This window comes from Bacillus sp. 7705b, assembly GCF_002289525.1.
Classification (GTDB): Bacteria; Bacillota; Bacilli; order Bacillales; family Bacillaceae; genus Bacillus; species Bacillus halotolerans.
On sequence record NZ_NSDH01000019.1, the window covers coordinates 1 to 56,115 of the forward strand.

The window sequence follows — 56,115 nt, forward strand, 5'->3', positions numbered from 1 at the left end:
TTCGTAATTGAATTGACACACTGAGATTACAGAAAAAAACAAGCTATGTCAACTTAAAAAAGTTATTTATGCGTTTACACCTCATCAGATGAAATAAAATAAGGGCCATAAGCCCTTATTCTGTTGTTTGCGTCTCATCATCTTCAGAAAGCAAATGATAGGTTTCATGAAGAAATAAGGCGTATTCCCCTTCCTTCGTCGGATGTGGAACATACTCAGCCTGATTGATGTATTGTTCTTCTTTCTTTTCCAAGCGCTTCGCCTCCTTTTCTTATTAGATTGTCCAAAAAGCGGCTCCGTTATCATGAAAAAACCCCGCGGGTGCGGGGTTAGTCGTCTAATTCCTGTTTCATAATACGTCCGTCCTTTGCAGAGATGTCAAATTCTGCTTCAGTCCCTTGTTTCGTTTGAACCTCAATTTCGTAGATATAAGCACCGTCGTCTTCATCCAGCTTGCTTTCTGTAACGGTTCCAGCTGTTTTCTTTAGAGCAATCTGTTCTGCTTCTTCTTTTGTCAAAACAACTTGCTCTTTTTTCTCTTTTAACGGGTCATTGAGCGCTTGTTTGGTCTTGATATCCACATAAACATCATAATCTTCACCGTCTTTTTCGATTTCAACTTCATAAGCTTCTTTGCCGTTATAGATGTCTCTGTCGATGTCATCCACTGTTCCGTCAACAACTGTTTTGGCAATGGACTCCGCTTCTTGTTCAGTAAGTCCGCCAGTTTCAGAAACAGACTGTGTTTGTTCATTATTTTCTTTCGCAAACGCGTTGTAGCTGAACCCTCCGGCCGCTAAACACCCTGCTAATAAGCCAATCATCCATCTTTTCTTCAGCATATGTGATTCCTCCCTTGTTCGTTATGAGTTCAGTTTACACACTCAACATGAAAGGAAAACGAGAGAAAGATGAGAATTTGATGAGAAAACCATTAGTCTTCATAGATAATATTAGAAACTTTGCCGGTATAGGCGTTTATTTTCACCGTAGCTTCCTTGTCATTCGGGAGATCAACATCTACTTCAAACAGGAGAGTGCCTTCGCTTTCTTCCAAATCGGCGTCATCCGCTTTTCCTCCAGCCTCACGCTCTGCAATGGCTTTTGCCTCTTTTTCCGAAATTGTTGTCTTTTGTTTGTCTTTGCTGCTGATTTTATCAGCGGACACCACCGCTTTTGTCTTCATATCTACCTTCACTTCGTATGTTTCCCCATTATTTTTTTGAATGGTATACGACGCAACTCCGTGTTTTCGCGTGTGTTGTTTGACGGTGCCCGGCACCCGCACCAGAGCGAGGTGCTCAGCTTCTTTTTCTGTCATCTCAGATGTGTTCGTCTTTTTCACTCTGTTCATTGACAATATGTCGCCCGATTTAGCATCAGCTTTTAGAAAATAAATTCCTTTTGGATTTTCCAGAGTCATATCATACGTTTTTTTATCATTGGATTGCGTCACTTTTGTGATGTCGCCTTCATAGGAGGTTTCTACTTTTTTTATGACTGCCTCCTTTGACAGCACGTCCTCATGGGTTTGCTGAATGATAAGAACCGCGCAGATGACAATGGCTAAAACGGCTGCCGCAGCAGCAGCTCCTGTTTTCATTCGTTTTATCATAGCGCTCCCCCATTCTGTTCTTTAAATTGCATCGTGACATTTGTTCCCTGTCCCGGTTTGCTTTTTACAGACAGGTCAATACCATGCTCATCGGCAATATGTTTGGCAATGGATAGACCTAAACCCGTTCCGCCTGTTTTGCGGTTACGCGCCTCATCCGCCCGGTAAAAACGTTCAAACAGGCGCGGGATATGATCTTCAGGTATGCCGATTCCTTCATCCCTTACGGACAAAAACGGACGTCTGTTATTGGTTCCTGCGGAAATCACAATGGCCTTGTCACTATACTTTATGGCATTATCAAGCAAAATCGTCAGCAGCTGCTTTATGCGTTCTTCATCTGCCGTTACAAGCAAATTCTCCTTGTCCGTCTCGAGAAGGATGTCGCGTTTATAAACCGGCTGGAGTGTTTGTATGACGGCGCGCGACACTTCGATCAGGTCAACCGTTTTCAGATCAAGCTCCAGTTCTTTATGGGTCTTGGCCAGCGTAAGCAGCTGATTGGTCAGTTTTTTCATATGGACCGCTTCTGAATGAATAGCTTCAATGGATTCCTCAAGCACTTCAGGCTTTTTTGCCCCCCAGCGTTTCATCAGATTGCTGTAGCTTTCAATAATGGTGAGCGGGGTTTTCAGCTCGTGTGAAGCGTCTTGGACGAATTGCTGCTGTTTATCGTAGTGCTCTTTCAGCATGCTCGCCATCTCATTAAAGGTCAGCCCCATTTGATACAGTTCGTCATGCGACTGTCCTTCCAGAGAAATTGTTTTGAATGCTTTTTCTCTTTGTATGTCTTTCATTGTTGTCACCAATTGTCTGATTGGATTGGTGATATGGCGGGCGAGTAAGCTGCCGGCAAAGAAGGAAGCGATACAGACAGCCGCGCTGGCCGCAATTAAGATGATTCTTAGCAGAAGAAGACTCTCTTCTGTATGCTCCAGCCTTTCCACGAGCTGAAGCGATACGACTTGTCCGTCTGTCCAAATGACCGGGACAGCTGCTGCTGCAAACAGTTTGCCTTCATGCTTTGTCACGTCTGTCGTTTCTCCGCTGTGAAAAGAAAGAGGGAAGTCTTTATATGCTTTTTCCTTTGTGATGGTCATGACGGCTTTCCGATCCGCACTCACTACCCGCACCATTCCATTTGCCGGAAGATAGGCCTGCAGCATATCCTGCAAAGCCACTCCTTGTGTTTCGGCGGTATGAAGAGCTTCGGCGATATTGTCCGTTTCATCGGCAAGACGGGCCGCATCCTTTGAGGTGAGTGCCGATGAAAAAATGAGATAGACCGCAGTATGAACCAATACTAATAAAATCAACAGCCAAATGGATGTATAAAGATGAATCTTTGTCTTCAGCTTCATCATTTACCCCTTAATGGTATAGCCGACCCCGCGTACGGTATGAATCAGCTGTTTTTCGTAAGGATAGTCCAATTTTTTTCTGATATATCTTATGTACACGTCGACGACATTTGTATCACCGATGTAATCAAACCCCCATACAGAGCTGAGAATTTGCTCTCTCGTCAGCACTTGCTGCGGATGCTTCAGCATATAGACGAGCAAATCAAATTCCCGGGGCGTTAATTCAACCTCTTTGTCTCCCCGTCTGACTTCACGTGTTTTCTCGTTCACCTGCAAATCGTCATATGTCAAAAATGTGCCGATATCCTCTGTTTTGCTTCCGGTTTGGCGGAGTGCCGCTCTGATTCTGGCAAGCAATTCTTCAATTTCAAACGGCTTGGTGATATAGTCATTCGCACCGATGTCAAGCCCCGTTACCTTATCTGGAACGCTGTCGCGGGCTGTTAATAAAATAACCGGTGTCTCTTGATCCGTTTTCCTCAGCCGACGCAGCACTTCAAGCCCGCTCAACCCTGGCAGCATGACATCGAGCAGCAATAGGGAATACGAACCTTCCGTGGCCGCGTTAAGTCCTTCAGAGCCATTATGTTTGATGGTGACGCTGTATCCTTCATATTCCAATTCAAGCTGAAGGACCCTCGCGATTTTTTCTTCATCTTCCACAATTAATATGTGCCCTTTTTCCAATTCCGATCATCCTCTCATGTTCCTATATGAAAAAAATGATTTCATTGTTTACAAAATGATTCTTATCATCTATTATGATGTCAAAATAAAAAATTGTATACGGAAAGCACTAGGGGTGCTGTTATGGCTGAGATAAAGCGCGCAAAAACGGGCTTTGATCCCTTATGACCCGATCTGGATAATACCAGCGTGGGGAAGTGCAGGTTGACCGAAAGGTGTATTTTTTCGTGCGCTTACTCGATCTATGACTGCATATTCCCTAAGAATATGCAGTTTTTTATTTTACCAAAAAACAGGAGGTCAGAGAAATGGACAACTTATGCGGTACAAGCAGAATCGCCGGATTTCGGTTCTCTTTATACCCGATGACAGATGATTTTATCAGTGTGATCAAGTCTGCGCTGAAAAAAACGGATACGTCAAAGGTTTGGACAAAGACCGATCATATCAGCACAGTTTTGCGCGGATCGATCGAGCATGTATTCGACGCCGCCAAAGCCATCTACCTGTATGCAGCAAATAGCGAAAAGCACATTGTCATGAACGGGACGTTTTCCATCGGCTGCCCCGGCGATACACAAGGAGATACATATCTGATAGCAGATGAAAAGCGTGTCAACGAAGAATCTGTTCACGACCTGAAAGCAGAGGCTCCTTGCCAATTTGCGCTTTATCCGATGAATGAGCCGAATTATATGGACATTATCATGAAAGCTGTTGAAATCGCTAAGGCTGACGGCACCTTTGTACAGGGTGTTCATTACGCAAGTGAGGTAGACGGAGATGCACACGACGTGTTCCGGACACTGGAAGCCGCTTTCCGCATGGCAAATCAGCAAACAGCCCATGTCACCATGACCGTGAACTTCTCGGCAAACAGTCCATCAAGAAAACAGAAAGCAGGGATAAAATGAAAAGCTGGAAAGTAAAAGAAATTGTCATCATGTCTGTTATCAGTATTGTTTTTGGCATTGTGTATTTAGTATTCACCCATTTCGGAAACGTACTTGCAGGGATGTTCGGGCCCATCGCTTATGAACCGATTTACGGCATTTGGTTTATCGTGTCGGTGATTGCCGCGTACATCATTCGTAAACCGGGCGCGGCCCTTGTTTCAGAAATCATCGCAGCTCTCGTTGAATGTTTGCTGGGAAATCCTTCAGGCCCGATGGTTATGGTTATCGGCATTGTTCAAGGTCTCGGAGCAGAAGCTGTATTTCTTGCGACACGCTGGAAAGCTTATTCCCTTCCTGTGCTGCTTCTGGCGGGTATGGGGTCTTCGGTGTCCAGCTTTATTTATGATTTCTTTGTTTCCGGTTATGCGGCGTACTCACCAGGCTATCTGCTCATTATGCTTGTGATCCGTCTCGTTTCAGGTGCGGTCCTGGCCGGCCTTCTCGGAAAAGCTGTCAGCGATTCTCTCGCATATACGGGTGTCTTAAACGGAATGGCACTCGGAAAGGAACTGAAAAAGAAACGGAAACGGGTATCAAATCATGCAAGCCTATAACAAGTTGCTTTCGGTTGACCGGCTTAGCTTTTCATATGAAGAAAACGAGAAACCGATTTTTCAGGATATAACGTTTGAGCTCCAAAAAGGAGAATGCGCTTTATTGTTAGGGCCGAGCGGGTGCGGAAAAAGCTCGCTTGCCCTCTGTTTAAACGGGCTTTACCCTGAAGCTTGCGACGGGATGCTGTCTGGGCATGTATTCTTATTTCAAAAGCCGATCACTGACGCTGAAACCTCTGAAACAATCGCTCAGCATGTCGGAGTCGTCTTTCAGGACCCTGATCAGCAGTTTTGTATGCTGACAGTAGAGGATGAAATCGCCTTTGGATTGGAAAATCTGCAAATCCCCCAAGAAGAAATGGTGAAGAAAATTGATGACGTTCTGGAAAAATTACACATCACTCATGTAAAGGAAAAAACGATTTCCACTCTGTCAGGGGGACTGAAGCAAAAAGTCGCGCTCGCCTGTATTTTGGCAATGGAGCCTGAGCTCATTATTCTGGATGAACCGACTTCCCTTTTAGACCCTTATTCAGCACGGGAATTCGTTCAAATGATCAAAGAGCTTCAGCAGGAAAAAGGCTTCGGCCTTCTCGTGATCGAACATCAGCTTGATGAGTGGGCGCCTTGGGTTGAAAGAACAATCGTACTGGATGGAGCAGGCAAGAAAGCCTTAGACGGGCCGACTAAGGATATGTTTCAGCATCACTCAAACATGTTAAGAACAATGGGAATCGCTGCGCCAAAAATTTGTGGCTTACAAGAAAACGTGAGCATACCGTTTACATTGTCAAAAGAAACGCTGTTCAAGGAACCCTTCCCTGCTGGGCCTGCTGAAGAAGCGGCGGTTCTTTCTGCTGAACACGCAGTGCAGGTCCAGAGCTTATCGTTTTCAAGAGGACAGCAGACCATTTTCAAAGACATCAGTTTTTCATTGCGTGCAGGCTCTTTGACGGCACTTGTCGGGCCAAACGGCACAGGAAAATCTACGCTGTTGTCTGTTCTCGCCCGTTTGCTCAAACCGAAAAGCGGCAAGATTCTTCTGCATGATAAGCCTCTGGAGTCTTACAAAGAAAAAGAGTTTCGCAAACAAATGGGATTGGTTTTCCAAAATCCAGAGCACCAGTTTGTGACTGACACAGTATATGATGAGCTGCTGTTCGGCCATGCGGCAAATGCCGAAACCGAGAAAAAAGCGCAGAACCTGCTGCAGCGTTTCGGCCTTGCACATTTGGCGGACCACCATCCGTTTGCGATCAGCCAAGGGCAAAAACGGCGGCTGAGTGTCGCCACAATGCTGATGCACGATGTAACGGTTTTGCTTTTAGACGAACCGACCTTTGGCCAAGACGCCAAAACAGCCGCTGAATGCATGGAAATGATTCAGCATATCCAGACAGAAGGCACCGCTGTCCTCATGATCACACACGATATGGAGCTTGTATCTTCATATGCTGACAGCGTGCTTGTGCTTCACGGCACACATTTGGCCTTTGACGGAACACCGGAACAATTATTTTCCAGGGAAGCCGAGCTCGTCCAAAAAGCAAAGCTCACCCTCCCCCTTCGATATGAATGGATGACATACCAGCAGGAGGTGCGTGATGAAGCAGCCGTTACATCTCATTAACCCGGCAGTAAAAGCAGCGGCGGTTTTTTGCTGTGTCGTCATGCTGTCGTTTATTTACAATCCTTACACACCGGCGTGCTTTTATATCATGATTGTTGCGGGAGTCTTGTTTGCGGCCAGAATACCGCTGAAAAAATGGCTTTTGTTCACGATTCCGTTTTTGATTTTAGCATTCGGCTGCGTATGGACAGCCGCTGTTTTCGGCAAGATTCCGACGACCGCAGATAATTTTCTGTTTCAAGCCGGCCCTTTTTCGATCAACAGTGAAAATGTGGCTGTCGGCATCTCGCTCGGGTTTCGGATTTTGTGCTTTTCTGCCTTATCAATGATGTTTGTTTTTACAACCGATCCGATTTTATTTATGCTGAGTCTTGTGCAGCAGTGCAAGCTGTCCCCGAAGCTTGCATACGGCGTCATTGCCGGATTTCGTTTTCTCCCTCTGTTAAAAGAGGAGGTCCAGCTGATCCAGCAGGCACATAAAATCCGAGGCGGAGCGGCGGAAAATGGCTTAAAAGAAAAAATAAGCGCGTTAAAGCGCTATACCATCCCGCTATTAGCAAGCGCGATCAGAAAAGCGGAACGAACAGCTCTTGCGATGGAATCAAAAGGATTCACAGGCAGCCGAAACCGGACGTATTACCGGTCGCTTACCGTCAGCCCGCGTGACTGGCTGTTCTTTTTCCTCATTCTCTTGTTATTCGCAGGATCTTTTCTTGTGTCTTTATGTTTTACCTCATAGAAAAAGCCGCTATGTTGAATAGCGGCTTTTTTATTATTGATGATAGTTCAATGCTTGGGCAAGATTGGTTTTAATATTAATGTTCGTAAAATCAATTCCAAGCTGTACAGCGGTTTGCGCAATTTCTGGTCTGATTCCAGACAATGTGGATCTGACACCGATTAAAGTAAGCGCCTCAATCAATTTAAAGATTTGGTGCGCCACCATTGTATCAACAACGACGACACCTGAAAGATCGATCAACAGATGCTCAACGCGTCTTTTCGCACATGCATTAAGCGTGTTCTCAAGAATAAACTTTGCCCGTTCAGTATCAATATCACCGACAAGCGGCAGCAGAGCTGTCGTTTTGCTCAGAGTAATGACAGGCGAGCTTAATTCCAGTATCATTTCTCTCTGGGCATTTAATTGCTGTTTTGCATTCGATTCAGCGTGATCGACGAATGTATAAATGGTAAAATCAAAAACTTTCACAATCAAATCGGCCCATTTTTGTTTCTCTCCCGGTCCAAATGCCGACTCGTTTTCTTCTGCGAACTTCTCAAAATACTTCGTATATAATCTTCGGTTTCTCATAAACTCACGGATGACGTATTGCACCGGGGTATCGAGATGTTTTTGATCATTCGTCAGCTCAATAACCCATTGTTGAAATTCATCGAGAAATTGTTTTTCCGGTAAAACATACATGTAATTCAGATGCCGGTAGAACTCTCTGTCCTGCTCTTTCAGCTCCTCGGTTACAGTTGCATTATGTAAGGCATAAATCGAATTCGGATCGCTTTCCTCCATTGTGTCAATCCATTCCTCGGCCATTTGTTCTACATGCTCAGAAAAAAACGCAAATATTTTTTCATTCAGTTTCATCACACTGCTCCTTTCCCAACTTCTATTATAACTTGACTGACAGCTGAATCCCAGCCATACACGCTAGAGACATCCATTATTTTGAAAATTACTAATCCATTGGATTGTATCCTATTTTTTCAAAATGCTTCAAACGACACTGTCCGAGCGGCTGCTTTTTTCATATAATGTGAGATAACACCCTTGTATCCACTTGCAAGCATAAAAAAGGAGGGCTTTTTTATGAATGGTGAAATCCGCTTGATCCCGTATGTGACGAATGAGCAGATCATGGATGTGAACGAGCTTCCTGAGGGTATTAAAGTGATTAAGGCGCCAGAAGTGTGGGCAAAAGGGGTTAAAGGCAAAGACGTAAAAATTGCTGTATTGGACACCGGCTGCGATACGAGCCATCCCGATTTGAAAAACCAAATCATCGGCGGCAAGAATTTCACAGATGATGACGGCGGCAAGGAAGATGCCATTTCCGACTACAACGGACACGGCACACACGTTGCCGGAACGATTGCGGCTAACGATTCAAACGGCGGCATCGCCGGAGTTGCGCCTGAGGCAAGCCTTTTAATTGTAAAGGTGCTTGGCGGTGAAAACGGCAGCGGAAAGTACGAATGGATTATTAACGGCATTAACTATGCTGTTGAGCAAAAGGCTGATATCATCTCAATGTCCCTTGGCGGACCGAGCGATGTGCCTGAACTGGAGGAAGCGGTCAAAAACGCCGTCAAAAACGGAGTGCTAGTCGTTTGTGCTGCGGGAAATGAGGGTGACGGCGACGAACGCACAGAGGAGCTTTCCTATCCTGCTGCGTATAATGATGTAATTGCGGTTGGATCTGTTTCAGTAGCGCGTGAATCGTCAGAATTTTCAAACGCAAATAAAGAGATTGATCTTGTTGCACCTGGTGAAAACATTTTATCCACTCTTCCCAACAAGAAATACGGGAAGCTTACCGGCACTTCAATGGCTGCCCCTCATGTCAGCGGAGCGCTTGCTTTAATTAAAAGCTTTGAAGAAGAATCTTTTCAAAGAGAGCTCTCTGAATCTGAGCTTTATGCGCAGCTGATCCGCAGGACACTTCCGCTCGATATCGCAAAAACATTGGCCGGGAATGGATTCCTGTATTTAACCGCTCCTGATGAGCTATCGGAGAAAGCAGAGCAGTCACATTTACTGACCCTATAATATTATTTTTCTCATATAATATATACTGTAATTTGTAAAAAAAATTTCAAAATCTTTGTTGACAATGAATTTGAATTGCTGTTAAGATTACCAACAAATGATTCAACTTTTCAAAAAATTAATAACATTTTCTCTTATCGAGAGTTGGGCGAGGGATTGGCCTTTTGACCCCAACAGCAACCGACCGTAATTCCATTGTGAAATGGGGCGCACTGATTTTCGCGCCGAGATTTATATCTCTTAAGGCACGGTGCTAATTCCATCAGATTGTTTCTGAGAGATGAGAGAGGCTGTATGTTTTGCAAAAAAGCCTCTTTCTCTCATGGGAAAGAGGCTTTTTAGTTGTGAGAAAACCTCTTAACAGCCTGTATCCGCGGGTCAACAAGAGTGTTTTACATATAAAGGAGGAGAAACAATGACAACAATCAAAACATCGAATTTAGGATTTCCAAGAATCGGACTGAACAGAGAATGGAAAAAATCGCTTGAAGCGTATTGGAAAGGAAACAGCGATAAAGATACGTTTTTGAAGCAAATCGATGAATTATTCTTATCCGCAGTGAAAACGCAAATTGACCAGCAGATTGATGTTGTGCCTGTTTCTGATTTCACACAGTATGATCATATTCTTGACACTGCGGTCAGTTTCAACTGGATCCCGCAACGCTTCAGACACCTGACTGACAGTACAGATACATACTTCGCCATCGCCCGCGGAATAAAAGACGCCGTATCAAGTGAAATGACAAAATGGTTTAATACAAACTACCATTACATCGTGCCGGAATATGACGAGAGCCTAGAGTTCCGCCTGACAAGAAACAAACAGCTTGAAGACTACCGCCGAATCAAACAGGAGTACGGCGTTGAAACAAAACCTGTTATCGTCGGCCCTTATACGTTCGTCACGCTTGCAAAAGGCTACGAGCCATCTGAAGCTAAAGCAATTCAAAAACGTCTCGTGCCGTTATATGTACAGCTTTTAAAAGAGCTTGAAGAAGAAGGCGTAAAATGGGTTCAAATTGATGAACCTGCGCTTGTCACCGCTTCAGCTGAGGATGTACGCGGCGTAAAAGAGTTATTCGAGAGCATCACAAATGAGCTTTCTTCCTTGAATGTACTTTTGCAAACGTATTTCGATTCTGTTGATGCTTATGAGGAGCTCATTTCTTATCCTGTACAGGGCATCGGGCTTGATTTCGTTCATGATAAAGGCAGAAACCTGGAACAGCTTAAGACACACGGCTTTCCGAAAGATAAAGTGCTGGCAGCCGGTGTCATAGACGGACGCAACATTTGGAAAGCGGATCTTGAAGAACGCCTGGATGCCGTGCTTCATATCCTCAGCATTGCACAGGTTGATGAACTGTGGATTCAGCCTTCCAGCAGCCTTCTTCATGTTCCGGTAGCGAAACACCCAGACGAGCATTTGGAACAGGATCTGCTGAACGGATTGTCCTACGCGAAAGAAAAACTGGCAGAGCTGACAGTTTTAAAAGAAGGCTTAGTATCAGGCAAAGCCGCCATCAGTGAACAAATTCAGCAAGCGAAAGGGGACATCAAAGCGCTCAAACAATTTGCAACAGGAGCTAATTCTGAACAAAAGAAAGAGCTTGAACAATTAAGCGATAAAGACTTCAAGCGCCCGATTCCGTTTGAAGAACGCTTAACCCTGCAAAATGAATCTCTCGGCCTCCCGCTTTTGCCGACAACAACAATCGGAAGCTTCCCGCAGTCTGCTGAAGTACGCAGCGCACGCCAAAAATGGCGGAAAAACGAGTGGTCTGATGAACAATACCAAAACTTTATCAACGCGGAGACGAAAAGATGGATTGATATTCAGGAGGAATTGGATCTTGATGTTCTTGTTCACGGTGAATTCGAACGGACAGACATGGTTGAATACTTTGGTGAAAAGCTGGCCGGCTTCGCCTTTACGAAGTACGCCTGGGTTCAATCATACGGTTCACGCTGTGTACGCCCGCCGGTCATTTATGGAGATGTAGAGTTTATTGAACCGATGACAGTGAAAGATACTGTATACGCTCAATCGTTAACATCCAAGCATGTAAAAGGAATGCTGACAGGTCCTGTTACGATTTTAAATTGGTCCTTCCCTCGGAACGATATCTCGAGAAAAGAAATCGCATTCCAAATCGGACTCGCCCTCCGCAAAGAAGTAAAAGCGCTTGAAGACGCGGGCATTCAAATCATTCAAGTCGATGAGCCAGCCCTGCGTGAAGGCCTTCCGTTAAAAACCCGTGATTGGGATGAATATTTGACTTGGGCTGCCGAAGCATTCAGATTAACAACCTCTTCCGTGAAAAATGAAACACAAATTCATACACATATGTGCTACAGCAACTTCGAAGACATCGTCGATACGATCAATGATCTTGACGCTGATGTCATTACGATCGAACACAGCAGAAGCCACGGAGGATTTTTGGATTACTTAAAAGAGCATCCGTATTTGAAAGGGCTCGGGCTTGGTGTTTATGACATTCACAGTCCACGTGTCCCGTCAACTGAAGAAATGTACAACATTATCGTTGATGCGCTTGCCGTATGTCCGACTGACCGTTTCTGGGTAAATCCTGACTGCGGTTTAAAAACAAGACAGCAGGAAGAAACAGTCGCAGCCTTAAAAAATATGGTTGAAGCGGCGAAACAGGCAAGAGCTAAGCAGACACAGCTTGTATAATACGAAAACCATCTGCAAATGCAGATGGTTTTTTCTTTTAGAAAACGGGAATCGGTTTTCGATGCTCCCCATCCCCTTCTTTTAGTATTTTGGCTGTTCCATTTTTATCAAATGCCACAAGGCTCAATGATGTATCATGTATGTAAGCAGAATTCCATATGTCATGAATGCCTCTTCCCTTTATGATATTTAACAGCATTAATATAAAGACAGAATGGGTAACCAGAAGAACATTCCCGGAAGAATGGCTGTCTAAAATCAATTGGAGAGCCAGCCTTGCCCGGCTTTCGAGGTCAAAAAACGTTTCACATCCCGGCTGGCGATATGCTTCAGGATGATGAAAATAAGCATGAAAAAGATCAGGTTCATCTCTTTCAATATCCTCTTGTTTTTTCCCTTCCCATGGCCCCAGCGACATTTCTCTGAATATACGATCTTTCACCAGCGGCAGGCGGCGCGGTCCCAATATAGCTTTTGCCGTCTCTTCTGTCCGCTTGCTCGGGCTGATGTAAACCTGATTGAATTTAATATCCTTCAGCCGTTCTCCAAGAGCTCGGGCATTGTACAGCCCAAGTTCTGTTACACCAGAATCCAGCCAGCCCTGCATTCTTTTTTCTACGTTCCAATGTGTCTGTCCATGCCTGGCGATATACAAATGCAGCATATACTCCCCTCCCTTTTTTCATCTTAGCAAATCCCCCAAATATTTTGTTTATTTTTCATTTTTTTGAGAATGTTTTTTGCACTTCTTTTCGGCTATACTTATATCATTCGATCGACTGGGAGGGTTTGGGATGAATCATGAAGCGTTTTTAAAGCGGGCTGTCGAGCTTGCACGTGAAGGAGTGAAAGCTGGAATCGGCGGGCCTTTCGGAGCCGTTATCGTGAAGGATGGAATTATTATAGCCGAGGGACAGAACAACGTCACTACAAGCAATGATCCGACTGCCCACGCGGAAGTGACTGCTATTCGAAACGCCTGTAAAGCGCTTGGGACATACCAGCTGGATGACTGCATGTTGTATACGAGCTGCGAGCCATGCCCAATGTGCTTAGGCGCCATCTACTGGGCCCGGCCGAAAGCCGTTTACTTTGCTGCTGAGCATACAGATGCTGCTGAAGCAGGATTTGATGATTCATTTATTTATGAAGAAATTGATAAACCTGCTGAAGAGAGAACGATCCCCTTTTATCACGTGACTCTTGCGGAGCATTTGTCTCCGTTCCAAGCATGGCGGGATGTTGACCATAAAAAAGAATATTAAAGGATCAGGCATGTGCGGCCTGATCCTTTGTTAATTCACTGAGCAGCTGCTGTGCCTGAGTACACCTCGGGTTTGCTTTCAGCGCTTTTTGCAAATATAAAACGGCTGTCATATGTTGATGCAATTCAGCGTGACAGACGCCCAGCCAGCAAAGGGATCGAAAATCAGCGGCTCCTTTAACCTGTACGTACTGATGGTTTTCACCTTGCGTTTGCAGACAGGATTCAAATGCTGTAATCGCTTCTCTGACTTTTTTAAGCTGATACTTCATTATCCCTTTGTAGTAGTAAAGGGTGCTGTAATCTGGATAATGCCGCAGTGCTTCATCAATATCCCGCTCAGCTTCTTCATACCGTTCAGAATCAATGAAGAGTTTAAACTTGATATAATATAAAACCGCTGGAGGAATTTGCTTTTTGCTGTTGCATTCATTTATGCACTTCATTGCCAGGCGGATGGCTTTGCTCTGTTCACCGCCTCTGTCGTACTCAGCTGCTTTCTGATAAATGAGAAGCGGGTCGGCATATGACGTCAATAATTCTGTATTCAATATGCTTAAATTACGTTTATGCTTACACTTTGCCTCCTGCTCCAGATAGCCGTAATGGTGAATAACACAAGGGAGAGAGAAAGCGCCGCTTGCCTCCTCACCCACGGGCTTTTCGCAAATTCTTCCCTTAAACGTTATCTTCCGCTGATTCCGTATCAGCCTGATCTGCATTTGTTCAAATGCTTCGTTTTCATCCCATTGCTTTCCCGTATAGTTTATAACCTTTACGTAACCAAGGGACTGCCTGCAGTCATTCAGCAGTGAACGCAATAAGCTTCCCGTATCCACGTCTAACTCTTCATCTGCATCCAAAATCAAAATCCACTCACCCTTGGCATGCTGTAAACTGATGTTTCTTGCCTGCGAATAATCCTGTGTCCATTGATGATGATAGACCTGAGCATGAAAACTTCTGCAAATTTCTACGGTTTGATCGTTTGATCCGGTATCAACGACAATGATTTCATCAGCAATATGCTGCACGCTTTCTAAACAGCGGACAATATGACGTTCTTCATTTTTGACAATCATACAAACTGACAGCTTCGGTCTTTTCATTCGCTCACCTTTTCTCTAGTCTGAATCCACCTATACTACATGTATTCACACTTCGAAAAGATCATAACCAATCCGTTCATATCAAAAAAACATCCTGAGAACTCTCAGGATGCTGCAAATTATTTTAATTCCAATTTTACATCAACATTTCCTCTTGTCGCTTTAGAATAAGGACAAAATTCATGAGCAGCCTCGACAAGCTCTTGGGCTTTATCCCGATCCAATCCCTTTGTATTGACGACAAGTGTGACTCCGATTTTAAAGCCGCCGTCACTTTCATCCTTCATGAGGCTGACCTGTCCTTCTATTTCTGAATCAATGTCAATATTTTGTTCTTTGGCCACGTGTTCAAGCGCGCCGCCAAAGCATGCTGCATAGCCTGCAGCAAAGAGCTGTTCCGGGTTTGTTCCGGTTTGTCCTTCTTTTTTTGCATTGGGCATGACAATGTCAAAATCGAGAACCCCGTCATCTGATTGAATATGTCCTGAACGTCCACCGCGAGCAGTGGCTTTTGCTGTAAATAATGCCATTTGTTTTCAGCCTCCTTATTTGTCTTTAGTTGTTATATTTCCCATACACATCTTTTTAAACATGTTTTGTTTGCCGAGAATAGGAAAAGTGGTGATTTTCAGCTACAATAGTATGTAATGTCAGAAAGAGTTGGTGAACACAGATGCAAAATGGATTTGATCATATGAAATTAGAGAATCAGCTTTGTTTTTTGCTTTATGCGAGTTCGCGGGAAATGACAAAGCAGTACAAGCCGCTGCTTGAAAAGCTGAATGTGACATACCCTCAATATTTGGCTTTGCTTTTATTGTGGGAACACGAAACACTTTCCGTCAAAAAAATGGGCGAGCTTCTGTATTTGGATTCCGGAACGCTGACACCGATGCTGAAACGGATGGAGCAGCAGGACTTGATTACCAGAAAAAGATCTGAAGAGGATGAGCGGTTGGTGATGATCAGCCTGACAGAGAACGGAACGTTATTAAAAGAAAAAGCGGCTGATATTCCGGGAACGATTCTGGGACTCTCAGGCCAGTCCGGCGAGGAATTAAAACACTTAAAATCGGCTCTATATACATTGCTTGAAACGCTGCACCAAAAAAAATGAGGATGCCCTATGTGAGGCATCCTCATTTTTTATTCAGCGACTTCCAATGTGACATCGATATTGCCGGATGTTGCTTTTGAATAAGGGCAGACACCGTGCGCTTTTTGCACAAGTGCCTGTAATTCTGTTGCACTGACTCCTTTTCCTTTCACCTGCAGCGTCACACCCAGTTTGTAGCCCTGATCTGCTTCATCCTTTAACAGGCTGACATGCGCTGTAACCTCCGTCTCCACTTTCACTCGTTCTGTTCTTGCTACAAGCTGAAGTGCGCTGTCAAAGCAAGCTGCGTAACCTGCCGCAAACAGCTGCTCCGGATTTGTCGCTTTTTCTAATTTCTTTGCTCTCGGTGTTCCCGGCATTGCGACATCGAGCTCGAGAACGCGGTCTGATGAAATTACCTTTCCTTCTCTTCCTCCTACGGCTGAAACAGACGCTGTAAATAATGGCTGACTCATTTTTGTATCCCCCTAAATATATTTTATACAATTAAATTGTACACAATCTAATTTGCGGTGTCAATTTTTTAGTGCACAAAAAAAAGCTTATCCCGTTACGAGATAAGCTTTTTCATCGAACATTGCCCCGCTATTCGCGAATTTGTCCTGTTCCTTTAATGATATATTTTGTAGAAGTTAATGCAGGAAGCCCCATCGGTCCTCTTGCATGAAGCTTTTGTGTACTGATGCCGATTTCTGCTCCGTAGCCAAATTCAAAGCCATCGGTAAAACGGGTCGACGCGTTATGATAGACCGCGGCGGCGTCTACAGCCGTTTGAAAGTAAGCCGCATGCTGATCGTTTTCAGTTAAAATGGCTTCAGAATGATTAGTGCCGTATTTCTGGATATGCTGCACAGCTTCCTGTACACTTTCAACCGTCTTTACACTGATGACAGGCCCTAAGTATTCCGTTCCCCAATCTTCTTCTGACGCCTGTTTGCTTGAAGAATGAAGCCCGCATACGAATTCATCGCCGCGGATTTCGACTCCCGCTTTTTCCAGCTGCGTCAGCAATTCTTTTCCGTGCTGCTCTGCCCATGCTTTGTGGATCAGCAGTGATTCAATCGCGTTGCACACGGAAGGGCGCTGCGTTTTGGCGTTTATGACAACCTTTTCAGCCATTTGCTGATTTGCCGTTTCATCTATGAAAATATGACAGTTGCCGGCTCCGGTTTCTAATACCGGGACTGTTGATTCTCTTACAACGATATCGATCAGTTTTTTTCCTCCGCGCGGAATCAATACATCCAAACCGTCATTTAACGTAAAGAGTTCTTTTGCTGTCTCTCTGCTCGTATCCTCAATCAGCTGCACAGCGTTGATTGGAAGCTCTGATTGCTCAAGCGCTCTGTGAATAACACTGACGAGTGCTTTGTTGCTGTGAATGGCTGAGGAGCTCCCCCGCAGGACAACCGCATTTCCTGTTTTCAGGCAGAGGGTAGCCGCATCAACTGTGACGTTTGGCCTCGCCTCGTAAATCATTCCGGCAACACCGAGCGGCACACGGATTTTTTCAATAAACAGGCCGTTCGCTTTTTCAATTGTTTCAAGAGATTCGCCGACTGGGTCAGCCAGATCAATCAATAGCTCTACCGCGTCCGCGATGTCGCGTATGCGTTTCTCATCCAGCGTGAGACGGTCAATGACATCGGGTGTTAACCCATTTGCTTTTCCGTTCTCAATGTCTTTTGCATTTTCTGATAAGAGAAAATCCAATTCTTTACGGAGTCCATTTGCAATGAGACTGAGTGCCTCATTTTTTTCAGCCGTTGTTTTCATCATCATTTCAGCTGCTGCTTCTTTCGCCAGCTTCGCTTTTACAGAAACTTCACTCATTTTTCCGCCCCCTAGTCTTTTAAGTTGACCCAGTCATTCCTGTGAATGACCTCAAACGTTTTGTCAAAATCAAGCTCATTGCTTCGTTTGCCTTTTGCCTCCATAATTTCCTCAGATGAATAATGGGTCTGGCCTTTGCCGATCACACCGCCCGGTCCCCGGACTTCCACGACAGCCCCTTTTGGAAAGCTTCCGTTCACGCCCACTACGCCAGCCGGTAAAAGACTGCTTCCGTTATGAACCATCGCCTCTTCGGCACCCGCGTCAATAACAATTTCCCCTGATATCGGCGAGTGGAATTGAATCCATTGTCTCGTATTGTTGACTGAGGATAGCTCCTTGTCGCCGATATAAGTCCCATCTCCCCTGCCGTCTAAAATATCCGCCAGCTTTTGTTCGCCGCTGCCTGTTCCGATGAATACTTTGACCCCAAGAGACAGTGCGGTTTGTGCAGCTAACAGCTTTGATTTCATACCGCCCGTGCCGACCTTTGATCCGGCTGAACCCGCGTATCCCAGCAATTCAGGGGTGATCTCCGGCAAATAATCAAATCGTTTCGCATCAGGATTTTCATTTGGATTGGCATCATACAGCCCGTTAATGTCAGTCAGGATCATGAGCTGGTCTGCATGAATTAATCCGCTGACCAAAGCAGAGAGCATATCATTGTCGCCAAAAGTCAATTCTTCAACAGACGTAGAATCATTTTCATTAATAACCGGGATAACACCGCGCTCCAGTAATTCCATAATCGTTGCATACGCGTTTCGATACCGCTCTCTCTTCGAAAAATCATTTCTCGTCAAAAGGATTTGTCCCGGGGTAAGTGAGTATTGTTTAAATTGATTCATGTATTGCTGCATTAACAGTGTTTGTCCGACCGCGGCTGCCGCCTGCTTTCCCTTGAGGGTAACAGGACGGGACGGATAACCGAGACTGGAAAACCCCGCCGCTACTGCTCCCGAGGTAATCAAAATCATTTCATGCCCCGCTTTTTTCAAAAGAGAAATTGCCTGAACGTGTTCTCTGATTTTCACCTCATCAATGCTTCCTTTGCTATTTGTAAGCGAACTGCTTCCTATCTTCACTACTATTCTTTGTTTTTTCATTTATTCTCCTCCGCGGCTCTTCGCCAGCCAACTTACAATAAAAAAACCCATTTCATCCTCATTCATAAGGACGAAATGGGTTTCCGTGGTACCACCTTGTTTGAACGCACTTCAGCACGTTCCGCTTCCCTGTAACGCCAGGTTATGCGCCTAGGTTTTCCCCCTAAGACTCCGAGGCAGGTTCGGCAGGTTTCATGCGGCAAAATGTTTCAGCCACTCATTTTGCTCTCTGTCACAGAAAGGTCTGCTTACTAATCCTCTTCAACGCTCAATGATTTTTTTATATTATGCAAAGAAAAAAGCCTCTTGTCAAGGTTTTTTCTACATCAAAAAAACCCGCATTCCGCGGGCGTCTGGCAGTCTAGTTAAAGACAATGGTTTTATTTTCGTGAACGATGACGCGGTCTTCCAGGTGCCATTTCACAGCGCGGGCAAGAACGCTGCGTTCAATCGTTCTGCCGATATTTTTCAGCGCGTCGGCATTGTCGCGGTGGTCAACACGCTCAATGTCCTGTTCAATGATCGGCCCTTCATCAAGGTCATTTGTGACATAGTGAGAAGTTGCGCCAATCAATTTGACCCCCCGCTCATAAGCCCGTTTATACGGATTGGCACCGATAAAAGCAGGCAGGAAGGAATGGTGGATATTGATGATTCGATTCGGATGAGCCGACACAAAATCAGGCGTTAAGATCTGCATGTAGCGAGCAAGAACGATCACATCAATATCATATTGCTCCAGCAGTTCAAGCTGCTGTTTCTCAACTTCCGCTCTGATATCTTTGTTCGCTTTTAAATAGTGGAATGGAATGTTCAGCGGTTCAACAAGGTCTCTCGCATCTTCATGGTTGCTGATGACAACCGCGATTTCCGCCATGAGATTGCCTGTTTGCCATTCCCAAATGAGCTCATGCAGACAGTGAAGCTCCTTTGATACAAAAATAGCGACACGCTTCAGCTCGCTGGCCATCGTTAAGCTCCACGTCATGTCGAATGTATCCGCAATAGACGAAAACGCGTCCTGGAGTTTTTCTTTTTTCTCCTGAATGCCTTCACAGTCGAAGTCAATTCTCAGGAAAAAACGCCCGCCTTCAGGATCTGTCGTATATTGATTGGATTCAATAATATTGGCGCCATGTTCTAATAAAAACGCAGAAACCGCAGCAACAATTCCCGGCTGATCGGGACAGCTGACCAAGAGGCGCCCTTTATCTTCATTTCCGTCACGGTATTCATTTAACCGCTGGGTCATATATGATTTCATGAATAATCCCTCTTATCTTTGTAAGTCTAAACTAATTATCCATTATACTGAAGATTTGATAAAAATCAATTTATGACAGAATTTTTAAACCGACGGCTGAGCACAAGATTAATGCGATAAAGAAGATCCGTTTGGCGTCTTTCGGCTCATTGTAAAAGAGAATGCCGATAAGCGCCCCGCCCGCGGTGCCGATTCCTGTCCAAACGGCGTAAGCGGTGCCCATCGGAATGGTTTCCATAGCAAAAGATAATAAGGAAAATGAGGCGGCAAAACCGATAATGATCAGCACTACCCATTTGGGGCTTTTTTCTTTCGCAAATTGATTCATAAGTGCGACGCCTGCCATTTCCAAAAATCCCGCGCCTAATAAACTGATCCAATGAAGCATTATGCCTCGCCTCCTTTTTCATCAGCCTCATCCTGTGTCACAAGCTTCAATCCGATCACACCGATTAAGAGCACGCCGATTAACAAAAGCTTCGGCAATCCGACCGGTTCGTGAAACAGAAACATTTCACTCATCACCGTTCCTGCTGTGCCAAGACCTGTAAAGACGGCGTATACGGTACCGACCGGCAGGCTCGCTGTCGCCTTCATTAACAAATAAAAGCTAACTATGATACCGACGGCAGTGCCGCTCCATGTTAAGACTGAGTCAGCATGCTTTAAGCCCACAACCCAAACAACCTCAAACACGGCGGCTAACACAACCAATCCCCATTTCATATCACATCATTCCTTCCTATTTATGCAATAAAATTCTCCGAAAACAAAAAAACCCCGGACAGTCGACTCATAATGAGCTTGACTCTCCCGGGCTTTTTTCCCTCCGTGTGCATATGCGCTGTTATGATGCGCATATGTGTTTTCTCTCGGACCAGTCCATGTTAATTAACATGCGGAACCCTAGAAAACTTTATCTGGTCTTATGATACTACACCTCGACGCTGTCTTCAATTGTAAGATTTTCTTTCATACACAGCGATCGGTTTATTCCATTTTCTGATCGTCCGGCTGTAAAGCATGCCGATTTTCTCTGCCACCCGTAAAGACGCTTTGTTATCCGGGTCAATCAAAGCCGCAATTTTACCGTACTGCCGCTCCTTGAAACCATAGTCCAGGCAGGCTTTGGCCGCTTCTTGCGCATAGCCGTTTCCCCAGTGCCGGCGGGCAAACATATAGCCGATTTCCATTGCCGTTTCATTTTCGGTTTGCTGAGGCACGATCCCGCATTGGCCTAAAAAATCCCCCGTCTGTATGTCTTCGGCGATCCAGAGACTGACCCGGTACCCTTTTTCATTTCTTTTGTTCCAAGCAATCCACTCGCGGGTTTGCCGTTTATCTTTTAAACCGGAATAATATTTCATCACTTCAGGGTCGCTGAAAAGCTCAAGTAAAGATTCTTGATCCCGGTCCTCCATACAGCGCAAACGAATCCGTTCGGTCACAAGCTTCGTTTCAGCGCGCATTTTTGATCATATCCTGCTTCCATTCTTTTTTAAGGGCTTCAATATGAGCTTGATGATAGCGATTATGATCCGCCATATGCCATATCCCCCATCTTACTGTTGCCTTGTCACCCTCGTAAGAAAGCGTCTGATGCAAATCGTTCTCCGTCAAGGTCTTACATACCGATTTCAGCTCGTTTATGACATGTTGATGTCTTGTCAAAAGTTCTTCTAAACCCAGCTGATTCTTTGGTTCAGGCAATCGTCCGCTTTCATCTGTCATCGGGCCGTAAATGTCTTCAATATGTTCTGGGACCCGATTCTCCTTTATGCGCCACACCCATCTGATATCAACATTTGCGATATGCTGCATCAGCTGTGCCGTGCTGTTTTTTGTTTGACAGCACCCCTTATAATATAGCTCTCTGCGAGTCATGCGGCTAACAATGGATGCCAGACGGAGGCTGTTTTCTTCCACTGCGGAATACAGCAGACTGACTGTCGGCGCCATGTCTTTTCTAATGAATAAGTCCCTCATGTTCCATTCCCTCCTTACCTATGTGTACATTTTGACGTAAGGGGGAACATTTCCTTTGCAGAAGGCACAATCTAATCTATAAAAAAAGCGCCGAAAGAATGTCGGCAGCACATTTAATTGTTATTCCCAGGCTTGTACAAATACGGATCATGGTGCGCATCGTTGGATGTATTCAAATCGAGTGAGATGTCACCGCGGTCATTTAACGTGCCGAGCGTGACCAAAGACAGCTGTTTTGGGCTGTGCCCTTTTTCCTCAAGCTTTTCAAACAGCCAGCTTCGGTTTTTTTGAAGGTACTTCAAATTGTGATCAAGGATCTCGCCATCCAATATAAGGGGTATCGGGATAAAGTTCCGTTCAGCCTCCATATTCAAATCCCGCACCTGCACTGCTCTCGCTTCTTCTGTCGGGATCACGCTTACTTCCCCCGTTTCTTCAATGATGGCAAGATCAATATCAGCCGGATCTGCATAGCCCTTTTCTCTCAGTTTTCCGAGCAGCTCATTGACGGTTAGCCTCTCTTTTTTGAGTCCACGCTCATCGATATCCCCGTTCCGGATTAACACTGTCGGACTGACCACCAGCAGCCATCTCCACTTATTAGAAAGAGCAAGCTTGCTCATCAGAAGATAAAGCAATAAAAAGGCGCCTGCGTAATAAATAGACATTGGCAGCTTGGATGTGAGGATTGGCTCACTGATAATGGTTCCGATTGCGAAGGTCAAAAGCAAATCAAAATTGTTCATTTGTGACACGGCTTTTTTTCCGGCAAGCCGAAACAAAATATATGCAATCGAAAACACGATAACAGGCTTGAATAAAAATGCCCATACCATCCATAACACTGATCATTGCCCTCCATCCGCTAGTCATAATGAATATATTGTTCCCTGTAACTGAAACGCTATGCATATCTTACCTCTTCATCCAGCACCTAAATAGGCGAACGTGCAGAATACAGGCACATAACATAGTAGAAACTCATGTTATTGGAGGGACAGCATGAAACATCAGCATAAGAGTGCCAATTGGCAATATGAAAGCATACAGTCAAAATCCGCAGCCTATCAGCCATACCATACAGCTGACAGGCTGGCCGTTTTAGAGCTTAAAATGGAGCATTTGATCAGAGCCATCGAGGTGAACAATGAATTGCTGAGAACGATTCAAGAGCAGCAAAATCGCGTATGCTCAAGCGGAGGCGGATCAGTCATTGTGCGGATGTAGAAGAAGGCGCTCGTCCGCCTTCTTCTATTTTCCTAAAAAAAGCCCTTCTCATATAAGAGAAGAGCTGCGTGTATGTTAAGAAATGGACTGTGCCAAACTTAATTGAGGACCGAACAGTTCGTAATGGATAGACTCTGGCGCTGACCCGAGCTCCGATACAAGCTTATGCATTTGAGTGATAAATGAAGGTGAACCGCAAATATAATATTCCGCATCTGTATTGGCGATCAGGCTTTTGAGAAACTGCTGGTCAATCTGACCTTCATGAAATTGAATGTCACCCGCGCGGTCTTCTTCTGTCGGCTCGCGATACATAAATGCCGTTTTAACAGAAGAATGCTTTGCTGCCTCTTCTGCTTCATTGCGCAGTGCGTGGTATTCACTATTTTTCGCGGCATGGATAAACAGAATCTGCCGCTCAGGCTGTTTGGAAACAGATGTTTTCAGCATGCTGATCATCGGTGTGATGCCAACTCCGGCACTAAGCAAAACGAGATCTTTGCGGGATGAAGAATCTAAAACAAAATCTCCTGCCGGTGCACTGATTTCTAATGAATCCCCCTCATGCAGCCCTTCGTGTAAATAAGAAGACACAGCACCGTCTTTCTTAACTGAAATTCGATAATAGTCTTTTCCCGGCATATCAGACAAGCTGTATTGACGGATATGCGTATATTCAGAATCAGGAATCCGGACTTTAATGCTGATATACTGCCCTGCTTGAAATTCAGGTAACGGCTTGCCGTCTTCCGGTTTCAAATAGAAGGATGTTATTTCTTTGCTTTCACGCACTTTTTTCGCAACGATGAAAGGCTTATACTCCTTCCATCCGCCAGTTTGGTGTTCCGCTTGTTCATACATTTCTTCTTCAATTCCGATAAAAGCGTCAGCTATAACTCCATACGCTTTCTCCCACGCCTGCATAATGTCAGGGGTCGCTGCATCTCCCAAAACATCTTTAATCGCAATCAGCAAATATTTGCCGACAATCGGATAATGTTCAGGCTTAATACCGATACTGCGGTGTTTATGGCCGATTTGTTTGACGACCGGAATGATATTGCCAAGCTGGTCAATATTGGCTGCAGCTGCAATAACGGCATTCGCCAGGGCGGTACGCTGTGTTTTTTTCTTTTGGTTTGTTTGATTAAAAATGTTTAAAAGCTCAGGATGATCTTGGAACATGAGGTCGTAAAAACGTCCTGTAATGGATTCTCCGTGCTGCTGTAATACTGGTACAGTGCTTTTTATGATTTCGATTGTTTTGTTATCTAACATCGTTTAACAACCCTTCCGAAAAGATGTATTTAAAATATATCTTTAAAATACATGATATTTCCTTTAAAAGATATATTTAAAATGAATCTTTAATAAAGTTGTCACAAAATTATCAATTTAACGTGACAATTGTTGCTTTTTTATAGAATCCCCTAGCAAAAACGGACTAACCTCTGTAATGATCACCATTGACAGCGAAATAATGGGAGCACAAAAAAACCCAAAACAACGTATGTTTTGGGTTTCATGTTTACCAAGGCTTGTCTGTTCCAAGCGCATTTGCCAGCGCCTGACTGTGTTTTTTTCGGTTTTTCCGTTCACTGGCACGCTGAACCGCTGTGTTATGCAGCATGATTTCCTCTTCTGTTTCCGGTACAACTCTCGGCACAGGCACCGGCTTACCGTTTGAGTCTAATGCGACAAAGGTCAAAAAAGATGTCGCGGCGAGCTCCCGTTCACCAGTCATCAGATGCTCTTTGATGACTTTCACAAACACCTCCATGGAAGATGTGCCGACCCAAGTCACATATGATTCCAAGCAGACAGACTCCCTTTGCCCGATCGGTTTCAGAAAATCGACAGAGTCCATCGAAGCCGTTACCGTATCACGTCTGCAATGGCGCGCTGCGGAAATAGAGGCAATATCATCGATATAACTCATCAGTTTTCCGCCAAACAGCGTATTATGATTGTTCGTATCGAGAGGGAATACCCTGCTGGTTTTCACAACCTTTGACTCTTTACAATATTTTGTTTCCTGTGCTTCCATACCTTTCTCCCCTTTGATGTCTGATCGATTAGTAAATGCACTCATATTCTCCTATTAAACAATATTCTCATCCATTTGTCTAAAATTTAAAATGATTTGGCTGTCAGGTTTTCTTTCTTAAATGTTTAATGATTTGACTGACGAGGGAATAATATACGTATTCTTCACACGGTCAGGAGGAGAAACAAATGGATGTATCCGTTCCAAAACATCAGCACAAAACGGTATGCCAAACAGAATATGACACCTTGAAGAAAGTTATTTTATGCAAACCCGAGCATATGACAATTAAGGACGTTATTAATGAAACCCAAAAACATTTTGAAGATGACAATATTCAGGTCAAAACCGCCAAAGAGCAGCACAAACGCTTAGTAGAAGAGCTCAGGTCACACAGCATTGAGGTCATCCTTTTGCCTGTTCAGCACGGACTGCCTGAGCAGGTATTTACCCGGGATATCGGTTTTGTCATCGGGGAAAAAGCCTTTCTTTCCAGCATGACTGAGCCCATTCGCCAAGGGGAAGAAGCTGTGATAAAAGAATTTTTCCACAATCAAGGGATTCCATATACCCGGATGCTGGATACTAGCATTGAAGGCGGGGACGTCGTCATAGATGGCGATACCGTTTATGTCGGAATCAGCCAGCGCACGGACATCTCAGCGGTCGGCCAGCTGCAAGAAGAGCTTCCTGAATATACCATCATCCCAGTTCCGCTCCATGAAAAATTTCTGCATCTGGACTGCGTATTTAATATCATTTCTGAAAGCGAAGCATTAATCTACCCTGAAGCCCTTCCGCAGCAGGAAGTCGATATGCTGGCAGAGCGTTACAATCTCATTGAGGTACCCGAAAACGAACAATTTACACTTGGCACCAACGTCCTGTCTATCGGCAGAAAAACCATCATCAGCCTGCCGGGCAATCGTCATGTGAATCGTGAATTATCCAAAAGAGGCTATCACATCATCGAAATTGACTTGTCAGAAATTATCAAATCAGGCGGTTCCTTCAGATGCTGTACGATGCCGCTCATTCGAGGCGAATGAAGAATATTCCCCTTTTTCATGTTTTGAACAGCGTATTTCTTTAAGATACGTTAATATAGAGATGACATCATTTTTAAGGGGGAAATCGCATGACAAAGTACATAGGATATGTCGGAACATATACAAAAGGCGGAAGTGAAGGCATTTATTCATTCGAGCTGGATACTGAGAAAAAAACACTCAGCGAGCCAAAGCTTGCCGCAAAGCTGGGAAACCCCACATATGTGACGCCGAATAAAGACAACACGATTCTTTATTCAATTGAAAAAGCAGACGGTAAAGGCGGTATTGCTGCCTATAAAATCGATAAAAACAGCGGCGAATTAACATTTCTGAATCATCAGTTAATCGATGGCCCATCGCCATGCCACGTGAGCGTCGATGATCATCAGCAATTCGTATTGACAGCCAACTATCACAGCGGGAAGGTGCACGCTTTTCCGGTTCAACAAGACGGAGGTTTGCAATCTCCCGCTTCAGAAGCCGCCCATACAGGAAAGGGTCCGCATGAAAGACAGGAAAAGCCGCATACACACTATGCGGGCTTTACACCTGAACATAATTATGTCGTAGCGGTTGACTTAGGAACAGATAAGCTGTACACCTATAAGCTGAAAGACGGTGAATTAACTGAATCCGGAAGCCATTCCTTCGCTCCCGGTGCAGGCCCTCGTCATATCGCTTTTCACCCGAAAGAAAAATACGCATATGTCATGACAGAATTAAGCAATGAAGTGATTGCGCTTGAATACAATCCGACAGCCGGCGAATTCAGAGAACTTCAAGTTGTCTCTGCCATCCCTGATGATTTCACAGATAACAGCCAGGGAAGCGCCATTCACGTCACTCAGGATGGGCGTTTTGTTTACGTTGCAAACCGCGGCCATGACAGCATCGCTGTGTTTGAAGTAAATCAATATTCAGGCGAGCTGGCATTTGTGGAAAGAGTATCGACTGAAGGAAACTGGCCTCGTGACTTTGTGCTGGATCCAACGGAGACCTTCCTTGTCGCTTCAAATGAAGAAACGGGCAATCTCGTATTGTTTGAAAGAGACACAGAGACAGGCCGGCTGACGCTGCTTCCTTCAACCGTTTCTGTCCCTTATCCGGTGTGCGTGAAATTTTTACAGCAATGATAAATGAAAGCTGGCTCCCAACAACGGAGCCAGCTTTTTGTTTATCTTACCTTTTCTTTCGTTTCAGCATTTCGATATAAATGGCAGGCAACGAAACGGCCGGCTTCGATTTCTTGAAGCAAAGGGCGTGATTCCCCGCATTCAGGCATCGCCTCCGGGCAGCGCGTCCGAAACACACAGCCGCTCGGCGGATGTACCGGACTCGGCAGCTCCCCTTTTAAAATGATGCGCTCACGCTTGTCCTCTAATTCGGGGTCCGGAATCGGAATCGAGGACAGCAGCGCCTTCGTATACGGGTGCAGCGGTTCACGATACAATGTGCCGCTATCTGTAATTTCCATCATGTGGCCTAAGTACATAACGCCGATCCTGTCGCTGATATGCTTTACCATCGATAAATCATGGGCAATAAACAGAAATGTGAGCCCTTTTTCTTTTTGAAGCCGCTTCAGCAGGTTGACCACTTGCGCCTGAACCGACACATCAAGCGCAGAAATCGGTTCGTCCGCTACGATAAACTCCGGATTCAATGAAAGCGCTCTGGCAATCCCGATTCTCTGCCTTTGACCGCCGCTGAATTCATGCGGGTAACGGCTGCCGAAATCCGGGTGAAGCCCCACTGCCTCAAGCAGCTCGTCCACAACGAGAAGCCGCGCTTTATGGGTATTGTTAAGATTGTGAATTTCCATCGGCTCTAGAATGATTTCTCGAACGGTCATCCGCGGATTGAGCGATGCATAAGGGTCCTGAAAAATCATCTGCAGTTTGCGGTTATAGGCAAACTGCTCTTTCTCACTGAGGGCGTGAAGATTTGTTCCGCGGTATTTGACGCTTCCTTCTGTGGGATGGTAAAGATGCATCAGCACTCTTCCCAAGGTTGATTTCCCGCAGCCGGATTCTCCGACAAGCCCGAACGTCTCCCCCTCATGAATCTGGAAGGTTACCCCGTCGACTGCTTTGACTGTTCGCTTTTTCCCTGCGTCAAAATGCATTTTCAGCTGACTGACCTCTAGCAGTGGTGTCATGTGTCTCCCTCCTCATTCTGAAAAACAGCGGCGTGCCGCACAAAGCTCTTTTTCATATCCTGTATCTTTCAGCGTGATAATTTCGATCGATTTCCCTGTTTTAGGAGAATGGAGCATTTTTCCGTCTCCTATGGACAGACCTACATGATGAATTGCTCCATTTCCTTCCTCATATGCAAAAAACAGCAGATCACCTGCACCGATGTCGTGAAGCGGCACTTCCTTCCCTGTTTTCGCCTGGTCTCCCGCATCACGGGGAATCCTGTATCCATTTGCTTTAAATACGCTGTACATAAAACCAGAGCAGTCAAATCCAAACCCGCTTATACCTCCCCATAAATAAGGAAGCCCGAGAAAACTTACCCCTGTCTGAATGATGTCTTCCGCCGTTCCTTTCTTATTCTGAACAAGCGCCGCATCAGTTTGTCGCAGGAGCCTATCTCCAAAAGGAGTCGCTACCTTGAAAAAGCCATTCTCTTCTTCAATCAGTGGCAGAGCAGTTAAGAAGCTCAGTTCAATTTCCTTATCTCCGGTATCCCCATACAAAAAAGCTGTTGGTTTGCTGATCGCCACGGTGTGATTCGATTGTGGGAGATTTGTGTTTTTCAGCTGGTTCTTTTTCATCCAGCCCGGATAACCGCGTTTATCCTTGCGGGATGACTGGCCGGGCACAACGACAGACACCCATTCATCCTGTTCTGCTGTGACCAGCACCTCCTCACCAAAGAGAACCTGCGTCTGGATCACATTATCTGTACATAACCCAAGCCGCTGATCATAGGTCATGCTCTTCAGCCATTCTCTGATCGACACGGTTGGATCGAGCATTTTGTGATCAAATGGACGAGGAGTATCAGGTGCTGTCCATATGTTGGCAACTGCTGATATAACAGTATGGTTCATGTCTCTATCCCTCCTTTCTGATGCACGACTCCGGTAATGCCAAGACCAGCTTTGTCAGGCATCGTAATCGTGCTGCCGCTGTAAATAATCCCGCCCTTGATCAAATCCGTTTTCAGCATGAGCGGGGCGTCGAAATCAAAGCGGGTAATGTTTTTTTTGCTTGCCGCGAAATGCGCCGCAGCTGTTATGCCAAGCTTTGTTTCGATCATGCTGCCGACCATGCACTCCACCCCGCAAATCTCAGCCATGGCATTGATTTTCTCTGCACCGCTGATTCCTCCTGCCTTCATCAATTTAATATTGATCAGATCGGCGCTGCGGGTTTGAAGGACTTCAAATGCCTGTCGCGGAGTAAATACACTTTCATCAGCCATGATTGGGGTGTCCGTTGCATCCGTAACTTTCTTGAGCCCGGCAAGATCATCCTTATGGACAGGCTGCTCGACAAGCTCAATGTCCAGGCCGGCATCCTCCATTTTCCGAATGGCCGTTACCGCTTCTTTCGGCACCCATCCCTGATTGGCATCCAAACGCAGCTTTACCCCAGGTCCGACACGCTTTCTGATTTCTTGAATACGGGAGATATCTGTCTCAATGTCATCTCTGCCAACCTTTATTTTTAGTGTTTGAAAGCCTTGTTTAAGAAAGCTCTCTGCATCCGCCGCCATCTCTTCAGGCGAGTTCACACTGACGGTGTAGTCCGTTTCAAGTGTGCTTCGATATCCGCCGAGCATTTGGTAAAGCGGCTGTCCGCTCATCTGCGCCCAGCCGTCGTATACAGCCATTTCTACAGCTGCTTTTGCGCTTTGATTCCCTTCCAGAAGATGCTGGATGTCATGCAGAATGGCCTCGCAGCCGGACAGTCTTCTTCCAAGCAGTGCCGGCTTTAAGACGTTGTGAATCGCACTTTCAATACTGTCCATGCTGTCTCCGGTAATCACAATTGTCGGAGGCGCTTCTCCCCATCCGATTGCGCCATTATCATAAGTGATCGTGACGATAACAGATTCGGCCGTATACACTGTGCGAAGCGCCGTTTTAAACGGCTTTGTCAGCGGCACGGCGACCCGTTTCGTGTCTATTTTTGTGATCTTCATACTCAAAGCGCCCCTTCAGAAACGCCCGCCTCAATGACGACCGTTTTTTCGGCTGTATCCATGGCAGCGTGCGCACCGATCGGAACGGCAATACTCGGCGAACAGTGGCCGATCTTAAACCCTCTAAGAGCAGGCCTTCCGGCGGACACAATATAGTCTTCGAGCACCTGCTCAAGTGTCAAAGATTTCTCCCGCTTCACCGGGATGCAGTTATGAAAATCACAAACAAGAATACCGGCTGCGTCCGCCAGCTTCCCTGCCATTTTCAGCTGATTCAGCATCCGGTCAATTTGATACGGCTCTTCATCAATGTCTTCAATAAACAGGAGCTTTCCCCTCGTATCAATTTCAAACGGCGTGCCGAGTGTCGATGACAGCAAGGAAAGATTGCCGCCGACAAGCTCTCCTTCCGCTTTTCCCGGAACAAGCACCGTCAGCGGAGAAAGCTTTTCTGTATAGGTGAATACTGTCTCTTGAAACAGCTGCTCATACGACGCTTTTGTCAGGGGATGAACGTCTTCCAGGCCTATATCTGAGCTGAGCATCGGCCCGTGAAAAGTGACGAGGCCCGTGTTTTGATGGATGGCGGTATGTAAAAACGTAATATCACTGTATCCCCAAAAGATTTTAGGATGTTTGCGGAGCAAGCTGTAATCAATGCCTGAAGCGATCCGTCCCGTGCCAAAGCCTCCGCATGCGCACAGCACCGCTTTCACCTCCTGATCTTTGAACATCTCGTGCAGATCAGCCAGCCGCTCATCATCCTGTCCCGCTAAATAGCCGTGCTGGTTTTTCAGCGCCTTGCCCAGCTTTACCTGAAGACCGAGCTCCTCTAAAAACAAAAGCGCCGTTTCAAGCTTTTTCGGATCAGGCGGGCTTGCAGGTGCGATGACACCGACTGTATCGCCTTTTTTCAGTGCGTTCGGCTTGTGATTCAACTCCGATCAGCTCCCTTCATTTGCTCTGCACCCTACGTATACGTGAAAATAAGAGAAAAAATACCGCTCCTTCACATAAAGAGAGCAGTATTTTCTCAATCGCCGCGTTAGTTTTTATCGGCCCATTTTAAATCGATGTAGCCGACAGGGTGCCGGACGATGTCCTTTACATGTTCGTTTTGCAGATTGACCTGATTATAGAAATAAACCGGAATGATCGGCGCTTCATTGATGAGAAGCTTTTCCGCCTTATGCATGAGTGAAAAACGCGTTTTTTCATCCGCTTCATTTTTCGCCTGTTTCATCAGCTGATCATATTCTTTGTTGGTCCAGCCTGTGCGGTTCATTGAATTTCCTGTTTGGAAGGCTTCCAGAAAACTGATAGGGTCCGCATAGTCAGGCAGAAATGAGCTTTGTGAGAATTGAAACTTAAGCGCTTTTTGCTCCTCTAAAAACACGTTCCACTCCATATTGGCCAGTTTCACATCGACGCCAAGGGTATTTTTCAATTTTTGCTGGATGGCTTCAGCAATCTTTTTATGCTCCGGTTTCGTACTGTAAGTAAGCGTGATCGCAGGCAGCTTGTCATACTTCTCTTCCTTCATTCCTTTTTCCAGCAGCTGCTTCGCTTTGTTTCCATTTGGTGTGATCAGGTCTCCGCCCGCTTCCCGGAAATCCTTGCCGTCAGGCTGTGTAAACCCGGGCGAAACAAAAGCGTGTGCCGGTTTTTCATTGTTTTTCGTGACGTATTTTACGATTTCCTTCTGATCAACAGCCATTGCGAAAGCTTTTCTGATGTTTTCATTTTGAAACGGCTCCATATTGACATTAAAGCGGTAAAAGTATAAACCCGCCTGATCAACGATGTGCACGTTGTCTTGATCCAGCAGCTGGTCACTTAGCTCAGCCGGTACGTATGCGGTGTCCAATTCACCGGACTGGAACATTTGGTAATCTGTATTTCTGTCACTCACCATTGCCCATTTCACTTTGTCAAGCTTCACGGTTTCTTTATCCCAGTACGTATCGCTTTTTTCCATTGTGATGCTGTCATCATGCTTCCATTCTGACAGTTTAAACGGGCCGTTTCCGACAAATGTATCGGCTTCAGCAAACCACTTTGGATTTTCTTTGTCGACTTTTTCGTTAACCGGAAAATACGCCGGGTTTGACACCACGCTCAGGAAATATTTTTGCGGTGCGGCAAGCGTCACTTCAAGGGTGTGATCATCCTTTGCCGTCACCTTCACATCGTCTCTTTTCCCTTTTCCGCTGTTATAGGCTTCGCCGCCTTCAATAAAATAGCCGAGAAACGCGGAAGAAGCTCCTGTTTTCGGGTCAAGCATCCGTTTCCAAGCGTATTCAAAATCTCCGGCTGTCACAGGGTCTCCGTTCGTCCATTTCGCATTTTCCCGAATCGTAAATGTGTACGTTTTCTTGTCTTTCGACACAGACCACTTCTCTGCCATCGCCGGCTCCGGTTCATTGTCTTTGCCGAGGCGCGTTAACCCTTCCATGATGTTATTTAACGGCTGCCAAGACACGTTATTAAAACCGATCGGCGGATCAAACGAGGTCGGTTCATTTTCATTATTTAAGTACAGTACCTTTTCTCCGCTTGTCTTTGCCTTATCTTCTCCGCTTTCTTTTCCAGCCTGCTCATTAGCTGTACATCCCATCAGCGCAAATGAAAGTCCCAGTGCAAGGCCCATTCCCCATAGCTTCTTCACTCTCTTCATCCTCTTCCCCCTTTTTCGTTATTCATCCTTCGCTCCCGGCAGCACCGCGTGCTCAGCCCGTTTATCCTGAAGCCAGCAGTGAACAGCGTGCGTGCCGGATCGAACGGTTTGATCAGGGTATACCCTGTCGCACACGATCATTCTGCTCGGACAGCGGGCGGCAAATGGGCAGCCCGGCGGCGGTGAAAATAAATCCGGCGGCGTGCCGTCAATCGGAATCAGCTCCGCGCCCTCAAGATCCAGCCGCGGGACAGAATTCAGCAGCCCTTTTGTATAAGGGTGCTGCGGCTTGTAAAATATATCTTTTCTCGTGCCAATTTCCGCTATTTTTCCGGCATACATAACAGCCACCCTGTCAGCAACCTGGGCAACCACGCCTAAATCGTGTGTGATCAAAATGACAGAAACCTTTGTTTTTCGCTGAATCTCTTTAAATAGTTCCAGTATTTGCGCCTGTATGGTGACGTCAAGGGCAGTTGTCGGTTCATCCGCTATTAAAATATCAGGCTCGCAGATCAGCGCCATCGCAATGACAATCCGCTGTCTCATGCCGCCGCTGAATTGATGGGGGTACTGCTTCAGGCGTGCTTCAGGATCCGGAATGCCGACCAATGCAAGCATGGACAGAACCTCTTTCTCAGCCGCCTTTTTCGTCATCCTTTTGTGACGAAGAAGCGCTTCCGCCAGCTGGTCGCCGACAGTCAGCGTCGGGTTTAGCGCCGTCATCGGGTCTTGAAAAATCATTGAAATGTCCGCGCCCCTTATGCTCCTCATTTCTCTGTCAGAGAGACGGCAAAGGTCTTTGTTTTTAAATAAAATGCTGCCGTCTGTCACCTTCGCTGAATAGGGCGGGAGTAGTCCCATAATGCTTTGAGAGGTGACGCTCTTGCCGCAGCCCGATTCACCGACAATGGCAAAGGTTTCGCCTTTGTACAAATCGAAGCTCACGCCTCTGACCGCCTGAACCGCCCCGCCGTAAGTCGTAAAAGAAACGTGCAGATCATTGACTGACAGAACTTTCTCCATACAGCTACCTCCTTAGCTTAGGGTCCAGTGCATCCTGCAATCCGTCCCCCAGCACATTAAACGCGTACATCGTTAACGAGATGAAAAAGGCAGGAAAGAACAGGCGCCACCAATGCCCGGACAAAATGGTCGGCAGGCCGTCATTCGCCATCACACCCCAGCTGGCAAACGGCGCTTGAATGCCGAGACCGAGAAAGCTCAAAAATGATTCTGCGAATATGGCGGTAGGTACAGTTAAAGTCATTTGTACGATGATCGCGCCCATTGTATTCGGCAGCAAATTTTTGCGAATGATGCGAAAGGTTTTCGCACCAAAGGTTTTCGAGGCGAGCACATACTCGTAATTTTTTATTTGCAGCACTTGGCCTCTTACAATTCTCGCCATGCCGACCCATCCCGTAACAGTCAGCGCTACGATAATGGTGCCGAGCCCCGGACCCATCAAGACCATCAGCAAAATGACAACAAGAAGATACGGCAGCCCGTACAGCACTTCAATAATCCGCATCATGACACTGTCTGTTCTGCCGCCTTTATAGCCGGCAATGCCTCCGTAAATGACACCGATCAAAAAATCAATCAGTGCAGCCATCACTCCGACAAATAACGAAATCCTCGCTCCGTACCATGTTCGTGTAAACATGTCCCGGCCAAGCTCATCGGTACCGAACCAATGATCTGCAGAAGGCGGAAGATTTTGTTCTGTCAGCGATTGGCGCTCGACACTGTGAGGAGATAAAAAAGGACCAATTGCTGCCATCACAAATAGAAATAAAAGAATAAAAAGCCCGGCCATCGCTAGTTTATTTTTTTTCAGCCTTCTCCAGGCATCCTGCGCATAGGATAAACTCGGCCGTTTGACTGAATCGGTCTCTTGGGTCTTTTCCTGATTCGAAACAAACCATTCGTCCGGCACCTGAGCGTGCTGCTGCGGCTGGCGTTCATCTGTTTGTACAGGGAGATTCATACGCTTCACCCTTTCTTATGCAGTTTAATGCGCGGGTCCAGCAGACCGTAGGCCAAGTCGACCAAAAACAGCATTACGATCAAAATGACGCTGTAAAAAACGGTCGTTCCCATAATCACGGGATAGTCCCGCTGATTAATGCTTTCGACAAAATATTTTCCCATTCCGGGAATGGCAAAGATTTTTTCAATAACAAAACTTCCTGTTAAAATGCTGGCAACGAGAGTTCCCAGTACGGTAATGACGGGCATGAGCGCGTTTCTGAGTGCGTGTTTTACGATAATTTTGAGCGGAGACAGCCCTTTTGCTTTCGCTGTGCGGATATAATCCTGTGTCAGGACTTCGACCATGCTTGATCTTGTCAGCCTGGCGATAATCGCCATCGGTCCAACTGCAAGCGCTGCGGTCGGAAGCACCATATGGATCGGGCTCGTCCACGTAGCGGCGGGAAATAGTTTAAAATTGACGGCAAACTGCTGAATAAGCAACGTCGCCATAATGAAATTCGGGATGGAAATGCCGAGTACCGCGAGGCTCATCGCAGCGTAGTCCAAAAAGCCGTTGCGGCGCAGCGCGGCAGTTACGCCAAGTATCAGCCCTGAGATCACAGCAATGACAATCGCTGCCATCCCAAGTTCAAAGGAAACGGGAAATCCGCGTTCCAGCATATCATTTACGCTGTCTGACGGTTTTTTAATAGAAGGGCCAAAATCGAATGTAATGATGGATTTTAGATAGATGATGTATTGGATAATGAGAGGATCGTCTAAGTGATAGTAGGCTTCGAGATTTCTTTGAACCGCTTCATTTGTGCCCCTCTCCTCATTAAAAGGAGATCCGGGAATGACCTTCATCAGAACGAAAGTCAGGGTGGTAATGACCAAAATCGTAGCTGCCATTGCCCAAAAACGCTTCATTATATATCTTGCCAAAGCCTTAACACCCCTTTAGCAGAATGATGTTCGCATTGCCAGTTCAGTCATGACAAGCATAGCCTGATAGGCTTCAAGCATATCCTTCGCCTGAAATTGAACGGTTGTGGTTCCCGGTTTGATTTCTGTACCCGGCATTAGATGAGCCCACTCAGCTTGGCCGTAATTGGCAAATTCAATGCTTAATACAGGCCTGTCAGGCGGTGTAAGCGGTTTAACTTTATCTTTGTTCTGCAAGGCATATGCGGTTTTTTCTGTCAGCAGCCGGCCGGCTTTCACAGGCGACAGACATTTGACTGCAGACCTTGAAATCGTTTGTTTAACAGCAGCTGTCGTGACATTCGGGATGAGCTCTTCAGCTTCTTTGGCCGCCCGGTCATCACCGGCTACCATTAATACCGGGACATCGTAATAACCGGCAACGTAAGCATTTAATCCAAGCTCACCGACAGGCTGATCATTTATGTAAAAATGACGGACACCGAAAATCATGCTATGGGACATGACACCGGGAGTTGAGGCTCTCGCGTGATAACCGAGAAACAACGCGCCCGTGAATGTATCATCTAGCCCCTGCACCATTGAAAATGGTTTAACATCGCCGGAAATCAAATCCGCCTCCGGATGAAGCTTTTCAATCATCAGATTATTCATTTTCGAATGGCTGTCATTCACCAGCACCTCCGTACACCCGCTGTTAAACGCTTCGGTAATACAGTAGTTTGCTTCTTCGGTCATGATCAGCCGTCCGCATTCATAATTACGCTTGCCGGAATCAACAAAGGTATCATCCGGAAGACCTGAAATACCCTCCATATCTACTGACATGTACAGTTTCATAACGCTCCTCCTTTTTTACTAAATTATGAATATTCTAACAGATTATATTAAAAAAAGAGGAAAAATGCAATATAGCTGGGAAAAATCACTAACGTTCAGAGATAAAAAAGAATCCTCTTTCAAGGATTCATGTTTCTTTTGCTGCCTGTTCTGTCAGCTGCTCATATTTTTCGAGTGTTTTTTCAAATACTTGATCAAAAACATGCGGCACAGAGGCACGTATCACCGCCGCTCCCTCCCCTGTAATTCCGCCTTTCGTTGCAACACGGTTCAGCGTCTCCTCAAAGGACATCTTCTTTTCGATCAGCAGCTTGCCTGTCCCATACAGTGAGTGTATCAGGAAATCAAAGGCTTCTTCTTTTGTCAGGCCGCTGTTTCTCACAGCCGACAGCGCTAATTCTTCAAACACTGCGGCGATGAAGCCCGGAGCAGAGCTCGTCAGATTACTGGCTGCATCCAAATTTGATTCTTTTATTTCTCGCACACTGCTGAAAGCCGATAACAATTCATACAAACGTTCTTTCTTCTGTGCCGCCAGTGCTTCACTGTGAACAACCAGTGAGATGCCGGCTTCCGCTTCAGATGTAATGGCCGGAATCAACCGTGATATTCCAGCTGCCGTTTCAGCCTCTAAAAGCCGCAGAGGCACACCAGCCGCAATGGATACAATATGAGTATTCCGGTTCACATACGGGTGAAGCCGGCGTACTGTTTCAATGACATGGAGCGGCGGGACACATATAAAGATCAAGGCGCACTTTTCCGCCCATATCTCAAGCGGTTTTGCCGAAACGTCTGGATAATCAGCGAGCAAAGCCTGAAGCCTCTCTCCCTTAGTTCTTGTCTCAACAAACAGCTCATTTTCCTCTACTTGTTTATGCTTCAACAGCTGTCTGGCGATCATATCCGCCATGCTGCCATACCCGATCAATCCGATTGACTCCATCGTTTCAGCCCTTTCATGTACAATATTCCTTATAAAGTGTACCGTTTTTCGCACTTTTTCACAATTTCCCATAATGTTTTCATTTTTATCCCACAGTTTTTGTTTATGATAAAATCAAGTCATAAAACTGCCATAATCAAAATGTAATGAGTTGAAAATAGAGAGAAACGGAGTGAACATGATGGATAACTATCGTGACGAAAATAGAACAGAAGGACAAGAGAATGAGGTTTTTTTAACGAAAGAGAATGATCAAAACCCGTCTTACTCAGCCCGCAATGTGATTCATGATCAAGAGAAGAAAAAACGCGGATTCGGATGGTTCAGGCCGCTGCTTGGCGGAGTCATCGGCGGAAGTCTCGCCCTTGGCATCTATACGTTCACACCGCTTGGCGACCACGATTCTCAGGACGCAGCGAAACAGACGTCCAGCCAGCAGCAAACTCAATCTGTTACAGCTAAAAGCACATCCTCTGAATCAAGCAAAAGCTCGACAAGCTCATCTGCATTTAAGAGTGAGGATTCTTCTAAAATCTCAGATATGGTGGAAGATCTTTCACCGGCGATTGTCGGCATCACAAACCTTCAGGCTCAGTCAAACAGCTCTTTGTTTGGCTCTTCCGGTTCCAGCTCTGATTCAAGTGAAGATACAGAAAGCGGCTCAGGATCGGGTGTCATTTTCAAAAAAGAGAACGGCAAGGCTTATGTCATTACGAATAACCACGTTGTAGAAGGCGCAACTTCACTCAAGGTGTCTTTATACGACGGCACTGATGTGACAGCTAAGCTCGTAGGCAGTGACTCTTTAACAGATTTAGCTGTTCTTCAAATCAGTGATGACCACGTAACAAAGGTAGCAAACTTCGGTGATTCATCAGATCTCAGAACAGGCGAAACCGTCATTGCGATTGGAGATCCGCTCGGAAAAGACCTGTCTCGCACAGTAACACAAGGAATTGTAAGCGGCGTGGATAGAACAGTTTCAATGTCAACCTCAGCCGGTCAAACAAGCATTAACGTGATTCAAACTGATGCCGCGATTAACCCGGGTAACAGCGGCGGTCCATTGTTAAATACAGACGGTAAAATTGTCGGCATTAACAGTATGAAAATCAGTGAAGATGATGTTGAGGGCATCGGATTTGCCATTCCAAGCAATGATGTAAAACCGATAGCTGAAGAATTGCTGTCTAAAGGGCAAATTGAACGTCCGTATATCGGTGTCAGCATGCTCGATTTGGAACAGGTGCCGCAAAACTACCAGGAAGGCACACTCGGCCTGTTCGGCAGCCAGCTGAATAAGGGCGTATATATCCGCGAGGTCGCTTCCGGCTCTCCTGCTGAAAAGGCTGGATTAAAAGCAGAGGATATTATCATCGGCCTTAAGGGCAAAGAAATCAATACAGGCAGCGAATTGCGAAATATCCTATATAAAGACGCAAACATCGGCGACACCGTCGAAGTGAAAATCCTCAGAAACGGCAAAGAAATGACGAAAAAAATCAAACTCGATCAAAAAGAAGAAACACCTTCTTAAGAAAAGCGCCTCAGGCCGCAAAAGCGGTCTGAGGCTTTTTATTAGACAAAAGACCTATCTGCTCTATGAAACTTTCTGCCGAGACACCCGTATATGATACAGGCTGACATCATTCTAATCAGATGCTTGAAGCATTGTTTAAAAAGGAGGAATGACATGAAAACCGTAGGATTGAGCATAATTTGCGCAGGATTGGCTTTTCTGATGCTGAGCTTTCTCCTTCCTGAATCAACATTGGCATGGGGAGTTACACTGGGGACCAGTATTCTATTAAACATAACAGGCACTGCTGTGATTATGCGTTTCTTAAAAAACCCTCAATCTAACAGCTGATTTCAGCTCGCGGTGAACCGCAGTGCAAGTTCACAGTCTCTTCTTCCTTCCCTATCAGCATCTTTTACTTTGATCACCATACAGCACATAAAAAACCCCTGTCCGTAATGGGCAGGGGTTTCAGGTTAGGACATATGCTGGTCTCTATAGAGTCTTTTATTTTCAATCCCGTACGATTTCTGTACGATGTAAAGCGGCCGGTCTTTGGCTTCATCATAGATTCTGCCGATATATTCACCAATCATGCCCAGTATCAGAAGTACGATGCCGCTGAACAGGAGCTGGATGACGATAAGCGATGACCAGCCGGTAATGGTGCTGTCGGTGAACAGCTTCAAATACAGTACGATAAACATATACAGAAATCCTGCGCCTGACATTAAGACCCCGACATAGCTTGCCAGTTTCAGCGGTTTATGTGAAAATGTCGTAATGCCGTCCATTGAAAGCTTCAGCATTTTCTTAAGCGGGTATTTCGTTTCTCCGGCAAGCCTTTCATCACGTACATACTCAACTGCTGTTTGTTTGAAGCCTACCCAGCTGACGAGTCCTCGGACAAAAGGATTTTTTTCCTTTAATTTTTTCATTTCATCACAGACTTTTCTGTCCATGAGACGGAAATCCCCGGTATCAATCGGGATATCAATATCTGTCATGCTGCTGAGAAGCCGGTAAAACATGGCCGCTGTCTGTTTTTTGAAAAAGGTTTCCCCTTTTCGTTTTGTCCGGACGGCGTATACGACCTCATAGCCTTCCTTCCACTTTTCAATCATGTCTAAAATTAACTCAGGAGGGTCCTGCAGATCGGCGTCAATGACGGCGATTGCATTCCCCTGTGCATAATCCATTCCCGCTGTAATCGCGATCTGGTGCCCAAAATTCCTGGAAAAATCAATGATTTTCACTCTCGGATCAATCAGACTGTGTTCTCTTAAAATCTCAATACTGCGATCTTTGCTGCCGTCATTGACAAATAGCAGCTCATAGTTTTCCTTCGTTTGATCCATGACCTCTTTTAAGCGCTGATAGGTTTCATGAATGACAAGCTCTTCATTATACACAGGTATCACAATTGAATATTGAATATGTCTGCTCATGTTTTTCCTCCTATTCATCAGCATGTAGTTCGTATAATGCAGCTGACTGGTTCATTCCGCCAGGCCCGCCGCCCATTTTGCCGGTTTGGCCTGAAGCGTTGCTCTCGCTTGCCGTACCTGATGAATCAGTCTGATCAGATGATGTCTGCTGATCAGCGCTTGACTGCCATTTATCAGAAGAAACTTTCTTGCCGTTTTCTTGAACCCATTCGACAATTTCATTGTTTCCGCCTTTCCCCATTCCTGAAGCCAAGAAGTATTTCACTTTTCCTTCTTTTACGAGCTTTTTAAATTGAGTCAGCGTGATGGCCGGGTCAGAACCGCTGAATCCGCCGATCGTCATGACGGCCTTTTTCGTTTTGATAATATACGGAGCCGCTGTGTTTGAATCAGTTGTGGCGAATAAATATTCCGCTCCGGAGTTGTTTTCTTCTAAATACTCAATTAATTTTTCATTTACACTCGACTCGTTCATTCCCATGCCTTTTCCGCTGCTTGAAGCGAGCTGCGGCCCTGTTTCAGGAAGAGAGCTGTTTCCTCCGTACAGGAGAGGTGTGCTTGCCCAATAAATCGGCATCACAAGCAATACGAGAAGACCTGCAAGTGATATATAATATGTGAGCGGTTTTTGGCGCTGTTTAAAAATCAAAAGAGCAATGGCAGATAACGCACCGATAACCCCTACGCCGATACTCCATCCAACACCGATTTGATCGTTGTAGTTTCTCAGAATAAACAATTCAAATCCTGTTGTGGCAATCATCGCCGCCGGCAAAAGCCAAGACTTCCAGCCTGTATGGTTTCGGTATAACTGAACGAGCGCAACCCATCCAGCTCCGACAAGTGCAGCAATCGGCGACGCCAGCATAATGAGATAATAATGATGGAAAAATTCTGCTACGCTGAAGAATCCGGCAATCGGCACAAGCCATGCAACCCAGAACACCGTCTCCTTCTGCTCAACAGATAATCTTCTTCTTTCTCTCGCGCCTGCAATCAGCAAGCCTGCCATTCCAAAAACCGCAAATGGCAGCAGCCAGCTGATTTGATCAGATAGTTCTTGTTGGAAGAGCCGAAGCGGGCCAGGTGTTCCCGTTCCGAACATTCCTGTACCTGATTGCATTTTCGATCCGCCTGAACCGCCCTTACCTCCGTCGCCGCCAGGTCCGCCTTGTCCGCCATCTCCTCCGCCGTTTGGAGGGCCTCCTTGACCGCCGCTTGGCATTTCCCCATTGGATGGCGGTGCCGTCATATTGCCATTTGCAGATTTGTCATCGTTTGATGAGCTGCTGCTTGATGACTGATTAGGCGGTGCTTGAGCGTCAGATGAACTGTTCTCCGCAGAAGGCATTTCTTTTGCTGTGTCTCCGCTTGACCCGCCCTGACCGCCGCCGAAATTTTGCCCTGTCAGCCGCTGAATTCCGTTGTATCCGAAAGCCAATTCCAAAACAGAGTTGGTCTGGCTGCTTCCGACATAAGGGCGTTTGCTGGCAGGGATATTGTCAACGATGAGCGGCCATGATAACGAAACTGCCGCTAACACGACTAATGCGCTTCCTAATGAAATGATTTTTTTCTTGATTGTGACATTTGCTGCAATCAGGTAGAACAATAAAAAAGCCGGTAAAATCATATAAGCTTGAAGCATTTTTGTGTTGAAACCTGCGCCAACTACGAAAAATGCTGCTAGCAGCCAGATCAGCTTTCCTTTTCTGATAGCTTTAAAGAGAAGCCATGTAGCCAGCAATAAGAAAAATACCAGTAATGCATCAACATTGTTTGTCCGGGCCACAGCCACCGCAATCGGTGTACATGCCATGATGAAAGAGGCAATTCTTGCTGCCGTCTTACCGAATGTCGGTTTTATTAACAGATACATTAAAAGGACAGAACCTACACCAGCAAGTGCCTGAGGCAGGATGACGCTCCAGCCGTGCATACCGAATATAAGTGCGCTGATGGTTTGTATTTGGAACGTAATAGGGGGTTTATCAACCGTTATAAACCCCGCCGCGTCGAATGAGGCATAGAAAAAATTATGAAAGCTTTGCATCATACTTGTGACTGCAGCGGTGTAATAAGGATTCACCGTATCATCATTCCAGATGTTATAGATATTTAAAAATGCAGATGCGAGCAAAATGAGAATCAGGAAGATGTCCAGCTCGCGTTTTTTCTTTTCCACGTGTGTCTCACTCCTTTTCGTCTAACTTTGAAATAGTGTAACAAGCAAATATGAAAAAACTATTAATAAACAAAGGCAATATTTTTGCCAAAACCAATTCATACCATCAGTCCATAAAAGCAAAAGTTTTCGGGTCTTTATCCTGATCTAAATCTGATATTTTGTACCTAATCATCCATATGTAAGCCGTTTTTGAACAAAAATAGCCTTCCGGTGACGCCGGAAGGCAAAGAATCACAATATATCGTTATTGAATCGGCTTCAGTCTTGCTTCGATTTCCTCTCTTCTATGCTCAAGATATGGCGGAAGAGCGATGGTTTGGCCAAGCTCATCAATTTCTTCATCAACCATAAAGCCCGGACCGTCTGTAGATAATTCAAACAGAATGCCGTTCGGTTCTCTGAAATACAGCGCCTTGAAATAGTAGCGCTCAACGATGCCTGAGTTGCTAAAGCCTTCCCGGCTGATGATGCGGTGCCATCCGGCAAGCTCTTCTTCGTCTCTCACGCGAAATGCGACATGATGGACACTTCCTTTTCCTTGACGTTCGCGCGGAAGATCATTTCTTTCAATTAAATGGATTTCTGTGGCCGCACCGCCTTCTCCTGATTCTAAAATGACCGCTGTTCCCTGTCCTTCAACCGGCTCTCGGCTGACCTCTGTAAACCCAAGAATATTGGTTAATACATGTAATGTTGGTTCAGCGTACGGCACTGTCAATTCAACAGGCCCTAACCCGCGAAATGAAAATTCTTCCGGAATGCCGCTTTGTTTAACAGGCAGACCATAACCTTTGCCTTTCTCATCAGCAGTCAGCACAAGGCGCTGTCCTTCATGATCTTCGAACGCCAATATGTCACGTCCGGCTCTTTGGGCGATGCCGCTATGCGCCACCTGATGCTCTTCAAAACGTTCTTTCCAGTAATGCAGCGCTTCTGTGCTTGGAACACGTAATCCAATAGAAGAAATACTGTTTGTTCCCGCATGAAACGGCGCAATGCGGGGAATCTCAAAAAACGTCAGTTCCGTTCCCGGATTTGCCACTTCATCTCCGTAGAATAGATGGTACATCGTTGGTTCATCTTGGTTTACGGATTTTTTGACGAGTTTTAATCCTAATACTTTACTATAGAAATCTAAGTTTTTTTGCGCGTCAGCTGTTAATGCGGACACGTGGTGAATGCCGTTGACTTTCATATGCTGTCCCTCCAGGTCAATTTATCTCGATTTCGAGATATTATATTAAAGATGTATATTTATTTTCCTAATTACAAGGTATTTTATTCACATACGAAAGTCAACATATCAGCTTCATCTGGGTCCGGCATCCTGCTAAGTCCCGCTGTCAGCCATTTAATGTGCTCATTCTCCGCTTGAACGCCTTTCGCAAAACACGAACTTTAGATAAGATTTCCCTCAATTTTATTCGTTTCAATAGATAGTAAATAGACGATTTCACAGATTTTACGAATGGAAATAAAGCAAATATCGAAAATCAGAAAATTTATTTTATTTCACTTTTCTAAAATAGGGTTTACAATATGAAAAATAGATTCTTCATCACGAAGCTTCATCATAGGAGGTTAAGGACATGCATACTGAAGAAAACGGTTTAAAAAAAGAGATAGGCCTCTTGTTTGCCCTTACTCTTGTTATTGGAACCATTATCGGTTCCGGCGTTTTTATGAAGCCCGGTGCTGTGCTCGCTTATTCAGGAGACTCAAAAACTGCGCTATTTGCGTGGCTGTTGGGCGGTATATTAACGCTGGCAGGCGGACTGACGATTGCAGAAATCGGTACGCAGATTCCGAAAACAGGCGGACTTTATACGTATCTTGAAGAAGTATACGGCGAGTTTTGGGGATTTTTATGCGGCTGGGTGCAGATCATTATTTACGGCCCGGCGATTATCGGGGCACTCGGTTTATATTTTGGATCCTTAATGGCGAATCTTTTCGGCTGGGGTTCAGGACTATCAAAGGTAATCAGTATTATAGCAGTTATCTTTTTATGTGTAATTAATATTATCGGTACAAAATACGGCGGTTTTGTTCAAACGCTGACTACGGTCGGAAAGCTGATTCCGATTGCTTGTATCATTATTTTCGGCCTTTGGAAAGGCGATCAGCATATCTTTACAGCCGTAAACGAAAGCATTTCTGATATGAATTTCGGTGCAGCCATTTTGGCCACATTGTTTGCTTATGACGGATGGATCCTGCTTGCAGCTCTCGGCGGAGAAATGAAAAATCCTGAAAAGCTTCTGCCTCGCGCAATGACTGGCGGACTGTTAATCGTAACAGCCATTTATATCTTCATTAATTTTGCGCTGCTTCACATCCTGTCCGCAAACGAAATTGTGACACTTGGAGAAAATGCGACAAGCACTGCTGCCAGCATGCTGTTCGGTTCAATCGGCGGAAAGCTGGTCAGTATCGGAATTATTGTCAGCATCTTCGGCTGTTTAAACGGAAAGGTTCTTTCTTTCCCGCGTGTGACCTTTGCGATGGCAGAACGAAAACAGCTGCCTTTTGCTGAGAAATTGTCCCGCGTGCACCCGACATTCCGCACACCGTGGATTGCGATTTCTTTCCAAATCGCTGTGGCGATCATCCTGATGCTCATCAGTAATCCTGATAAGCTTTCTGAAATCTCTATTTTTATGATCTATATTTTTTATGTGATGGCCTTTTTTGCAGTATTTATTCTTCGCAAACAAACAAAGGGAAAAACACGTGCTTACAGTGTTCCGCTTTACCCGTTCATGCCGATATTGGCGATCGCAGGTTCATTCTTTGTATTGGGAAGCACACTCATTACAGACACATTAAGCTGCGGATTATCAATTCTCATCGGCCTGGCCGGACTCCCTGTGTATTATTGGATGCAAAAACGAAAAGCCAGCTAAAAAAACGGTTCCCTTGTTTAGGGAACCGTTTTTTGGTGAATCAGAATATAAATGTTGACAAAAAAAACACAACTTTTGATATACTTTTTACGTTAACCAGAAAGATTTTGCAAACTTGGTTCGTTTTTTTGAGGTGAAGTAGGCCAAAATAAGGAGACACGTTTTATCGAAAAAGTCAAGCCGCGTTTTTTTCGACTTTTCCTGTTTTTTTTCGACAAAAGGCTATATAATAATTTGATGTGTGCATTGTTCATTCAAACTATGGAGGGTTTTTAATGATAAGAAGAAAAAAAGATAAGTTCTCACTCCTTTTAACAGAAATTGCAAAGAACATAGACGAAACTGCAGAATATTTTTTGAATTTTAAGGTCACTAACCAAACGACGCTTAAAGAGTTTGCAGATACGTTAAAGGAATATGAAACAAAAGGTGACAATCATGTTCATGTCATGATCAAAGAGCTTAACAAAGCATTCATCACTCCTATTGAGCGCGAGGATATCCTTCAGCTGACAAACAGCCTGGATGATGTGCTTGACGGAATCGAACATTTCTCTGCCATGATGGAGATTTTCTCAATTACTTCATCAGACGAGCATATCGATAAATTCAGCGGATACATCAGAGAATGCGCGAAAGAAATTTTGATTACAATTGAGCTGCTGGCAGAAAACCGCTTAAAGGATATTCAGCCTCACGCGATCAAAATTAAAGAGTATGAGCACAGCTGTGACAACCTGCACAGAAAATCATTAAAGAATCTTTTCGGAAATGAAACAGATCCAATTAAAGTCATTCAATATCGTGAAATTTACGAAACACTTGAAGAAATTGCCGATTCGTGCCAAAGTGTTGCCAATAATCTTGAAACCATTATTATGAAAAACGCGTAACGAGGGGTAAAAATGGATATTCTATTTATATTAACGATACTAATAGTCATTTTTGCTCTGGCGTTTGATTTCATCAACGGGTTTCATGATACGGCGAACGCAATTGCGACTTCAGTATCAACAAAAGCGTTGAAACCGCGCCATGCCATTATAATGGCGGCAGTGATGAACTTTGTCGGAGCAATGACGTTTACAGGTGTTGCCAAAACCATTACGAAAGATATTGTAGACCCTTATACTTTGGAAAATGGCTCTGTTGTTATTTTGGCTGCTTTAGTCGCAGCAATAGCGTGGAACCTGCTTACTTGGTATTACGGCATCCCAAGCAGCTCATCCCATGCCATCATCGGGGCGATTGCCGGTGCAGCCGTTGCGGCAGCCGGATTTACTGCGTTAAATTATAAGGGCTTCATTAAAATCATTGAGGCACTCATCTTATCACCAATTATTGCCTTTGTCCTTGGTTATATTCTTTACAGCATCGTCAAGCTGATCTTCAAAGACAGCAATTTGGCGAAAACGAACAAGCAATTCCGCAGAGTGCAGATTATAACTGCTGCCCTGCAATCCTATACACACGGAACAAACGATGCGCAAAAAGCAATGGGAATTATCACAATGGCTCTCATCACAGCAAATTTACATACTTCTGCTAATGATATTCCAACCTGGGTGCAATTCGCCTGCGCGACAGCCATGGGTCTCGGAACTTCAATCGGCGGATGGAAAATCATTAAAACCGTTGGCGGAAAAATCATGAAGATTCGTCCGGTAAACGGTGTATCCGCTGACTTAACCGGGGCAGCCATTATTTTCGGCGCCACATTTATTCATTTGCCGGTCAGTACAACCCACGTCATTTCTTCATCAATCCTTGGCGTCGGTGCATCACACCGGGTAAAAGGCGTAAACTGGGGCACAGCTAAGCGGATGCTCATTACATGGGTCATCACGCTTCCGATTTCAGCGACACTTGGTGCTATCGCCTACTTTATTTTAAATATGATTTTTTAATGTGGAACCGCTTCTTAACAGAAGCGGTTTTTTTGATGGAACAGGAAAACCAGCCGCATCTCTCGAATACAATAATCAGAACCTATTACAGATGCGAGGGATTGATGTATGCTTTTATTCTTTCAAATCATGGTCTGGTGCACTATGGCCGCTTTAGGCTTATACGTATACGCCACATGGCGGTTCGAAGCGAAGGTCAAAGAAAAAATGTCCGCCATCCGAAAAACATGGTATTTGCTGTTTGTTTTGGGCGCCATGATATACTGGACATATGATCCCTCTTCCCTGTTCACAAACTGGGAACGGTATGTCATTGTCGCTGTCAGCTTTGCTTTAATTGACGCTTTTATCTTTTTGAGCGCTTATGTGAAAAAACTGGCCGGCAGTGAACTGGAAACAGATACAAGAGAAATTCTCGAAGAAAACAACGAAATGCTCCACATGTATCTCGATCGGCTGAAAACATACCAATATCTATTGAAAAACGAACCGATTCATGTTTATTATGGAAGTATAGAAGCATATGCTGAAGGAATTGATAAACTGCTGAAAACCTATGCTGATAAAATGAATCTGACGGCCAGCCTTTGTCACTATTCGACACAGTCTGATAAAGACCGGTTAACCGAGCACATGGAGGATCCCGCTGACGTGCAAACGAGGCTGGATCGAAAGGATGTCTATTACGACCAGTATGGAAAAGTAGTGCTCATTCCCTTTACAATTGAGACACAGAGCTATGTCATCAAACTGACGTCTGACAGCATTGTAACGGAATTTGATTATTTGCTTTTCACATCATTAACGAGCATATATGATTTGGTGCTGCCAATTGAGGAGGAAGGTGAAGGATAATGGAAAACGCGTTTCAAAACGGATGCCATCCGCGGGCAAAGAAACCGTTTAAAATCCTGAAAAAACGTTCAACCACCAGTGTCGCAAGCTATCAAGTCAGTCCGCACACAGCAAGAATCTTCAAAGAAAACGAACGGCTGATTGATGAGTATAAACGAAAAAAAGCATGATCACACTAAAAGGACAAGAGAAACAGCTCTTGTCCTTATTCCTTTTCTTAAGGGGTTACATATAATAAAACAAACAGAGGATAATGTCAGGTGATACAGTGAAAAAATTGGTGCGGCGTGTGAAGGTTATTGATTACGGGAGGTTTGGCTTTTCCGGGTATTCGCTTCGGGTGAGGGAGCGGAGTGCGGGAATTTTAAAAAAATTGAAGAAGAAAAAATAAATCCCGGAGCAACTCCGGGATTTTTTGTTCTACCATCAGCTAACTTGAGCTGAGATCTTCGCTTTTGTCGCAGGTCCGTAGATACCGTCGGCGGTTAGACCGTTAACAGACTGAAAACGCGCAACCGCGTCAGCAGTTTTCGGCCCGTAAACGCCGTCAATCCCGTTGTTCACAGCTCCTTTATCAGGATAAAAGTAGAGAGCCGCCAGCGCTCGTTGCACCTGAAAGACGTGTTCGCCTGAGGTATATGGTGTTGTCAGCTGAATGATACCGTCAGGGAGCGGATAGAGTTCTGGCTCTTCAGCGGACGATGGGGCACTTACAATTAACACTTGACCAACCTGAATGAGATTCGGATCTTCGATATTGTTCCACTCTTGCAGCTGAGCAACAGTGACACCGAACGCTCTCGCTATGGATGTAAGTGTGTCACCTTTTTTTACGACGTAAGTTTGGCTCCCGCCGCCGCCAATTCCCGCTTTAAACGAGTCCCACGTATCCAACAGTTTGCGAGGGCATTCCTTCCCTGACCAATATTTATGAGGCACGACGTTAGCGAGACTGATACCGTGTTCAGCCATCAATGTTTTGATCAGCCACTGGGCATTAGCTGTTGCTTGTGCAAAGTCGCCATCCGCATTTTCACAAATTTCAATCCCAATAGAAGCCCGGTTGCCGCTTCCGTTCCCGTCTCCTGCATGCCAGCCGTTTTCATTTAACGGCAGATGCTGATAAATCTCTGTATCATCAACTGTAAAATGCCAGCTTGTCGCCGTATCAGGGTTTTTCAAATAGCGGGCATGCGCTTGGGCATCGGCGCCTGCTGCCGTATTCGCTGTATTGTGTACGGTAATATAAAGAGGTGTCATCGCGTAGCCTGGACGGTTATTTGCACCGACCGGAATAAAATCTTGAATAATGTTAACCATTTTCATCTCTCCTTATTTCGTCAGATTATTTTCCTTTAACAAGTCGCGTTGCTTTTTCCCTTTTTCTGTTACATAGTTGTTTTTAAACCAAGCTGCCAGTGTTGTCCCAATTGTGAAGATCACTGATCCTGCTGAATACAGAGCATCTGCAAGCTGATTCACCTGCTCTTCCTGTATGTCCAATGGTGATTTGCCAAACATCAGCATGCTCTGGTTGATGAGCGCAAGCAAAAGAAGCACCGTCCTAGTGACCGTGCCTTTATCATACGTTTTCATGATAATCCCCCTTAATGCTGCAGCAGGTTGTACATAATGGCGATGGCTCCACCGATAATCCCTGTGCACACTGCTGTAATGATGGCACCAGTGATGGTGCGCTTAATCCATGTTGTATTTTCTTCAATTTTGTTTAATTTTTCGTTCAGCGTCATGATTTGCTGGTCTTGCCGGTCAGACACGCGTTCCAATGCCGAAACTCTCTGTTCGAGCGCTTTTTGCTCGCCTTTCATGTCTGCTAAATCCTGCTGAAACACATTAACATCTATGTCTTGCTGCATCATTCACTCCTCCTTTACATGCGGATCACCTCCTTTCCGAGGCCAATTGCAATGGTTAAGAGACCGCGGTTCCTTTAATTGATAGACTCCCGCCGGTCATGCTGGCAATCTCCATTACGATCTCCTTAAAGCCTTTAATATCAAAGGACCAAGCCTCATCCTTGCCTAAGGTGCTGCAAGCGGAAGAAGCATCATCCAATTTCACGCCTCTGATTGGAAGTTTCTGTCCTGACACAGATTTCCCCCAAAATTTCACCTCACTCGTTTCCGCTGTGCCGAATACTTCAACGAGTAAATGCGCGGCACCGTCCACGGGTAAAGCAGTACCTTCGCCGGCGGACTCGGCATTTTCGTGAAAAACAAAGTCAAACGTTTTGCCAGCTTCCACTTTCAGCCGCCCATCGTCTGTTTGGTTTTCCTTCAAATCGATTTGCAAAGGAAGATTTTCATTTAAGCGTACGTCCATTTCACCTGCGCCGACTGATTGGTATAACACAAACTCTGATTGCTGGAGATTTCCGTTAACATATCGGAATCGGTAATAGCGTTTTGTGATATACACCCATTCAGTCGCTGTCAAAACACCTGCTGCGACATTAACTACTGCTGTCGTTGTCCAGACATTGTTATTGTCGCTTTCTTCTATAAAGAGCGTGCCTTCACGATCTGCATACGCCCAGCCCTTTACTTTCGAAATCAGAACTGCGCCAAGCCGGTCTTGTCCGAGCTGACTGTATGCCTCAGTGGCCTTTAACGCGGCATTTGTTAAAATCTCCGCTACACCTGAGAGATTTGAAACAGGTGTGACAAAATCGGTTTTTTCTCCTCTATACGGCTTTACAGCTCCAGCTTTTCCAGTCTTATCGAGAGGAAATTCATATTGATACTTGACCATTTTTATCCTCCTTTTCATGTAAAAACGAGCAAAATAAAAAAGCCTACATGGCTTTACCGGTAATTTCTTCATACTGGTCAGAAGTGATCAGTTTTTTGCTCACGCCTTCTGCCAGATCCTCTATAGAACAATCTTTGAATTGTATGGCCTGCTTCACCATATCTGTCGTCGCCCAATCATAATGTAAGGCAAGCACCCAATAATTCATTCAGCACGCTCTCCTTTCAAAGATAATAATGAAAGCTTTATATCTGACAACTCGCTCCCCAACGTTTTGTTTAGCTCTTCAATCTGCTTGCGTGCCAGCTTTTCCTGCGACAATTCCTGAGCAAGTACCTCCACCTGATCAGGCGGCTCGTACGGAGGATTTTTTTGCGATTCCTCCCACCAGGCTTCCAGTTCTTTTTGCGTCGGGATCGGGGCACGCAGGTTCCATTTTTCAATATAGGAACCATGTCCGTCATTCCGCAGCTCGAAATCCTTTCTTGGCACAGCGTCAGGGTATTTGTACATGATTGCATCGTATAATATCATTTTGCACCTCCTAAAATCTTGGGTAATTTCTTCCGCCTATCTCTGTGATGTCAAAGTAGTTATACCATCCTGAGCTATCAGAGATATACCGTGAAGTATCACCATCATAACCCACATAGAGATACATCTCTATATAATCACCCGCATCTGCTGGAACAGTGGCAGCTCCATAGACTCCCACATTAAAATCTGTGGTATCAGAAGGACTTGCCGGACTATTTCTATAATGCGCTATATTTTTATAAATTTTTCCATTCAAATAGATCTCCAATTCATAGTTGGCATATCTCTGAACGTTTTGAATATATACCCCCGCATTGACGAGAAACATCCCGCTGTTCGGACAGATGAATCGATAATTATTGATATCAAAGGCATTATGACTGTCCTTTATCTTTCTATTAAAACAAATTTTCTGCTTTTCACCTTTGATTAGAAGCTGCTTCCCTGCAGTTCCGATATTCGCGTGTGCAAATCCCGAAAATTTCTGCCAAACCGTCCAGCCGGAACCATTCCACCAGTGACGAACCCAAGTTCCAGTACTATCAATATAACTATTAGATTCATTTCCAGTACCGTAAAAATATTGAGTAAATCTATAGTCGTGATATTTCTCATTTTTCACGATTCCATATCCAAGTGGGTAACCAGTAGTATTTCCCTGACCAATATCCATTAGTGTTAACCCCGGAGGATATTCATTCCCTCCAGTTCTTGCGTCTTGTATTGCATTAGAGCCTGTAAGAATGGTTAACTTTTGGTTTGTATAATTTGTGTCAACATAGTTTTTAGCATCAGCCAAAGCTTTATCTGCTTTGGTTTGAGCACTTACCTCAGTCTCGATCTTATTCCATCCTTTAAACACGCCATCTGTATGAATCGTTGCCATCCAAAAGGTTCCGTCGTAACTTCTAGATGCAAAAATGGTTTTTCGCCCGCCACCCCCTGTTTCAATTACATCATAGTTATACCATGATCCATCTCCTGAAACAGGATTGTTTATTATGACATTCCCTAATGCATAATAAAAGCCAGATGGCAGCGTTAATAAGTCAGTCCCATCTGGGATTTTAGTCCGGCAGCCTTGAGTATCAGTTAATTTATATAGTTGTGCATTATTCCATTTGTCTTTATCAGATTTTGTTACGTGAACATCTGTTAAATTGGCATGTGCATCTACTTTGATCTGTGAGCCTTCAACCGATTCGATCTCACGCCAAGATGTCCAAGTGTCTGAATTAGCCACTTTATTCCTCATGAATTTCCTTCGGCCAGTAGATATTGTGTCACTGCTGCTATAAGATGTGTATTCTTGATATGCATACGTGCTGTAGTTATAAACCATTAAATAACCATTGTTATCCACTGGAGCATTTAATGCTGTAGTCACACCACTCATGTAATAGAATCCTGTTTCGGTGATCGTATTGAAATCTGCATCTTTACGGTACTTTGCAACACCGTTGTCCTGAGTTATTTTAAAGAGCTGTGAGTCGTTCCACTTGTCTTTATCGGATTTTGATACGTGGATATCTGTTTTATTGGCATGTGCATCTATTTTCTTTTGAGACCCTTCTGTAGTTTCGGATTCAATCCATGCCGTCCATGTTGTTGAATCATTTTTTCTTATTCTAAAAAACGATTGCTCTCCCTTAAATCCATCATAAGCTATTTGAACAAGTGTGTTTTTATAGCTCATCACAAGGAGAAAGCACATGTTTAGGCCCGGACTGTTCAAGCCGTCATTGTATATCAAGTACATACCAGTATCGGTTAAATCATTATAATCAGTAATTTCGTTCACACTCTTGTAGAAGACTCTTCCATCATCGCCTGATATCTTACTTAACTGCGCGTTGTTCCACTTTGACCTTTCAGTAGCAGTAATGTGTATCGTATCGTCATTCACATGCAGTTCAAAATCTTTTTTTGCCGCCTGCTGCACATCATCAACATTCCCCAGCCCGACTTGCGCCTTTGTTGTGTTGTGGGGGTTGTTCATGTCGTTTTTGTGGGCAGCCAGGTCTGTGTGGGCGTCTTTTATGCCTTTTTCCCAGCGGTTGACGTCGTCCTCGTTAATTGGATCATCCGGAAGCCAGTCTGTTTTATCTTCGTATGCCATGTTTACACCACCTCAAAGGTAAATCTGAAATCGAGTGTTCTGTTTTCACTCACGTCCAGGTCTGTTTTTCTTTCTGTAATGATGTTGCCCAGCTCGTCTAAAATTTGTACCGTTTCTATATGTTTAATATCTTCCTCACGTTTTGTCAGAACGGTCACTGTTGCTCCTTCAATGGTGAGCTCCACTATTTCTGTTTCTTGGCCGTTAAGCAGCACGTGATGAATCCTGCTTTTGAGATCGGCAGCTGTACGTTCTCTGTATATGGTTGAAATCAAGTTAAAACCACCTCATTATTGTTAAGGGTGACAGAATAACCGACCTTCAGCTCACTGGCTGTTCGGTATCTTCGGTGATTCAGGATGACTGTGTCCTTTATTTGGAGCGTCTCATTTAATCCGCCTCTGAGCGTATACGCCAGATGTGCCGGCTTCATATTTTCCAATGCTTCGATCAGCTCATTCATGTGCTGGAGATCATCAATATTGATGTCTACATTAAAGCGGTATTCACCGGGCAGCAGGCGGACTTGTGCCGACGGGTTTTTTAAGAAACGGTTCACCGCCTGCTCAATGGCCCTGTAGGTGATCGGCGGGATGTTCGACATCTTCGAAATGAGGCGTAATCGCCTGATTTCATCGGTGTCTCCCGATTCCCGCGGCACGTTTAAAATCTTTTCCCAGCGGCTAAGCCCCCATGTTGCTGTTGGCACAAATAACTGGTCTGTCAGATCAAATATGCTGTTATTTTGTTGATCAAACTCAGGTGCTTCCGCTTTCAGCAGCTCCGACATTTCTTTTAAGCTGGTGAGAAACGGCGGCAGATATGAAATCATGTCATCTTGTTTGCTCAATGATCTTCACCTGCCCAAGCTTAGGGATTTCTACGTCGCTCAGCACTAAATTTTCGGAAGTGCCGTTTATTTTAATATTTGAATAATCACTGACAGACGGCGAATTATAGACGATGTTATTAATTTGAGAAAGGCGGATAATGTTATCTTCGAATGCCATTTTCTTGAAGAGATTTAAAACGCCTTCTTGAATTTCTGTCTTTACTTCATCAATCGAGTGATTGACTTCCGGTAGCACCTCGGCAGAAATCTCCACTTCCTTCCAGACCGCGCTTTCTACTGTGACAACGGCTCCGATTGGCGCCTGCCCCTCGCCCTGACCGGGCTCAGGGTCAATATAGTCTTTCACTTTTTGAATTAAGACTTCAGAAGCAGGTTCAAGGTTGGCATTCGTGACGACAATTTTAACCGTCCCTTCTCCGTTCCAAAGCGGGAAGATCTTTGCCTTTCCAACACCGTCCACTTCTTCAGCCCACTCTTTATAATGCATTTTATTGGCGCTGACAGCCTCACGCCGAACCCTCGTAAAATACCGTTCTCTTAAGCTGTCATCTCCTTCTTCTTCACGCCCCGGAATCAGAATCTCTTTGACAATCGCTTTTTCCAATCCCGGGATGGTATCCAGTGACAACAGATTGCGTCCGGTCAGATTGGCGTTTCCTGCTTCTCCCGGCGTTTCACAGACAAGTGTCCCGTCTCCTGTATATTGAAAATAAAGATTGTCCACATAGAAGCGGGAGCCTTCAGGAATTCTGACGCCAGCTGTGAACTCCCCTGCTCTCACGGCCTTTGTTGCAGCTGTCCGTTCAATCCCCGCTTCCGCAGCGCGCCGGTCCAAAAACTCTCCTTGCGCAGTATCAGAAAACACAAGCTCAAGCACGGTATCAAGCCATATATACGACTTCGCAAGCTCGGCTGCCGCCGGGGCTAATGCGTTATAAATAACACTGCCTTCTCTCGTGTCAATATCTGCGGAGATGCTGTTCAGCATACGCTCCATAATCTCTTCAAAGGTCTGATCCTCAAACATCTTCGCCAATCACCTCCTCAATCTCAAGCGATCCTTCATCTGTCTCGACTACAAAGGAAACATGAAACGCATCGCCTTGTTTTTCTATCTCAAAGTCTGTTACAGCGGAAATACGGTCATCATAAACAAGTG

At 45.1% G+C, this 56,115-nt stretch carries 63 protein-coding genes, 1 pseudogene and 3 riboswitches (1 of these 67 only partly in view); of the genes and pseudogenes, 19 read left to right on the plus strand and 45 right to left on the minus strand.

Features of this window, described 5'->3' with window-relative positions; all coding sequences use genetic code 11:
- Positions 1–115 precede the first annotated feature (115 nt).
- From CJU60_RS07980 to CJU60_RS08000, 5 genes are all read right to left on the minus strand, one after another.
- Positions 116–253 carry a transcriptional regulator SplA domain-containing protein gene (locus CJU60_RS07980; RefSeq protein ID WP_003218541.1) on the minus strand — a complete coding sequence of 46 codons (138 nt, stop codon included), beginning with the start codon at positions 251–253 and terminating at the stop codon, positions 116–118.
- Positions 254–329: 76 nt separating this feature from the next.
- Positions 330–842, minus strand: coding sequence for a PepSY domain-containing protein (locus CJU60_RS07985; protein WP_024121135.1), 513 nt, complete (start codon positions 840–842; stop codon positions 330–332).
- A gap of 92 nt (positions 843–934) precedes the next feature.
- Positions 935–1,615 carry a PepSY domain-containing protein gene (locus tag CJU60_RS07990; RefSeq protein WP_095713456.1) on the minus strand — a complete coding sequence of 227 codons (681 nt, stop codon included), beginning with the start codon at positions 1,613–1,615 and terminating at the stop codon, positions 935–937.
- Complete coding sequence (locus tag CJU60_RS07995) at positions 1,612–2,976, minus strand: sensor histidine kinase (protein WP_095713457.1); 1,365 nt, start codon at positions 2,974–2,976, stop codon at positions 1,612–1,614. The genes CJU60_RS07990 and CJU60_RS07995 overlap by 4 nt, the downstream gene beginning before the upstream one ends.
- Positions 2,977–2,979: 3 nt before the next feature.
- On the minus strand, positions 2,980–3,666 hold the full coding sequence (locus CJU60_RS08000; RefSeq protein ID WP_095713458.1) for a response regulator transcription factor: 687 nt from the start codon (positions 3,664–3,666) through the stop codon (positions 2,980–2,982).
- A gap of 101 nt (positions 3,667–3,767) precedes the next feature.
- A riboswitch (TPP riboswitch) is annotated at positions 3,768–3,879 on the plus strand.
- Positions 3,880–3,974: 95 nt separating this feature from the next.
- Here CJU60_RS08000 and CJU60_RS08005 point away from each other — a divergent pair.
- From CJU60_RS08005 to CJU60_RS08020, 4 genes are read left to right on the plus strand one after another with little or no spacing between them, the layout of a single operon-like run.
- Positions 3,975–4,580, plus strand: a complete 606-nt coding sequence (locus CJU60_RS08005) for a YkoF family thiamine/hydroxymethylpyrimidine-binding protein (protein ID WP_095713459.1) — start codon at positions 3,975–3,977, stop codon at positions 4,578–4,580.
- Positions 4,577–5,176, plus strand: coding sequence for an ECF transporter S component (locus CJU60_RS08010; RefSeq protein WP_095713460.1), 600 nt, complete (start codon positions 4,577–4,579; stop codon positions 5,174–5,176). The genes CJU60_RS08005 and CJU60_RS08010 overlap by 4 nt, the downstream gene beginning before the upstream one ends.
- Entirely contained in the window at positions 5,163–6,806 is a 1,644-nt protein-coding gene (locus CJU60_RS08015) for an ABC transporter ATP-binding protein (protein WP_095713461.1), read from the plus strand. The genes CJU60_RS08010 and CJU60_RS08015 overlap by 14 nt, the downstream gene beginning before the upstream one ends.
- Positions 6,781–7,545, plus strand: coding sequence for an energy-coupling factor transporter transmembrane component T family protein (locus tag CJU60_RS08020; protein ID WP_095713462.1), 765 nt, complete (start codon positions 6,781–6,783; stop codon positions 7,543–7,545). The genes CJU60_RS08015 and CJU60_RS08020 overlap by 26 nt, the downstream gene beginning before the upstream one ends.
- 33 nt (positions 7,546–7,578) lie before the next feature.
- On the opposite strand, the gene rsbRB is transcribed toward CJU60_RS08020, so the two are convergent.
- Positions 7,579–8,412, minus strand: coding sequence for an RsbT co-antagonist RsbRB (rsbRB, locus tag CJU60_RS08025; protein WP_024121127.1), 834 nt, complete (start codon positions 8,410–8,412; stop codon positions 7,579–7,581).
- 222 nt (positions 8,413–8,634) lie between these two features.
- On the opposite strand from rsbRB, the gene isp reads away from it, so the two are divergent.
- Complete coding sequence (gene isp, locus CJU60_RS08030; protein ID WP_024121126.1) at positions 8,635–9,594, plus strand: serine protease Isp; 960 nt, start codon at positions 8,635–8,637, stop codon at positions 9,592–9,594.
- 131 nt (positions 9,595–9,725) lie between these two features.
- A riboswitch (SAM riboswitch) is annotated at positions 9,726–9,881 on the plus strand.
- A 128-nt stretch (positions 9,882–10,009) separates the two neighbouring features.
- Positions 10,010–12,298 carry a 5-methyltetrahydropteroyltriglutamate--homocysteine S-methyltransferase gene (gene metE / locus CJU60_RS08035; RefSeq protein ID WP_095713463.1) on the plus strand — a complete coding sequence of 763 codons (2,289 nt, stop codon included), beginning with the start codon at positions 10,010–10,012 and terminating at the stop codon, positions 12,296–12,298.
- Positions 12,299–12,335: 37 nt separating this feature from the next.
- On the opposite strand, the gene CJU60_RS08040 is transcribed toward metE, so the two are convergent.
- The gene (locus CJU60_RS08040; RefSeq protein WP_095713464.1) at positions 12,336–12,962 is read right to left on the minus strand and encodes a histidine phosphatase family protein; all 627 of its coding nucleotides are present in this window, start codon (positions 12,960–12,962) and stop codon (positions 12,336–12,338) included.
- A 130-nt stretch (positions 12,963–13,092) separates the two neighbouring features.
- On the opposite strand from CJU60_RS08040, the gene guaD reads away from it, so the two are divergent.
- Entirely contained in the window at positions 13,093–13,563 is a 471-nt protein-coding gene (guaD, locus tag CJU60_RS08045) for a guanine deaminase (protein WP_095713465.1), read from the plus strand.
- A 4-nt stretch (positions 13,564–13,567) separates the two neighbouring features.
- On the opposite strand, the gene CJU60_RS08050 is transcribed toward guaD, so the two are convergent.
- Together CJU60_RS08050 and ohrB are read right to left on the minus strand one after the other, a co-directional pair.
- A complete protein-coding gene (locus CJU60_RS08050) occupies positions 13,568–14,671 on the minus strand; it encodes a glycosyltransferase family 2 protein (protein WP_095713466.1) in 1,104 nt (367 codons plus the stop codon).
- 119 nt (positions 14,672–14,790) lie between these two features.
- A complete protein-coding gene (gene ohrB, locus CJU60_RS08055; protein ID WP_095713467.1) occupies positions 14,791–15,201 on the minus strand; it encodes an organic hydroperoxide resistance protein OhrB in 411 nt (136 codons plus the stop codon).
- A 143-nt stretch (positions 15,202–15,344) separates the two neighbouring features.
- Here ohrB and ohrR point away from each other — a divergent pair, with 143 nt between their 5' ends.
- The gene (gene ohrR / locus CJU60_RS08060; protein WP_095713468.1) at positions 15,345–15,788 is read left to right on the plus strand and encodes an organic hydroperoxide resistance transcriptional regulator OhrR; all 444 of its coding nucleotides are present in this window, start codon (positions 15,345–15,347) and stop codon (positions 15,786–15,788) included.
- A gap of 29 nt (positions 15,789–15,817) precedes the next feature.
- On the opposite strand, the gene CJU60_RS08065 is transcribed toward ohrR, so the two are convergent.
- The 9 genes from CJU60_RS08065 to CJU60_RS08105 all read right to left on the minus strand — a co-directional run bounded on the left by CJU60_RS08065 (position 15,818) and on the right by CJU60_RS08105 (position 22,825).
- Positions 15,818–16,243, minus strand: a complete 426-nt coding sequence (locus CJU60_RS08065; RefSeq protein WP_095713469.1) for an organic hydroperoxide resistance protein — start codon at positions 16,241–16,243, stop codon at positions 15,818–15,820.
- A 130-nt stretch (positions 16,244–16,373) separates the two neighbouring features.
- A complete protein-coding gene (gene proA / locus CJU60_RS08070; RefSeq protein WP_095713470.1) occupies positions 16,374–17,621 on the minus strand; it encodes a glutamate-5-semialdehyde dehydrogenase in 1,248 nt (415 codons plus the stop codon).
- Positions 17,622–17,632: 11 nt separating this feature from the next.
- On the minus strand, positions 17,633–18,730 hold the full coding sequence (gene proB, locus CJU60_RS08075; protein WP_044156184.1) for a glutamate 5-kinase: 1,098 nt from the start codon (positions 18,728–18,730) through the stop codon (positions 17,633–17,635).
- A gap of 361 nt (positions 18,731–19,091) precedes the next feature.
- Positions 19,092–19,994 (minus strand): formyltetrahydrofolate deformylase, encoded by a 903-nt coding sequence (gene purU, locus CJU60_RS08080; RefSeq protein ID WP_024121117.1) that lies wholly within the window; start codon positions 19,992–19,994, stop codon positions 19,092–19,094.
- Between the two features lie 70 nt (positions 19,995–20,064).
- Entirely contained in the window at positions 20,065–20,382 is a 318-nt protein-coding gene (locus CJU60_RS08085) for a DMT family transporter (protein ID WP_024121116.1), read from the minus strand.
- Positions 20,382–20,720: a DMT family transporter gene (locus tag CJU60_RS08090; protein WP_024121115.1), complete on the minus strand. Its 339-nt coding sequence runs from the start codon at positions 20,718–20,720 to the stop codon at positions 20,382–20,384. Before CJU60_RS08090 ends, CJU60_RS08085 begins: the two co-directional genes overlap by 1 nt.
- Before the next feature lie 82 nt (positions 20,721–20,802).
- Positions 20,803–20,915: riboswitch (guanidine-I (ykkC/yxkD leader) on the minus strand.
- Positions 20,916–20,947: 32 nt separating this feature from the next.
- Entirely contained in the window at positions 20,948–21,463 is a 516-nt protein-coding gene (locus tag CJU60_RS08095; protein ID WP_095713471.1) for a GNAT family N-acetyltransferase, read from the minus strand.
- A complete protein-coding gene (locus CJU60_RS08100; RefSeq protein ID WP_095713472.1) occupies positions 21,453–21,980 on the minus strand; it encodes a DinB family protein in 528 nt (175 codons plus the stop codon). Before CJU60_RS08100 ends, CJU60_RS08095 begins: the two co-directional genes overlap by 11 nt.
- 113 nt (positions 21,981–22,093) lie before the next feature.
- Positions 22,094–22,825, minus strand: coding sequence for a DUF421 domain-containing protein (locus tag CJU60_RS08105; protein ID WP_024121113.1), 732 nt, complete (start codon positions 22,823–22,825; stop codon positions 22,094–22,096).
- Positions 22,826–22,982: 157 nt separating this feature from the next.
- Between CJU60_RS08105 and CJU60_RS08110 the strand changes: the two genes are divergently transcribed.
- Positions 22,983–23,207, plus strand: coding sequence for a hypothetical protein (locus tag CJU60_RS08110; RefSeq protein ID WP_095713473.1), 225 nt, complete (start codon positions 22,983–22,985; stop codon positions 23,205–23,207).
- 75 nt (positions 23,208–23,282) lie between these two features.
- Here CJU60_RS08110 and hmpA read toward each other — a convergent pair whose 3' ends face one another.
- Positions 23,283–24,485: an NO-inducible flavohemoprotein gene (hmpA, locus tag CJU60_RS08115; protein ID WP_095713474.1), complete on the minus strand. Its 1,203-nt coding sequence runs from the start codon at positions 24,483–24,485 to the stop codon at positions 23,283–23,285.
- A gap of 250 nt (positions 24,486–24,735) precedes the next feature.
- Positions 24,736–25,254, minus strand: a complete 519-nt coding sequence (locus tag CJU60_RS08120) for an acyl-CoA thioesterase (RefSeq protein WP_024121110.1) — start codon at positions 25,252–25,254, stop codon at positions 24,736–24,738.
- A gap of 188 nt (positions 25,255–25,442) precedes the next feature.
- Between CJU60_RS08120 and CJU60_RS08125 the strand changes: the two genes are divergently transcribed.
- Positions 25,443–26,303 carry a dimethylarginine dimethylaminohydrolase family protein gene (locus CJU60_RS08125; RefSeq protein ID WP_095713475.1) on the plus strand — a complete coding sequence of 287 codons (861 nt, stop codon included), beginning with the start codon at positions 25,443–25,445 and terminating at the stop codon, positions 26,301–26,303.
- 89 nt (positions 26,304–26,392) lie between these two features.
- The gene (gene pgl / locus CJU60_RS08130) at positions 26,393–27,439 is read left to right on the plus strand and encodes a 6-phosphogluconolactonase (RefSeq protein WP_024121108.1); all 1,047 of its coding nucleotides are present in this window, start codon (positions 26,393–26,395) and stop codon (positions 27,437–27,439) included.
- A 41-nt stretch (positions 27,440–27,480) separates the two neighbouring features.
- Here the strand turns inward: pgl and CJU60_RS08135 are convergent, their stop codons facing one another.
- From CJU60_RS08135 to proG, 10 genes are all read right to left on the minus strand, one after another.
- Entirely contained in the window at positions 27,481–28,464 is a 984-nt protein-coding gene (locus CJU60_RS08135; protein WP_095713476.1) for an ABC transporter ATP-binding protein, read from the minus strand.
- 12 nt (positions 28,465–28,476) lie between these two features.
- A complete protein-coding gene (gene eepC / locus CJU60_RS08140) occupies positions 28,477–29,367 on the minus strand; it encodes a gamma-D-glutamyl-L-lysine dipeptidyl-peptidase (protein ID WP_095713477.1) in 891 nt (296 codons plus the stop codon).
- Positions 29,364–30,464, minus strand: a complete 1,101-nt coding sequence (ykfB, locus tag CJU60_RS08145) for an L-Ala-D/L-Glu epimerase (RefSeq protein WP_095713478.1) — start codon at positions 30,462–30,464, stop codon at positions 29,364–29,366. The genes eepC and ykfB overlap by 4 nt, the downstream gene beginning before the upstream one ends.
- 2 nt (positions 30,465–30,466) lie before the next feature.
- On the minus strand, positions 30,467–31,402 hold the full coding sequence (locus CJU60_RS08150) for a S66 peptidase family protein (protein ID WP_024121105.1): 936 nt from the start codon (positions 31,400–31,402) through the stop codon (positions 30,467–30,469).
- A 107-nt stretch (positions 31,403–31,509) separates the two neighbouring features.
- On the minus strand, positions 31,510–33,141 hold the full coding sequence (dppE, locus tag CJU60_RS08155; RefSeq protein WP_095713479.1) for a dipeptide ABC transporter substrate-binding protein DppE: 1,632 nt from the start codon (positions 33,139–33,141) through the stop codon (positions 31,510–31,512).
- 18 nt (positions 33,142–33,159) lie between these two features.
- Complete coding sequence (locus tag CJU60_RS08160; RefSeq protein WP_095713480.1) at positions 33,160–34,167, minus strand: ABC transporter ATP-binding protein; 1,008 nt, start codon at positions 34,165–34,167, stop codon at positions 33,160–33,162.
- A gap of 4 nt (positions 34,168–34,171) precedes the next feature.
- A complete protein-coding gene (dppC, locus tag CJU60_RS08165; RefSeq protein WP_095713481.1) occupies positions 34,172–35,134 on the minus strand; it encodes a dipeptide ABC transporter permease DppC in 963 nt (320 codons plus the stop codon).
- 5 nt (positions 35,135–35,139) lie between these two features.
- Positions 35,140–36,066 (minus strand): dipeptide ABC transporter permease DppB, encoded by a 927-nt coding sequence (gene dppB / locus CJU60_RS08170; RefSeq protein ID WP_044156207.1) that lies wholly within the window; start codon positions 36,064–36,066, stop codon positions 35,140–35,142.
- Between the two features lie 15 nt (positions 36,067–36,081).
- Positions 36,082–36,906 carry a D-aminopeptidase DppA gene (gene dppA, locus CJU60_RS08175; RefSeq protein ID WP_095713482.1) on the minus strand — a complete coding sequence of 275 codons (825 nt, stop codon included), beginning with the start codon at positions 36,904–36,906 and terminating at the stop codon, positions 36,082–36,084.
- 127 nt (positions 36,907–37,033) lie between these two features.
- The gene (proG, locus tag CJU60_RS08180; RefSeq protein WP_024121099.1) at positions 37,034–37,852 is read right to left on the minus strand and encodes a pyrroline-5-carboxylate reductase ProG; all 819 of its coding nucleotides are present in this window, start codon (positions 37,850–37,852) and stop codon (positions 37,034–37,036) included.
- Between the two features lie 181 nt (positions 37,853–38,033).
- Between proG and htrA the strand changes: the two genes are divergently transcribed.
- Together htrA and CJU60_RS21545 are read left to right on the plus strand one after the other, a co-directional pair.
- On the plus strand, positions 38,034–39,389 hold the full coding sequence (gene htrA, locus CJU60_RS08185) for a serine protease HtrA (RefSeq protein ID WP_024121098.1): 1,356 nt from the start codon (positions 38,034–38,036) through the stop codon (positions 39,387–39,389).
- A 156-nt stretch (positions 39,390–39,545) separates the two neighbouring features.
- Positions 39,546–39,722 carry a hypothetical protein gene (locus tag CJU60_RS21545; protein WP_176471071.1) on the plus strand — a complete coding sequence of 59 codons (177 nt, stop codon included), beginning with the start codon at positions 39,546–39,548 and terminating at the stop codon, positions 39,720–39,722.
- Between the two features lie 125 nt (positions 39,723–39,847).
- On the opposite strand, the gene CJU60_RS08190 is transcribed toward CJU60_RS21545, so the two are convergent.
- From CJU60_RS08190 to CJU60_RS08200, 4 genes and pseudogenes are all read right to left on the minus strand, one after another.
- Positions 39,848–40,819: a glycosyltransferase family 2 protein gene (locus CJU60_RS08190; protein WP_024121096.1), complete on the minus strand. Its 972-nt coding sequence runs from the start codon at positions 40,817–40,819 to the stop codon at positions 39,848–39,850.
- Positions 40,820–40,829: 10 nt separating this feature from the next.
- Positions 40,830–43,004: a glycosyltransferase family 39 protein gene (locus tag CJU60_RS08195; protein ID WP_095713483.1), complete on the minus strand. Its 2,175-nt coding sequence runs from the start codon at positions 43,002–43,004 to the stop codon at positions 40,830–40,832.
- Positions 43,005–43,011: 7 nt separating this feature from the next.
- Positions 43,012–43,110 (minus strand): annotated as a pseudogene (locus CJU60_RS22170) (hypothetical protein); the annotation flags it as partial.
- A 141-nt stretch (positions 43,111–43,251) separates the two neighbouring features.
- Complete coding sequence (locus tag CJU60_RS08200) at positions 43,252–44,202, minus strand: ring-cleaving dioxygenase (protein ID WP_024121094.1); 951 nt, start codon at positions 44,200–44,202, stop codon at positions 43,252–43,254.
- 394 nt (positions 44,203–44,596) lie between these two features.
- Here CJU60_RS08200 and steT point away from each other — a divergent pair, with 394 nt between their 5' ends.
- The 6 genes from steT to spoIISC all read left to right on the plus strand — a co-directional run bounded on the left by steT (position 44,597) and on the right by spoIISC (position 49,066).
- Positions 44,597–45,913: a serine/threonine exchanger gene (gene steT, locus CJU60_RS08205; protein WP_095713484.1), complete on the plus strand. Its 1,317-nt coding sequence runs from the start codon at positions 44,597–44,599 to the stop codon at positions 45,911–45,913.
- 275 nt (positions 45,914–46,188) lie between these two features.
- Positions 46,189–46,806 (plus strand): DUF47 domain-containing protein, encoded by a 618-nt coding sequence (locus tag CJU60_RS08210; protein WP_010333926.1) that lies wholly within the window; start codon positions 46,189–46,191, stop codon positions 46,804–46,806.
- 12 nt (positions 46,807–46,818) lie between these two features.
- Positions 46,819–47,820 carry an inorganic phosphate transporter gene (locus CJU60_RS08215; protein WP_024121092.1) on the plus strand — a complete coding sequence of 334 codons (1,002 nt, stop codon included), beginning with the start codon at positions 46,819–46,821 and terminating at the stop codon, positions 47,818–47,820.
- 108 nt (positions 47,821–47,928) lie between these two features.
- Positions 47,929–48,675 carry a toxin-antitoxin-antitoxin system toxin SpoIISA gene (gene spoIISA, locus CJU60_RS08220; protein ID WP_024121091.1) on the plus strand — a complete coding sequence of 249 codons (747 nt, stop codon included), beginning with the start codon at positions 47,929–47,931 and terminating at the stop codon, positions 48,673–48,675.
- The gene (locus tag CJU60_RS08225; RefSeq protein ID WP_024121090.1) at positions 48,675–48,845 is read left to right on the plus strand and encodes a type II toxin-antitoxin system SpoIISB family antitoxin; all 171 of its coding nucleotides are present in this window, start codon (positions 48,675–48,677) and stop codon (positions 48,843–48,845) included. Before spoIISA ends, CJU60_RS08225 begins: the two co-directional genes overlap by 1 nt.
- Before the next feature lie 83 nt (positions 48,846–48,928).
- A complete protein-coding gene (spoIISC, locus tag CJU60_RS21370; protein ID WP_125825426.1) occupies positions 48,929–49,066 on the plus strand; it encodes a three component toxin-antitoxin-antitoxin system antitoxin SpoIISC in 138 nt (45 codons plus the stop codon).
- 35 nt (positions 49,067–49,101) lie between these two features.
- Here the strand turns inward: spoIISC and CJU60_RS08230 are convergent, their stop codons facing one another.
- The 11 genes in view from CJU60_RS08230 to CJU60_RS08280 are tightly spaced (at most 55 nt apart) and all read right to left on the minus strand, a layout consistent with a single transcriptional unit that may run on beyond the window.
- Positions 49,102–49,995, minus strand: coding sequence for an N-acetylmuramoyl-L-alanine amidase (locus CJU60_RS08230; RefSeq protein WP_095713485.1), 894 nt, complete (start codon positions 49,993–49,995; stop codon positions 49,102–49,104).
- Positions 49,996–50,007: 12 nt separating this feature from the next.
- Positions 50,008–50,271, minus strand: coding sequence for a phage holin (locus CJU60_RS08235; protein ID WP_024121086.1), 264 nt, complete (start codon positions 50,269–50,271; stop codon positions 50,008–50,010).
- A gap of 11 nt (positions 50,272–50,282) precedes the next feature.
- Positions 50,283–50,552 (minus strand): hemolysin XhlA family protein, encoded by a 270-nt coding sequence (locus CJU60_RS08240; protein ID WP_059292937.1) that lies wholly within the window; start codon positions 50,550–50,552, stop codon positions 50,283–50,285.
- A 55-nt stretch (positions 50,553–50,607) separates the two neighbouring features.
- Positions 50,608–51,447: a phage-like element PBSX protein XepA gene (gene xepA, locus CJU60_RS08245; RefSeq protein WP_095713486.1), complete on the minus strand. Its 840-nt coding sequence runs from the start codon at positions 51,445–51,447 to the stop codon at positions 50,608–50,610.
- A gap of 43 nt (positions 51,448–51,490) precedes the next feature.
- On the minus strand, positions 51,491–51,655 hold the full coding sequence (locus CJU60_RS08250) for an XkdX family protein (RefSeq protein ID WP_024121083.1): 165 nt from the start codon (positions 51,653–51,655) through the stop codon (positions 51,491–51,493).
- Positions 51,652–51,981 carry an XkdW family protein gene (locus CJU60_RS08255; protein WP_095713487.1) on the minus strand — a complete coding sequence of 110 codons (330 nt, stop codon included), beginning with the start codon at positions 51,979–51,981 and terminating at the stop codon, positions 51,652–51,654. The genes CJU60_RS08250 and CJU60_RS08255 overlap by 4 nt, the downstream gene beginning before the upstream one ends.
- 10 nt (positions 51,982–51,991) lie before the next feature.
- Positions 51,992–54,103 (minus strand): pyocin knob domain-containing protein, encoded by a 2,112-nt coding sequence (locus CJU60_RS08260; RefSeq protein ID WP_095713488.1) that lies wholly within the window; start codon positions 54,101–54,103, stop codon positions 51,992–51,994.
- A gap of 2 nt (positions 54,104–54,105) precedes the next feature.
- Entirely contained in the window at positions 54,106–54,378 is a 273-nt protein-coding gene (locus CJU60_RS08265; protein ID WP_095713489.1) for a hypothetical protein, read from the minus strand.
- Positions 54,375–54,953 carry a YmfQ family protein gene (locus CJU60_RS08270; RefSeq protein WP_095713490.1) on the minus strand — a complete coding sequence of 193 codons (579 nt, stop codon included), beginning with the start codon at positions 54,951–54,953 and terminating at the stop codon, positions 54,375–54,377. The genes CJU60_RS08265 and CJU60_RS08270 overlap by 4 nt, the downstream gene beginning before the upstream one ends.
- The gene (locus CJU60_RS08275; RefSeq protein ID WP_095713491.1) at positions 54,937–55,983 is read right to left on the minus strand and encodes a baseplate J/gp47 family protein; all 1,047 of its coding nucleotides are present in this window, start codon (positions 55,981–55,983) and stop codon (positions 54,937–54,939) included. Before CJU60_RS08275 ends, CJU60_RS08270 begins: the two co-directional genes overlap by 17 nt.
- Positions 55,976–56,115: the end of a DUF2634 domain-containing protein gene (locus CJU60_RS08280; protein WP_024121077.1), read on the minus strand. 286 nt of this gene lie beyond the right edge of the window; only the last 140 of its 426 coding nucleotides appear in the window; its start codon lies off the right edge, out of view; the stop codon is at positions 55,976–55,978. Before CJU60_RS08280 ends, CJU60_RS08275 begins: the two co-directional genes overlap by 8 nt.

Coding starts and splice junctions, on each gene's coding strand:
- CJU60_RS07985 (WP_024121135.1), bottom strand. CDS start 842: ATGCTGAAGAAAAGATGGATGATTGGCTTATTAGCAGGGTGTTTAGCG.
- CJU60_RS07990 (WP_095713456.1), bottom strand. CDS start 1,615: ATGATAAAACGAATGAAAACAGGAGCTGCTGCTGCGGCAGCCGTTTTA.
- CJU60_RS07995 (WP_095713457.1), bottom strand. CDS start 2,976: ATGAAGCTGAAGACAAAGATTCATCTTTATACATCCATTTGGCTGTTG.
- CJU60_RS08005 (WP_095713459.1), top strand. CDS start 3,975: ATGGACAACTTATGCGGTACAAGCAGAATCGCCGGATTTCGGTTCTCT.
- CJU60_RS08010 (WP_095713460.1), top strand. CDS start 4,577: ATGAAAAGCTGGAAAGTAAAAGAAATTGTCATCATGTCTGTTATCAGT.
- CJU60_RS08015 (WP_095713461.1), top strand. CDS start 5,163: ATGCAAGCCTATAACAAGTTGCTTTCGGTTGACCGGCTTAGCTTTTCA.
- CJU60_RS08020 (WP_095713462.1), top strand. CDS start 6,781: ATGAAGCAGCCGTTACATCTCATTAACCCGGCAGTAAAAGCAGCGGCG.
- rsbRB (WP_024121127.1), bottom strand. CDS start 8,412: ATGAAACTGAATGAAAAAATATTTGCGTTTTTTTCTGAGCATGTAGAA.
- isp (WP_024121126.1), top strand. CDS start 8,635: ATGAATGGTGAAATCCGCTTGATCCCGTATGTGACGAATGAGCAGATC.
- metE (WP_095713463.1), top strand. CDS start 10,010: ATGACAACAATCAAAACATCGAATTTAGGATTTCCAAGAATCGGACTG.
- CJU60_RS08040 (WP_095713464.1), bottom strand. CDS start 12,962: ATGCTGCATTTGTATATCGCCAGGCATGGACAGACACATTGGAACGTA.
- guaD (WP_095713465.1), top strand. CDS start 13,093: ATGAATCATGAAGCGTTTTTAAAGCGGGCTGTCGAGCTTGCACGTGAA.
- CJU60_RS08050 (WP_095713466.1), bottom strand. CDS start 14,671: ATGAAAAGACCGAAGCTGTCAGTTTGTATGATTGTCAAAAATGAAGAA.
- ohrB (WP_095713467.1), bottom strand. CDS start 15,201: ATGGCATTATTTACAGCAAAAGCCACTGCTCGCGGTGGACGTTCAGGA.
- ohrR (WP_095713468.1), top strand. CDS start 15,345: ATGCAAAATGGATTTGATCATATGAAATTAGAGAATCAGCTTTGTTTT.
- CJU60_RS08065 (WP_095713469.1), bottom strand. CDS start 16,243: ATGAGTCAGCCATTATTTACAGCGTCTGTTTCAGCCGTAGGAGGAAGA.
- proA (WP_095713470.1), bottom strand. CDS start 17,621: ATGAGTGAAGTTTCTGTAAAAGCGAAGCTGGCGAAAGAAGCAGCAGCT.
- proB (WP_044156184.1), bottom strand. CDS start 18,730: ATGAAAAAACAAAGAATAGTAGTGAAGATAGGAAGCAGTTCGCTTACA.
- purU (WP_024121117.1), bottom strand. CDS start 19,994: ATGAAATCATATATGACCCAGCGGTTAAATGAATACCGTGACGGAAAT.
- CJU60_RS08085 (WP_024121116.1), bottom strand. CDS start 20,382: ATGCTTCATTGGATCAGTTTATTAGGCGCGGGATTTTTGGAAATGGCA.
- CJU60_RS08090 (WP_024121115.1), bottom strand. CDS start 20,720: ATGAAATGGGGATTGGTTGTGTTAGCCGCCGTGTTTGAGGTTGTTTGG.
- CJU60_RS08095 (WP_095713471.1), bottom strand. CDS start 21,463: ATGCGCGCTGAAACGAAGCTTGTGACCGAACGGATTCGTTTGCGCTGT.
- CJU60_RS08100 (WP_095713472.1), bottom strand. CDS start 21,980: ATGAGGGACTTATTCATTAGAAAAGACATGGCGCCGACAGTCAGTCTG.
- CJU60_RS08110 (WP_095713473.1), top strand. CDS start 22,983: ATGAAACATCAGCATAAGAGTGCCAATTGGCAATATGAAAGCATACAG.
- hmpA (WP_095713474.1), bottom strand. CDS start 24,485: ATGTTAGATAACAAAACAATCGAAATCATAAAAAGCACTGTACCAGTA.
- CJU60_RS08120 (WP_024121110.1), bottom strand. CDS start 25,254: ATGGAAGCACAGGAAACAAAATATTGTAAAGAGTCAAAGGTTGTGAAA.
- CJU60_RS08125 (WP_095713475.1), top strand. CDS start 25,443: ATGGATGTATCCGTTCCAAAACATCAGCACAAAACGGTATGCCAAACA.
- pgl (WP_024121108.1), top strand. CDS start 26,393: ATGACAAAGTACATAGGATATGTCGGAACATATACAAAAGGCGGAAGT.
- CJU60_RS08135 (WP_095713476.1), bottom strand. CDS start 28,464: ATGACACCACTGCTAGAGGTCAGTCAGCTGAAAATGCATTTTGACGCA.
- eepC (WP_095713477.1), bottom strand. CDS start 29,367: ATGAACCATACTGTTATATCAGCAGTTGCCAACATATGGACAGCACCT.
- ykfB (WP_095713478.1), bottom strand. CDS start 30,464: ATGAAGATCACAAAAATAGACACGAAACGGGTCGCCGTGCCGCTGACA.
- dppE (WP_095713479.1), bottom strand. CDS start 33,141: ATGAAGAGAGTGAAGAAGCTATGGGGAATGGGCCTTGCACTGGGACTT.
- CJU60_RS08160 (WP_095713480.1), bottom strand. CDS start 34,167: ATGGAGAAAGTTCTGTCAGTCAATGATCTGCACGTTTCTTTTACGACT.
- dppC (WP_095713481.1), bottom strand. CDS start 35,134: ATGAATCTCCCTGTACAAACAGATGAACGCCAGCCGCAGCAGCACGCT.
- dppA (WP_095713482.1), bottom strand. CDS start 36,906: ATGAAACTGTACATGTCAGTAGATATGGAGGGTATTTCAGGTCTTCCG.
- proG (WP_024121099.1), bottom strand. CDS start 37,852: ATGGAGTCAATCGGATTGATCGGGTATGGCAGCATGGCGGATATGATC.
- htrA (WP_024121098.1), top strand. CDS start 38,034: ATGGATAACTATCGTGACGAAAATAGAACAGAAGGACAAGAGAATGAG.
- CJU60_RS21545 (WP_176471071.1), top strand. CDS start 39,546: ATGAAAACCGTAGGATTGAGCATAATTTGCGCAGGATTGGCTTTTCTG.
- CJU60_RS08190 (WP_024121096.1), bottom strand. CDS start 40,819: ATGAGCAGACATATTCAATATTCAATTGTGATACCTGTGTATAATGAA.
- CJU60_RS08200 (WP_024121094.1), bottom strand. CDS start 44,202: ATGAAAGTCAACGGCATTCACCACGTGTCCGCATTAACAGCTGACGCG.
- steT (WP_095713484.1), top strand. CDS start 44,597: ATGCATACTGAAGAAAACGGTTTAAAAAAAGAGATAGGCCTCTTGTTT.
- CJU60_RS08210 (WP_010333926.1), top strand. CDS start 46,189: ATGATAAGAAGAAAAAAAGATAAGTTCTCACTCCTTTTAACAGAAATT.
- CJU60_RS08215 (WP_024121092.1), top strand. CDS start 46,819: ATGGATATTCTATTTATATTAACGATACTAATAGTCATTTTTGCTCTG.
- spoIISA (WP_024121091.1), top strand. CDS start 47,929: ATGCTTTTATTCTTTCAAATCATGGTCTGGTGCACTATGGCCGCTTTA.
- CJU60_RS08225 (WP_024121090.1), top strand. CDS start 48,675: ATGGAAAACGCGTTTCAAAACGGATGCCATCCGCGGGCAAAGAAACCG.
- spoIISC (WP_125825426.1), top strand. CDS start 48,929: ATGTCAGGTGATACAGTGAAAAAATTGGTGCGGCGTGTGAAGGTTATT.
- CJU60_RS08230 (WP_095713485.1), bottom strand. CDS start 49,995: ATGGTTAACATTATTCAAGATTTTATTCCGGTCGGTGCAAATAACCGT.
- CJU60_RS08235 (WP_024121086.1), bottom strand. CDS start 50,271: ATGAAAACGTATGATAAAGGCACGGTCACTAGGACGGTGCTTCTTTTG.
- CJU60_RS08240 (WP_059292937.1), bottom strand. CDS start 50,552: ATGCAGCAAGACATAGATGTTAATGTGTTTCAGCAGGATTTAGCAGAC.
- xepA (WP_095713486.1), bottom strand. CDS start 51,447: ATGGTCAAGTATCAATATGAATTTCCTCTCGATAAGACTGGAAAAGCT.
- CJU60_RS08250 (WP_024121083.1), bottom strand. CDS start 51,655: ATGAATTATTGGGTGCTTGCCTTACATTATGATTGGGCGACGACAGAT.
- CJU60_RS08255 (WP_095713487.1), bottom strand. CDS start 51,981: ATGATATTATACGATGCAATCATGTACAAATACCCTGACGCTGTGCCA.
- CJU60_RS08260 (WP_095713488.1), bottom strand. CDS start 54,103: ATGGCATACGAAGATAAAACAGACTGGCTTCCGGATGATCCAATTAAC.
- CJU60_RS08275 (WP_095713491.1), bottom strand. CDS start 55,983: ATGTTTGAGGATCAGACCTTTGAAGAGATTATGGAGCGTATGCTGAAC.